This is a genomic window from Microbacterium sp. 05N427, assembly GCF_056397105.1.
On the sequence record NZ_JBFTMT010000022.1, the window covers coordinates 1 to 46,321 of the forward strand.

General features: G+C 67.6%; 36 protein-coding genes and 2 tRNA genes. 8 read left to right on the forward strand and 30 right to left on the reverse strand.

The window, feature by feature from the left end; all coding sequences use genetic code 11:
* Positions 1-2,126 (reverse strand): ROK family protein (locus AC1DG4_RS17245; RefSeq protein WP_477381838.1); only part of this gene is annotated, 2,126 nt, incomplete at its 3' end.
* 123 nt (positions 2,127-2,249) lie between these two features.
* Here AC1DG4_RS17245 and AC1DG4_RS17250 point away from each other — a divergent pair.
* Both AC1DG4_RS17250 and AC1DG4_RS17255 read left to right on the forward strand, forming a co-directional pair.
* Positions 2,250-4,301: a M3 family metallopeptidase gene (locus tag AC1DG4_RS17250; protein ID WP_477421372.1), complete on the forward strand. Its 2,052-nt coding sequence runs from the start codon at positions 2,250-2,252 to the stop codon at positions 4,299-4,301.
* A 102-nt stretch (positions 4,302-4,403) separates the two neighbouring features.
* Entirely contained in the window at positions 4,404-4,904 is a 501-nt protein-coding gene (locus tag AC1DG4_RS17255; RefSeq protein WP_477381840.1) for a GyrI-like domain-containing protein, read from the forward strand.
* 13 nt (positions 4,905-4,917) lie between these two features.
* Here AC1DG4_RS17255 and clpX read toward each other — a convergent pair whose 3' ends face one another.
* Positions 4,918-6,186, reverse strand: a complete 1,269-nt coding sequence (gene clpX, locus AC1DG4_RS17260; RefSeq protein ID WP_477381841.1) for an ATP-dependent Clp protease ATP-binding subunit ClpX — start codon at positions 6,184-6,186, stop codon at positions 4,918-4,920.
* A gap of 193 nt (positions 6,187-6,379) precedes the next feature.
* The gene (locus AC1DG4_RS17265; protein ID WP_477420488.1) at positions 6,380-7,126 is read right to left on the reverse strand and encodes a helix-turn-helix transcriptional regulator; all 747 of its coding nucleotides are present in this window, start codon (positions 7,124-7,126) and stop codon (positions 6,380-6,382) included.
* Positions 7,127-7,284: 158 nt separating this feature from the next.
* Between AC1DG4_RS17265 and AC1DG4_RS17270 the strand changes: the two genes are divergently transcribed.
* From AC1DG4_RS17270 to AC1DG4_RS17285, 4 genes are all read left to right on the forward strand, one after another.
* The gene (locus AC1DG4_RS17270; protein WP_477381843.1) at positions 7,285-10,038 is read left to right on the forward strand and encodes a LamG-like jellyroll fold domain-containing protein; all 2,754 of its coding nucleotides are present in this window, start codon (positions 7,285-7,287) and stop codon (positions 10,036-10,038) included.
* 1,101 nt (positions 10,039-11,139) lie between these two features.
* The gene (locus AC1DG4_RS17275) at positions 11,140-16,641 is read left to right on the forward strand and encodes an RHS repeat-associated core domain-containing protein (RefSeq protein WP_477421373.1); all 5,502 of its coding nucleotides are present in this window, start codon (positions 11,140-11,142) and stop codon (positions 16,639-16,641) included.
* A 167-nt stretch (positions 16,642-16,808) separates the two neighbouring features.
* Complete coding sequence (locus AC1DG4_RS17280; protein ID WP_477381845.1) at positions 16,809-17,021, forward strand: hypothetical protein; 213 nt, start codon at positions 16,809-16,811, stop codon at positions 17,019-17,021.
* Positions 17,022-17,789: 768 nt separating this feature from the next.
* Positions 17,790-18,242 carry a hypothetical protein gene (locus tag AC1DG4_RS17285; protein WP_477381846.1) on the forward strand — a complete coding sequence of 151 codons (453 nt, stop codon included), beginning with the start codon at positions 17,790-17,792 and terminating at the stop codon, positions 18,240-18,242.
* Positions 18,243-18,513: 271 nt separating this feature from the next.
* On the opposite strand, the gene AC1DG4_RS17290 is transcribed toward AC1DG4_RS17285, so the two are convergent.
* The 9 genes from AC1DG4_RS17290 to AC1DG4_RS17330 all read right to left on the reverse strand — a co-directional run bounded on the left by AC1DG4_RS17290 (position 18,514) and on the right by AC1DG4_RS17330 (position 26,708).
* On the reverse strand, positions 18,514-19,365 hold the full coding sequence (locus tag AC1DG4_RS17290; protein WP_477381847.1) for an aldehyde dehydrogenase family protein: 852 nt from the start codon (positions 19,363-19,365) through the stop codon (positions 18,514-18,516).
* Positions 19,362-20,876, reverse strand: a complete 1,515-nt coding sequence (locus AC1DG4_RS17295; protein WP_477421374.1) for an aldehyde dehydrogenase family protein — start codon at positions 20,874-20,876, stop codon at positions 19,362-19,364. The genes AC1DG4_RS17290 and AC1DG4_RS17295 overlap by 4 nt, the downstream gene beginning before the upstream one ends.
* A 52-nt stretch (positions 20,877-20,928) precedes the next feature.
* On the reverse strand, positions 20,929-21,897 hold the full coding sequence (gene deoC, locus AC1DG4_RS17300) for a deoxyribose-phosphate aldolase (protein ID WP_477382012.1): 969 nt from the start codon (positions 21,895-21,897) through the stop codon (positions 20,929-20,931).
* Between the two features lie 29 nt (positions 21,898-21,926).
* Entirely contained in the window at positions 21,927-22,880 is a 954-nt protein-coding gene (locus tag AC1DG4_RS17305; protein WP_235281765.1) for a sugar-binding transcriptional regulator, read from the reverse strand.
* 145 nt (positions 22,881-23,025) lie between these two features.
* Positions 23,026-23,676, reverse strand: a complete 651-nt coding sequence (locus tag AC1DG4_RS17310; protein ID WP_477381849.1) for an ATP-dependent Clp protease proteolytic subunit — start codon at positions 23,674-23,676, stop codon at positions 23,026-23,028.
* Between the two features lie 17 nt (positions 23,677-23,693).
* Entirely contained in the window at positions 23,694-24,284 is a 591-nt protein-coding gene (locus AC1DG4_RS17315; protein ID WP_477381850.1) for an ATP-dependent Clp protease proteolytic subunit, read from the reverse strand.
* A gap of 80 nt (positions 24,285-24,364) precedes the next feature.
* Entirely contained in the window at positions 24,365-24,859 is a 495-nt protein-coding gene (locus AC1DG4_RS17320) for a tetratricopeptide repeat protein (protein ID WP_477381851.1), read from the reverse strand.
* Between the two features lie 85 nt (positions 24,860-24,944).
* On the reverse strand, positions 24,945-26,447 hold the full coding sequence (gene tig / locus AC1DG4_RS17325; RefSeq protein ID WP_477381852.1) for a trigger factor: 1,503 nt from the start codon (positions 26,445-26,447) through the stop codon (positions 24,945-24,947).
* A gap of 187 nt (positions 26,448-26,634) precedes the next feature.
* Positions 26,635-26,708 (reverse strand) — tRNA-Pro (locus tag AC1DG4_RS17330).
* A gap of 131 nt (positions 26,709-26,839) precedes the next feature.
* On the opposite strand from AC1DG4_RS17330, the gene AC1DG4_RS17335 reads away from it, so the two are divergent.
* A tRNA-Gly gene (locus AC1DG4_RS17335) sits at positions 26,840-26,913 on the forward strand.
* Between the two features lie 288 nt (positions 26,914-27,201).
* Here the strand turns inward: AC1DG4_RS17335 and AC1DG4_RS17340 are convergent.
* The 16 genes from AC1DG4_RS17340 to AC1DG4_RS17415 all read right to left on the reverse strand — a co-directional run bounded on the left by AC1DG4_RS17340 (position 27,202) and on the right by AC1DG4_RS17415 (position 43,364).
* Positions 27,202-27,558: an RNA polymerase-binding protein RbpA gene (locus AC1DG4_RS17340; protein ID WP_477381853.1), complete on the reverse strand. Its 357-nt coding sequence runs from the start codon at positions 27,556-27,558 to the stop codon at positions 27,202-27,204.
* Complete coding sequence (gene secG / locus AC1DG4_RS17345; RefSeq protein WP_251441808.1) at positions 27,558-27,806, reverse strand: preprotein translocase subunit SecG; 249 nt, start codon at positions 27,804-27,806, stop codon at positions 27,558-27,560. Before secG ends, AC1DG4_RS17340 begins: the two co-directional genes overlap by 1 nt.
* A gap of 98 nt (positions 27,807-27,904) precedes the next feature.
* Positions 27,905-28,696, reverse strand: coding sequence for a triose-phosphate isomerase (tpiA, locus tag AC1DG4_RS17350; protein ID WP_477381854.1), 792 nt, complete (start codon positions 28,694-28,696; stop codon positions 27,905-27,907).
* On the reverse strand, positions 28,687-29,913 hold the full coding sequence (locus AC1DG4_RS17355) for a phosphoglycerate kinase (RefSeq protein ID WP_477381855.1): 1,227 nt from the start codon (positions 29,911-29,913) through the stop codon (positions 28,687-28,689). The genes tpiA and AC1DG4_RS17355 overlap by 10 nt, the downstream gene beginning before the upstream one ends.
* Before the next feature lie 10 nt (positions 29,914-29,923).
* Positions 29,924-30,934, reverse strand: a complete 1,011-nt coding sequence (gap, locus tag AC1DG4_RS17360) for a type I glyceraldehyde-3-phosphate dehydrogenase (protein WP_477421375.1) — start codon at positions 30,932-30,934, stop codon at positions 29,924-29,926.
* Positions 30,935-31,034: 100 nt separating this feature from the next.
* Positions 31,035-31,661, reverse strand: a complete 627-nt coding sequence (locus tag AC1DG4_RS17365) for a superoxide dismutase (RefSeq protein WP_477381857.1) — start codon at positions 31,659-31,661, stop codon at positions 31,035-31,037.
* A gap of 198 nt (positions 31,662-31,859) precedes the next feature.
* Positions 31,860-32,837: a DNA-binding protein WhiA gene (whiA, locus tag AC1DG4_RS17370; protein ID WP_477381858.1), complete on the reverse strand. Its 978-nt coding sequence runs from the start codon at positions 32,835-32,837 to the stop codon at positions 31,860-31,862.
* An 86-nt stretch (positions 32,838-32,923) separates the two neighbouring features.
* Positions 32,924-33,793 carry an RNase adapter RapZ gene (gene rapZ, locus AC1DG4_RS17375; protein WP_477381859.1) on the reverse strand — a complete coding sequence of 290 codons (870 nt, stop codon included), beginning with the start codon at positions 33,791-33,793 and terminating at the stop codon, positions 32,924-32,926.
* Positions 33,794-33,820: 27 nt separating this feature from the next.
* Positions 33,821-35,830 carry an excinuclease ABC subunit UvrC gene (gene uvrC, locus AC1DG4_RS17380; protein ID WP_477381860.1) on the reverse strand — a complete coding sequence of 670 codons (2,010 nt, stop codon included), beginning with the start codon at positions 35,828-35,830 and terminating at the stop codon, positions 33,821-33,823.
* Positions 35,830-38,748 (reverse strand): excinuclease ABC subunit UvrA, encoded by a 2,919-nt coding sequence (gene uvrA, locus AC1DG4_RS17385; RefSeq protein WP_477381861.1) that lies wholly within the window; start codon positions 38,746-38,748, stop codon positions 35,830-35,832. Before uvrA ends, uvrC begins: the two co-directional genes overlap by 1 nt.
* Before the next feature lie 9 nt (positions 38,749-38,757).
* Positions 38,758-39,360 carry a hypothetical protein gene (locus AC1DG4_RS17390; protein ID WP_477381862.1) on the reverse strand — a complete coding sequence of 201 codons (603 nt, stop codon included), beginning with the start codon at positions 39,358-39,360 and terminating at the stop codon, positions 38,758-38,760.
* Positions 39,357-40,664, reverse strand: a complete 1,308-nt coding sequence (locus tag AC1DG4_RS17395) for a DUF58 domain-containing protein (RefSeq protein ID WP_477381863.1) — start codon at positions 40,662-40,664, stop codon at positions 39,357-39,359. The genes AC1DG4_RS17390 and AC1DG4_RS17395 overlap by 4 nt, the downstream gene beginning before the upstream one ends.
* Positions 40,661-41,659, reverse strand: coding sequence for an AAA family ATPase (locus AC1DG4_RS17400; protein ID WP_477381864.1), 999 nt, complete (start codon positions 41,657-41,659; stop codon positions 40,661-40,663). Before AC1DG4_RS17400 ends, AC1DG4_RS17395 begins: the two co-directional genes overlap by 4 nt.
* The gene (locus AC1DG4_RS17405; RefSeq protein WP_477381865.1) at positions 41,656-42,129 is read right to left on the reverse strand and encodes a hypothetical protein; all 474 of its coding nucleotides are present in this window, start codon (positions 42,127-42,129) and stop codon (positions 41,656-41,658) included. Before AC1DG4_RS17405 ends, AC1DG4_RS17400 begins: the two co-directional genes overlap by 4 nt.
* Positions 42,126-42,836, reverse strand: a complete 711-nt coding sequence (locus tag AC1DG4_RS17410; protein ID WP_477381866.1) for a DUF4129 domain-containing protein — start codon at positions 42,834-42,836, stop codon at positions 42,126-42,128. Before AC1DG4_RS17410 ends, AC1DG4_RS17405 begins: the two co-directional genes overlap by 4 nt.
* Positions 42,837-42,920: 84 nt before the next feature.
* On the reverse strand, positions 42,921-43,364 hold the full coding sequence (locus AC1DG4_RS17415) for a MarR family winged helix-turn-helix transcriptional regulator (protein WP_477381867.1): 444 nt from the start codon (positions 43,362-43,364) through the stop codon (positions 42,921-42,923).
* A gap of 45 nt (positions 43,365-43,409) precedes the next feature.
* On the opposite strand from AC1DG4_RS17415, the gene AC1DG4_RS17420 reads away from it, so the two are divergent.
* Positions 43,410-43,655 carry a hypothetical protein gene (locus AC1DG4_RS17420; RefSeq protein ID WP_477381868.1) on the forward strand — a complete coding sequence of 82 codons (246 nt, stop codon included), beginning with the start codon at positions 43,410-43,412 and terminating at the stop codon, positions 43,653-43,655.
* Positions 43,656-43,718: 63 nt separating this feature from the next.
* On the opposite strand, the gene AC1DG4_RS17425 is transcribed toward AC1DG4_RS17420, so the two are convergent.
* Both AC1DG4_RS17425 and uvrB read right to left on the reverse strand, forming a co-directional pair.
* Positions 43,719-44,051 carry a TfoX/Sxy family protein gene (locus AC1DG4_RS17425; protein WP_477381869.1) on the reverse strand — a complete coding sequence of 111 codons (333 nt, stop codon included), beginning with the start codon at positions 44,049-44,051 and terminating at the stop codon, positions 43,719-43,721.
* A 36-nt stretch (positions 44,052-44,087) separates the two neighbouring features.
* Positions 44,088-46,157, reverse strand: a complete 2,070-nt coding sequence (gene uvrB, locus AC1DG4_RS17430) for an excinuclease ABC subunit UvrB (RefSeq protein ID WP_477381870.1) — start codon at positions 46,155-46,157, stop codon at positions 44,088-44,090.
* Positions 46,158-46,321 lie beyond the last annotated feature (164 nt).

A 46,321-nucleotide genomic window follows, 5' to 3' on the forward strand; every position in this document is an offset into this window, starting at 1 on the left:
CCATCACCGCCATCCTCGATCGGATAACGGACATGCCCGCCCTCGAGATAATCGCTGCGCGCATTCCAAAGACGGATCTCACCACCCGTACCGTCATCGAAGTTCTCGATCCGCCCCTCCGTGCCGATCACCGTGTAGTTACGCCAATAGTCCGGCGTGAAATGACACTGCTGATAACTCATCAACACCCCCGAATCGGTGCGCATCATGATCATCGAGATGTCCTCGACATCGATCACCGGATTCAGATCCCGCTGCTCCGCCGGCGGCCAGTTGCCCAGCGAGAACCAGTCACCCATGCGCCGGTCCGAGTTATCACGCCGGGACTCCACCCGCCCATACACGGCAAGGTCACCGACACCGACCACGGTCCGCGAGGAGGTGCCAGCGAGCCAATGCATCACGTCGATGTCGTGCGCGCCCTTCTGCAGCAGCAGGCTCATCGACTTGTCCCGCTCGGCATGCCAGTCCTTGAAGTAGTAGTCACCGCCGTGGCCGACGAAGTGGCGGCACCAGATCGCCTTGACCTCGCCGATCTCCCCACGATCGATAACGTCCTTCATCATCCGCACCACCCGCATATGCCGCATATTGTGCCCGACATAAAGCTTCGACCCCGTGCGATACGCGGTCTCCAAGATCCGATCCGCGTCCTCGATCGAGATCGCGAGCGGCTTCTCCAGATAAACCGGAACCCCGCCCTCGAGGAGCTCGACCGCGATATCGGCATGAGTGAAATCCGGCGTCGTGACGAACGCCCCATCGAGCACGACATCCGAAGCGAGCAGTTCGGAGACCGAAGCGAACACCGGGATATCCCCGAACAGACGCGCAGCCCGCTCATGCGTCTGCCGCGCAGGATCCACCGCCGCGACCACCCTGCCCCCAGCCCCCGTGACATGCAACGCCACCCCCGCACGCGCACCCACACCGATCACCGCCGCACGAAACTCCTCAGTCGGTTCCGTCGCGTCCTTCTGCGTCATGTCGCCCCTCTCAGTGCTAGTGGTGATGGCGGGGACCGGCACGTCGTCGAAGCCGTAGATGCGTGCGGCGTGTCGCTGGAACGCCAGCCCAAGAGCGCCGATCGCGGCGGCATCGGCGCCCAGCTCACCACCCCGGATGAGGCGCGTACCCGTGTCAATGCCGGTCACGGCGCTGCGCACGTTCTCCTCAAGCGGTGCCGCGATGAGGTCCGCGAATTCAGCGAGTTCCCCGCCGAGCACGATCACTTCGGGATCGACGGTCAGGATCAGAGCCGCCATGGCCGGCGACATCGCCACGCTCAGGCTGTGCAGCGCCTCGAGACCGCGAGTGTCGGCAGGGTCGTCGCGGAGGCGGCGCAGTTCGGCACCCACGACCGGGACCGCCTCGAGGAGCGTTCCTGTCGGGATCTCCACGTCACTGAACGCGCGCAGCATGCCGACTTCCCCCGCGCGCCCACGGCGTCCCCGAACCACGTGCCCGGCCGCAGTCACTCGTGCCGAGACATGATGCCAGGTGAGTGCGTAGACACCCGTGTCTGCGTCGCGAAGCGCCCCCGAACGGGATTCGGCCTCGGCAGCGAGGGCGAGATCGTTGTCGACCACGACGGGCACCCCGAACGCCTCTGTGAACAGAGTCCCGAGATGGGCACCGTGCCACGAGGTGACCTGAGGAGAGGAGATCACGACGCCCTCTTCGTCCAGGAGTCCGGCAGCGGCAACGCCGATCGCCGCGACGTCCGAAAGGCGACGGCCAGCGCGTTCCAGGGTCTGGCCAAGAAGGGTTCTCAATGGGCCAAGACCCGGTTGCGCGGTCGTGGGCGGGGCGACTTTCGAACTTTGAACGCCGAGGATCCGGCCGGTGCGGTCGGAGATGAGCATGCGCACGCCGCTGCGGGTCAGATCAACGCCTACGACCACCTGGTTTCCGACGATCAGCGAATATGACCGGGCGGGACGCCCCGCGGACGAGCGAGCTTCGTGCTCGACCACGACCCCCGATTCTTTGAGATCTACGAGTGCGGCAGTGACCGTCGGACGCGACAAGCCCGTTGCCTCCGCGAGGTCCGAGATAGTTGCGCCCTCCTGCTCGCGCAGAGCGGTCAGGCATTGCGCAACGAGACGCGGATCGATCGTGGACATCATCGGCCTTTCAAAACTCACTTTGTAACTATTACGAAAGTGCTTTCGTCATTGATACCCGACCGGCTCGCGCTGTGTCAAGGAATCCGCGCGGAACCCGCGTAGGCCTTCTAGGCTCGGAGGATGACGGTCGAGACCAACCCGCTGCTCACGCCCTCCGCTCTCCCCTACGCGCTGCCCGACTACGGCCGCATCCGCGCGGTCCACTACCTCCCCGCGTTCCGGCTGGGGTTCGAGGAGCAGCTCGCGGAAATCCGCCGGATCACGATGGTGCGCTCGATGCCGACCTTCGAGAACACGATGGTCCCCCTGGAACGCAGCGGGGAGCTGCTGGACAGGGCATCGCACGCGTTCTACACCGTGGCGTCTGCGGATGCCACGGCCGAGATCCAGGCGATCGATGAGGAGCTGGCCCCACTGATGGCGGCGCACCAGGATGCGATCCTGCTCGACTCGGCTCTCTACTGGCGAATCTCGCAGCTCCGCGATCAGATCGACGCTCTGCGGCTGGAGCCGGAGCAGCGACGTCTCGTCGAACGCTGGCATCGCGAGATGACTCTCGCCGGCGCGGCGCTCGACGAGTCGGCCAAGGCGCGGCTCACCGAGCTGAACCAGCGGATCTCCTCGCTCAGCATCACGTTCGAGAAGAACCTGCTCGCCGACACGAACGAGCTGGCCGTCGTGTTCGACGACGCGGCCGAACTCGACGGCCTGAGCGCCGGGGAGCTGTCGTCCGCCGCGCGCGCCGCCTCCGAGCGCGGGCTCGAGGGCAAGCATCTGCTCGCGCTCCCCCTGTTCACCGGCCACCCGGCGCTCGCGGCCCTCACGAGCCGGGAGAGCCGTCGCCGGGTCATGGAGGCGTCGCGCTCGCGCGGCACACGGGGCGGCGCGCACGACAATCGCGACGTCCTCGCCGAGATCGCAAGCCTCCGCGCCGAACGTGCGGCGCTGCTCGGCTACACATCCCACGCGGCTGCGGTGACGGCCGATGAGACCGCCGGCACACCCGAAGCCGTGGAGCACATGCTGCGCGACCTCGCTGCGCCGGCTGCCCGCAATGCGGCCGCCGAGCGCGCCGCCCTGCAGCGGCTGATCGACGACACCGAGCCGGTGCCGTTCCCCCTGGAAGCGCACGACTGGGCGTTCTACACGGAGAAGCTGCGCACCGYGCGGTACGACATCGACACCGCGGCGCTGCGCCCCTGGTTCGAAGCCGAGCGCGTGCTGCGCGACGGCGTGTTCGCGGCGGCCGGCCTGCTGTACGGACTCTCCTTCACGGAGCGGCCCGACCTGCCGGTCTACCACCCGGGTGCGCGGACCTTCGAGGCGTTCCAGGAGGACGGATCCGCGCTCGGCCTGTACGTGCTGGATCTGTACACGCGCGACAGTAAGCGGGGCGGGGCGTGGATGAACCCGATCGTGAGCCAGTCCGCGCTGCGCGGCACGCTCCCGGTCGTCGCCAACAATCTGAACGTGTCGAAGCCTGCGGAAGGGCAGCCGACGCTGCTCACGCTCGACGAGGTGAACACGCTCTTCCACGAGTTCGGGCACGCGCTGCACGGGCTGTTCTCCGACGTGACGTATCCCCATTTCTCCGGCACCAACGTGTTCCGCGACTTCGTCGAGTTCCCGAGCCAGGTCAACGAGATGTGGATGCTCTGGCCCGAGATCGTCGATGATTACGCGCGTCATCATGAGACCGGCGAACCGCTTCCGGAGGGACTCGTCGATCGTCTGCGGGCGACGGAGACCTTCAACCAGGGCTTCGAGACCAGCGAGTACCTCGCGGCGGCGTGGCTCGATCAGGCCCTGCACGCGCTGTCTGAGGGCGACACGATCGACGATGTCGCGGCGTTCGAGGCCGCGGCCCTCACCGACATCGGTCTGAACGATCCTGCGGTGCCGACCCGATACTCCTCGGCATACTTCGCGCACGTGTTCTCGGGCGGTTATAGCGCGGGCTACTACTCCTACATCTGGAGCGAGGTCCTCGACGCCGACACCGTGGAGTGGTTCCGCGAGAACGGCGGCGCCCAGCGGTCCACCGGCGAGCGGTTCCGCCGACGTCTGCTGGGTGTCGGCGGATCCAAGGATCCGCTCGAGGCCTACCGCGACTTCCGCGGACGCGACGCAGAGATCGCCCCTCTGCTCCAGCGACGAGGCCTCGATCGCTGACCGCATGCAGGAGTTCGGGTGAGCCCCTGTCGGGGACCCCTCGCCCGACCTAGGCTGGTGGCGGACGCGGCGGCGGACGCCGTCGGTCGCAAGGAGGAACCGATGTCCTTGTTCTCGGAAGAGCCCTACGACACCACGACCCCGCTCGATCTGCCGCCGGCCCCGCTCGCTGCGGTCCACCGGACCGGCTTGCGCGTGGACGCCCTCGGATCCACGTTCGATCTCGTCTTCGGCGCGCTCGGAAAGGCGATCGCCGCGGGGTCCCTCACGACCTCCGGTCCCGCCGTCGCGATCTATCGGGGCGACCCCATGGAGGTCTTCGATCTCGACGCCGGATACCCCGTCGAAGCGGCGCTGTCCGCACCGCTCACGGTCGACGGCGTCGAGATCGTTGCCGCGGAGCTGCCGAGCGGGCCTGCTCTGGCGACGACCGTGATCGGGCCCTACGGCGGCTTGGGCGAGGCCTGGGGCCGGCTCGCCGGCGAGAGCACCGCGCTCGGGCACAGCCCTGCCGGCGTTTGGATCGAGGTCTACGTATCGGATCCGAGCGTCACGGCCGCTGCGGAACTGCGCACCGACCTCATCCTCCCGGTTCAGCGCTGAGCGCGGGCGCCGCTCAGGCGCTCTTGCGCTTACGCGCCAGCACCAACGTGGGCGGAGCACCCTCATCGACCGCGGCGCGGGTCACGACGACCTTCTGCACGTCCTCGGTCGAGGGGATCTCGAACATGATCGGTCCGAGCACGTCCTCGAGGATCGCGCGGAGTCCGCGTGCACCGGTCTTGCGCTCGACCGCCAGGTCGGCGATCGACTGCAGCGCGTCCTCCTCGAACTCGAGTTCCACGCCGTCGAGCTGGAACATGCGCTGGTACTGCTTGACCAGCGCGTTGCGCGGACCCGTGAGGATGTCGATGAGCGCGGCCTGATCGAGCGGCGTGACCGAGGCCACGACGGGGAGGCGTCCGATGAACTCGGGGATGAGGCCGAACTTGTGCAGGTCTTCGGGAAGCACCTCGCTGAACAGGTCCAGGTCCTTGCCCTTGTCGTGCAGCGGGGCGCCGAAGCCGACACCGTGCTTGCCGACCCGGGACGAGATGATGTCCTCGAGGCCCGAGAAGGCGCCGGCCACGATGAACAGCACGTTCGTCGTGTCGACCTGCAGGAACTCCTGGTGGGGGTGCTTGCGCCCGCCCTGCGGCGGCACCGAGGCGACCGTTCCCTCGAGGATCTTCAGGAGCGCCTGCTGCACGCCCTCCCCCGAGACGTCACGGGTGATCGACGGATTCTCGGCCTTACGCGCGATCTTGTCGATCTCGTCGATGTAGATGATCCCGGTCTCGGCGCGCTTGACGTCGTAGTCCGCGGCCTGGATGAGCTTGAGGAGGATGTTCTCCACGTCTTCGCCGACGTAGCCGGCCTCGGTCAGCGCGGTGGCGTCGGCCACGGCGAAGGGCACGTTCAGGCGCTTCGCCAGCGTCTGCGCAAGGTAGGTCTTGCCGCAGCCCGTGGGACCGATCATCAGGATGTTGCTCTTGGCGATCTCGATCTCGTCGGCCTTCTGCTCGGCCGGCTGCAGCGTTCCACGAGCGCGCACGCGCTTGTAGTGGTTGTAGACCGCGACCGAGAGGGCGCGCTTGGCCTGGTCCTGCCCGACGACGTACTCCTCGAGGAACGAGAAGATCTCACGGGGCTTGGGTAGATCGAACTCGGCGACCTCGCCGTTGGCGGACTCCGCCATGCGCTCTTCGATGATCTCGTTGCAGAGCTCGACGCACTCGTCGCAGATGTAGACGCCGGGCCCGGCGATGAGTTGCTGGACCTGCTTCTGGCTCTTGCCGCAGAAMGAGCACTTGAACAGGTCGGCGCTCTCACCGATGCGTGCCATGTGCGTCCTCCTTCGAGACGTGTCCGCGGTCACCTCCGTGTTGTCACGACGGGCGATCACGGCGTAGGAACACCGTGCGGCGTTGCCGCTGTTCGAGCCTAACCGCTGCATCCGACATCCGGCCGCATCGCCACGGATCCCCCGCGCCGCGCCGCTCCGCGCACGGCGAACACGCCTGCCGGATCCTTTATCTTCAGCTCAATGTGGTGGCTGCGGCGATCACGTCGTTGAGTGTGCTCGTAGCGGCGAGGACGGGGATCGCGACCAGGATCTGCAGCTCTCTCGCTCGTTCCCGCAGCGCGGTGCGGCCCCGACCGCCGAGCTTTTTGCCTATGCCGGTCACGTGGTTCTTGACTGTGCGCGGCGACAGATGAAGCTCATCGGCGATGTGCTGTCGGGATGCGCCGTCCATGAGCAGCTGGAAGACTGCTGCTTCGCGCGATGTCATGTGTTCGCGCATCGCTGCAGGGTCCAGTTGCTCGCGGTGCTCGCACAGACGCTCTGCGGCCGAGCGCATCGCGTCGAAGGCTTCGGAAACGAGTGTCAGGATTCGTGCCATCACCACCGCGCCGACCTCGATCGGATCTGCTCCTAGGGCACGAGAGATCTCCGTGACCAGTGCACGGTGCAGATGCATCCCGACTTGCACGGAGTCGTGCGAGTCGAGCCTGGCGGTCAGCACGGTCCGATACAGAGGTTCGGGCAGCATCGGCGGAACGGACGGGAGTTCTCGAAAACAGCCGACTACATCGGCGACGAGGAGCCCGATGCGGAGATCCCTACCGGCGACTAGCAGGTCGTCCGTCGCAGCACGGTTCCCGGATGCGTGCAACTCCGCGCTGTAAGCACGGCAGACACGCTCGGTCAGTGTGTCGAGCTCCAGTGCGGAGACCTGCTCCGCGCTGCCGATTGCCCCTTCGCTCACGGCCGCACCGATCATTCGCGTTCCCTTTCCCAGCACCGCCGAGACCATTCGCCAGCGTAGGGACTTTTCAGCCGCGATCCAACCCTTCAATGAAAGTCGGGACCCCAGGTCCTATATGCGCGACTGCGACTTCTCCCTAGTGTCTGGCCATGGCTCACGTACCACGCGCCCCAATGACACTCGCCGTCATCGCGACTTGTGTCGCCGTGTCGTTGATCCCGATCGCCCCCTCCCCTGCTATCGCCACAACCACGGTCAGCGCCTCCTCGAGCGCTGATTCGCAGTCCGCCCCCGACGAGGCGACCGCGCTCTCGCTGGCCGGTGCCACGGGGCATCCCGTTCGAGTCGACGGCGAGACCACCACGACCTCCTCGGTATCGGCGCAGCCGAACGGCGGGTTCCAAATGCGCATCGACACCGTTCCGGTACGAGCAAAAAAAGACGGAGTCTGGTCAGATCTGGACGAGTCGCTGCGAGCGAACGACGATGGCATGTTCGAGCCCGTCAACGCCGCACTCCCAGTGCATTTCGGCCCCGGCGGATCGGATCTGCTCGACGAGGTGCAGGCTCCTGGCGGCGATTGGGTGCGCGAAACCTGGCCTTTCGGGGCACTACCTGTACCTCAGGTCTCCGGGGACACCGCCACCTACGCTGGCGCGCTTCCCGGCGTGGATATTCGGCTCAAGGCGACCGCAACCGGAATGTCGACTGTCCTCGTCGTGAAGAACGCGAGTGCGGCAACCGATCCCCGTCTCCGCGCGTTCCGGCTCGACGCGAGCGGCGCGAACCTTGCCCCCACAACCACGGACCAGATGCTCGCCACCGCGCCGGACGGGTCGACGGTCACCGCCGGATCCCCGTTGTGGTGGGACTCCACGCAGGGCGGAAGCGCGGACGGCCCTGGGGGTGACGAGCCTGACCGTCCTGTCAAGCACGTCACCGACTCGACCGGCCTGAGCCTCGATGTGGCACAGACCGTGGCGAGTACGCCGGTGAAGTATCCGATCTACATCGACCCTGATTGGTCGTCCGGGGTCTCGACCTCCTGGTACACCGACGCGGCGTACCCCGATCAGTCGTATCTGGACCCCGCGAGTTCGGATGTGCTCAGAGTCGGCAGCTACGCGCAGTGGAACTCGTACATGTACTTTGAGTACCCGATCGGTGCGCTCTCCGGAAAGACGGTTCTCGCGGCATCGCTTGCAACGACGCAGTTGTCCATTGATGCGTGCCCGACGAACGCGATCTCGATCGAGGTCTACGGACCGCAATGGGCGGGTTTCACATGGAATCAGCAGGCGGGACCGTGGCGTCCTGCGTTCGCGTCCCAGACCCCCGGCAGTTGCAGCAACCCGTCCGCGACGGTCCCGGTCGGCTGGGACGTGACGTCGGCGCTTCAGTCGCAGATCGGACAGACGTGGATCCAGTTCTGCGTGTTCGGGGCGACCGACTATACCCGTCGTCACTTCTCGCGAGCGGCGACGATGTACGTGAGCTATGACACTCCGCCGAACACGCCGACTGCGCTCAGCATGTCCTCTCCCAACCGTGCATGCGGGACTGCGTCCGCTCCGGCGATCGTCAACAGCACCGTCCCTTGGACCTTCACTGCGACCGTGACCGACCCGGATCCCGGTGCATCCGTGAATGCCAATTTCTATGTCATGGCCGCGAGCCAGGTGGGTTCGAGTTCCCCCACCGCCATCGCGATGAGAAATCCAGGAAACTATCCACCTGGCGTGTTGTCGGTCACGTTCCCCGCGAACACCGTGACGAGCCCGGGGCTCTATGCGTGGAGAGTTCTCGCCGGCGACGGCGTTCTCCTGTCGCCGTATTCCGGCTACTGCTACATCCAAGTCGTGAACACGCCGCCCCCGGCACCCACAGTGACGACATCCGCTACGACCATGACGGTTGGGGTCGGTGTTCCCGTCACGCTCGGAACCGGCAGCGGAAGCGGAGTCGTGGGCTACGAATATTGGCTCTCACGCTTCCCTTCGACAACCCCCGCGGCCCCAGCCCCGATCCCGAACTTCTGGAGCAGCACGACACCGGCCTGCGGCAGTCAGAGCGCCGGCACCACCATCGCCTGTCCCAACGCGACCATCACAGTAGCCCCCATTGATGACAACTCGGTCCTATGGGCGGCGGCCTACGACGCCGCGGGCAACGTCTCTAAAGCCACTCCTCTGCCGTTGCAAAGCAACGGTGGAACGGCGGCAACACTGGCCGGTACCGCGAGCTTCCACAGCTGGCCGATGAACGGCTTGTCTACGCCGTACCCGGCGGTTGTGCCGGACAGCAACACCGGCACGGCGACCGACACCACCGGATCTAAGCCCCTGACTAAGGGAACGACGTCGACGTGGGTGTCCGACTCGATCGGAACGACCACTGGTGTTCCCACACTGGCGTTCGCAGGAGCGACGTCGAACACGGCCACCACTTCAGGCGGCCCCTCCATCGATACGACGAAGAGCTTCACCGTGTCCGCATGGGTGAAGCCGACCTCCGTCACTGGAACCCATACGATCATCGCGCAATCCGGAGCCTCCAGATCCGGCTTCATCCTCGAGCAGGTCTCGGGAGTCATGACGATGTGCGTTCAGCCACAGGTCGGGGTGTCGAGCCCTGATTGCGCGGCCGCACCCTCAGCGTCGCCGGCAGGTAGCTGGATCATGGTCACCGGGATCTGGGACGCAGTGAATCACCAGGTGCGCATCATTCTCGGTGATGTCGGGAGCGAGGCCGTCGCCCCGCACGTGCCACCATCGGGCGATGTCACCGCAGGAGGAACAGTGACGGTCGGCGCGGCACAGGCCGGAGGCGCGCTCGCAAACCCCTGGACCGGCGACATCGAGAACCCCGTACTCGTGCAGGAGGTCCTCGACACTCAGACGCTCAACGCCCTCTACGGCACCTTCTAGGCGAACGGATCACCCATGTCCATCGGTTCCCTCCTCCTCGCTCGTGCGTCACGACTCGCCTTCGGCGGAACCGCGGTGCTGGCATTGGTCCTCGGCGCGAGTGTCCCGGCATCCGCGCTACCCATCCCGGGGGCAGCAGGAGACCCGCCCACGCCTTCGTTCGGCGCGCCGGTCAAAGGGCATTCATTGGCCGATCTCCCGGACCGATCGCCCGCAGATTCGTCCAAGAGCCAGATCACCGCGCCGCAACTGCTCACCGCAAGCACCGAAACCACCGTCGACACCCCATCGAGCACGAAAGCACGCCACGTGTCGACCACGGGAAAGACGGCCGCCGAGGTTTCGGGTCAGTGGGTAGACATTGGCGCCGCCGGCATCGCGGTCGCCGCAGCGACCGACGGCAAACTCTCCGCAATCCCCCGGGTCTCGATAAACGTGCTGAGCACCAAGGAGACCGCCGCCCGGGGCCTGAACGGGATCGTGATCTCACTCACCAGGGCCGATGGGAGAAGCACGACAGGACCAGTCGCCGTCTCCATTCCCGTCTCGATTCTCCAAGGACTTTATGGCGGGGACCTCGCGTCACGGCTGCAATGGACCCAAACACCCGACGATTCCGGACCTGCCCCACAACCGACTCCTGCACCGAGCCCTTCGAGCACTCCGGCACCCACCACAACTCCGCCCCCCACACCGGCTCCGTCTCCAAACTCCTCGCCAAACTCATCCACCGCGCCCACGCCGATTCCGTCGCCGTCCCCAACTCCGAGCAGCACACCGACTGGGCCGGCGCAACCATCCCCGACGCCGACGCCGACATCCGAACCCGACGTAGCACCGGCAGCGCTTATCACTCGGACCTCCCCCGCGACCACGACCGATGCAGGCAATGGAGTCGCGACGCCCGTCGCCTCAACACTTGACAGCAAGACGAGTTCGATCGTCCTCACGCCGAACGTCTCGGGGCAGAGCACGCTGATGACCGCCGCGGCCGGTCCTGTCTCTTCTGCCGGCACCGGGACATTCGCGGCGGCTCCCCTCAACATGGCATCGTCCTGGGCGGTGTCTCCTCAGACGGGGGATTTCTCCTGGAAGTACGCGATGCGAACACCGCCTGCCGCTGCAGGGCCGTCACCGGCACTGGCTCTGACGTACGACTCGCAGTCGGTCGACGGGGAATCCGCGTCGACGAACAATCAACCGTCGGCGATCGGCGAGGGCTGGTCTCTCTCCGGCGGCGGCTTCATCCAGCGCACATACGTGTCGTGCTCGGTCGATAACGGCTCCTCCGGCCCCGTAACGACCTCCGGAGATCTGTGCTGGAAGACCGACAACGCGATGATCTCGGTCGCAGGACACTCCGGCCTGCTCGTCAAGGACACCAGCGGCGTCTGGAAGCTGCAGTCCGACGACGGGAGCCGGTTCGAGCATCTTTCCGGAGCAGCCGCGGGATGTGGGAACGCCACGTACGACGACGACTGCTGGCGTATGACGACCCGCGATGGCACGCAGTACTTCTTCGGCCGCAACCAGCTTCCCGGGTGGAGCGCCGGCGCACATGCGACGAACTCCACCTGGACGGTCCCGGTCTTCGGCAACGATCCGGGCGAGCCGTGCCATGGTGCTACGTTCACTGCTTCGGCGTGCAACCAGGCGTGGCGGTGGAATCTCGACTATGCCGTCGATGTGCACGGCAATGCCGAGGCGCTCTACTACGACGCTGAGACCAACAAGTACGCGCAGAACGGCGGTGCGGCCGTGAGCTACACGCGCGGCGGCCAGCTGGACCACATCGACTACGGGCTCAGCGCATCGAACATCTACGGCGCGAACGCCGCCGGCGACCGCGTGTTCTTCGGCTACGACGCTTATGGGCGCTGCAGCGACTCGGCGCACACGACCTGCTCGAGTGAGGCGATCACTGCCGCAGCCACGACTCCGACGACGCCGGCGTCGTATCCGGACGTCCCGTTCGATCAGCTCTGCACCGCCGCGACCTGCTCGCAGCTTTCGCCGACGTTCTTCACGGATGGCATGCTCGACACCGTCACCACGAGCGCGCTGATCGCTGGCGCATATCAGACCGTCGACGCCTGGGCATTCGGCCACTCGTTCCCCGCTCCGGGCGACAGCACGAACGCGGCTCTCTGGCTCACACAGGCGACACACACCGGGTCGGCTGCCGGTCAGACCTCGATTTCCGAACCGCCCACGGCCTTCTCCGGCACCACGAAGCAGAACCGTGTCTGGGCCGCTGACGGGCTAGCCCCTCTGGACAAGTGGCGTCTCGCGTCGATCCAGACCTCACTCGGCGCCGTCATCGGCGTGAACTACTCGACCGCGCAGTGCAACTCGACGAACGGGCCAGGAATCGAGGCATCGCCGTGGTCGAACACGAACTGGTGCTTCCCCGAGTGGTGGACGCCCGGGGTGCTCGGTGCACAGACGCCACGGGAAGACCTGTTCAACAAGTACGCGGTGACGTCACTCTCCACCTCCCCGACGACCGGAGGCGGACTCGACCAGGCCCAGCAGACGTCTTACGTATACGGCACTCCCCGATGGAGATACGACACCTCACCGCTCACGCCCGACGCCTACCGCACCTGGAACCAGTTCGCGGGCGTCGACACCCTCGAGATCCGTTCCGGCGATCCCAACAGCCCCACGCTGGAGAAGGTCACCGACGACACGTTCTACCAGGGCATGGACGGAGATCGCGCCGGCGCCTCAGGCGGCACGAAGAGCGTCACTGTGAAGGGCACGTCTGTCGCGGACGCACGATGGTTCGCCGGTCAGGTCTACGAGGAGAAGAGCCTGCTCGGCGTCGGCGGATCCGTCCTGTCCGACGCGGTGCAAACGCCGTGGGCATCAGCCGTCACCGCGAACGACGGCACCAGCACCGCGCGGATGACCGCGGTCCAGGACACGGTCGTGACGCAACCGCTCTCCACCGGCGGCAACCGCTCGTCCGACACCAAGACGACGTTCGACGCAACCTACGGCTACCCGACATCGGTGTCGACCATCCCGACGGACAACGCGCCGCGCACCTGCACAACCAGCACCTACACCGCTGCGAACGCGGCGGCATGGATCGTCGGGCTCCCTTCCGAGGTGAAGAAGGTCGGAGTCGATTGCGCCAGTCTCGGGACGGCCGTGTACCCGCGCGACCTGATCGGCGATGTCCGCAACTATTACGACAGCGGTGCGCTGGGCACGGTCGGCAACCTCGGCGGCTTGACCAGCACGAGCCAGGTCGACTCCTATTCAGGGACCACCGCCCACTGGACGACGGCATCGACCACGACCTACGACGCGTTGGGACGCGTCGCCACCTCGAAGGATGTGCTGGGGCACACCACAAGCACGACCTACGTTCCCTCCGGGTCCGCACCGCTCACCAGCAAGACGGTGACCAACACCCTGGGGTGGACCAGTACGACCGCCTACAACCCTGAATGGGGCGCAGCGCTGTCGACGACCGACCAGAACGGCCACGTCACGACAGCGACGTACGACGCTCTCGGTCGCCGATCCCAGGTGTGGCTGCCGCAGAACACGCAAGCGGCCAACCCCGCGTCACCTTCTGTGGCGTACACCTATACGCTGTCGCAGTCCGCCCCGAATGTCGTCCAGACGACGACACTCCTGGCCTCGGGCAACAACACTCAGTTCGTGCTGTACGACGGCCTCGGACGCAAGGTGCAGACCCAGGCTCCCGCGGACGGCAGCAGTGGCGGAACGGCCGTCTCTACGACCGGATACGGCCCGTCCGGGCAGGCGAATTGGCAGGACAACGCATACTGGACGACGTCGGTGACGCCCTCCGGAACCCTCTTCGTGCCAACGACCGAAGCATCGATCCCGTCGCAGATCCGCACCACGTTCGACGCCGCGGGACGGGCTACCGCGACGTCGACCTGGGAGAGCGGAACCAAACGCTTCGAGACGGATCAGGCTTTCTCCGGTGCCGATCGYGTCGACACGACTCCGCCTTCGGGAGGAACGTCAACCAGCGTCTTCACCAACTCCGGAGGCCAGAAGACGAAGCTCACCCAGAAGGTGTCAAGCTCCGTCAGCCAGTCGACCGTCTACAACTACGACGCCGCGGGTCACATGACAGCGATGACCGATCCCGCCGGCAACGCGTGGTCGTGGTCCTACGACGTGCTCGGACATCAGGTGCTCGCGACCGATCCAGACGCAGGTGCCACGAGCTCGACGTACGACGATGCGGGAAACCTGCTGTCGACGACCGACGCGCGCGCACAGACGCTCAGCTACACGTATGACGCTCTCAATCGCAAGACCGCGGAGTATGCCGGAACCACCGGTGGCGCGCTGCTGACGAGCTGGGTCTACGACACGGTGGCCAAGGGTGATCTGACCTCGTCGACGAGCTACACGGGTTCTGTGCCCGGCACGCCCGGTCTGGCGTACTCGACGACGATCGGCGGATACGACGCCGCGGACAAGCCGACCTCGCAGACGGTGACCATCCCGGCTGGCGCCCCCGCCTTCGCGGGCACCAGCTACACGGTGTCTCTCACCTACGGCGCGGATGAATCCCTCATCGCGAGCGCCGAGCCGTCGGCCGGTGGGCTGCCTGCGGAGACGGTCAAGACCAGTTACACCGGTGACGGCCAGGTCAACGGCGTCAGCGCAACGGGCGTCTCGACGGTCGTCCAGTACACGCCGATCGGTCAGCCCGGATCGGTCAACCGCTTCATTCCCCCGCCGCTGTTCCAGTCAACGAAGTACTCGGCATACTCGGCATACGGGTACGACGCCGCTACCGGTGCTCTGGCGAACATCACGGACAATGCCATGTTCGCAGCGGCCGGACATCCGATCGCAAACCGTACGTACACGCGGGACGACGCCGGTGACGTGACGTCGGTGACGAACACGGCCACCTACCCGTCATCGACCACGCAGGTGGATTGCTACAACTACGACGGACTCGGCGAGCTCACCCAGGCGTTCACGCCCGGTGGCAGTTCGACCTGCGCGACAACTCCCTCGCAATCGATCCTGGGCGGCCCGGCCCCACTATGGGACACCTACACCTACGACACCGTGACGGGTAACCGCACCGGCGAGACCGTACACGCGACAGCCACGTCTGGCACGACCGTCACCGGTACGTACGGCTACCCCGCCGCGCACGCCTCACGCCCGCACACCGTCAGCACCATCACCGGCACCAGCGCCCCCGGCGTCGGCTCCTACACCTACGACGCCGCCGGACACACCCTCACCCTGCCCGACCACACCCTCACCTACGACGCACACGGCAAACCCGCCACCATCACCACCCATACCGGCACCCAACAGAACATCTACGACGCCAGCGGCGGCCTGCTCCTGCAGCTCGACCCGGGCCAAGGCGCCGCCCTGTTCCTCGGCGACACCGTGCTGCACCAAACCGGCACCAGCCCCATCACCGGCGTACGCACCTACAGCGGACCCACCGGCCCCCTCGTCGAACGCACCGCCACGGCCGGAGTCACCGGATCCACCCTGACCTGGCTGTTCACCGACATCGACGGCACCGTCGACATCCACACTGACGCCCTCACCGGCACCACCACCAACACCTACCGCGACCCCTTCGGCAACCCGATCACCGGAACCGGAATCTGGTCCGACGGCAACGCCTACCTCAACCACCCCACCACCGCCGACACCAGCCTCACCACCCTCGGCGCCCGCCAATACAACCCCACCACCGGCCGCTTCCTCACCCCCGACCCCATCCTCGCCACCGGCGACCCCCAACAAACCAACGGCTACGCCTACGCCAACAACAACCCCATCACCCTCACCGACCCCACCGGCCTCGACCCGATCTACGACTCGTGCCGAGGGTCGAACATGGGCAAGTCCTGCTGGGACTACATGTACGGCGGAAGCACCACACCCGCCTCAACGATCAGCAACAGCCCCGACCCCATCGGCGCCTACATCAAGAGCGAAGGACTCCCACCAGACTTCAACCCCGTCGCAGCCGCCGCATGCGGCTGGATGCAAGAGTGCGTGAACTCGCAACCCAACCGATGGGCCGCAGGCCCCGGGTACAACCCCGCACCCGGCTCCCTCGCCAAATGCGAGGAAGCATGCCAAGCCATCGCCACCTTCACCACACTCACCCTCCTCACCATCGCCCTCCCCGAGTTGGGTATCCCCGCCGATATCGCCGAAGCCAGCAGCGCCGCAGGCGAGAGTGCCGTGCTGGGCGGCGAAGAGGGTGCCACGCTTGCCGCCAACGAGCTCGCGGGGAACACGGAGGTGGAAGCAAGCCTCTACCGCGGCGTGGCACACACGCACCCTGGGTACGAGAACGCATTGCGTGGAGCCGCGCATCCGCGCGGCGGGGCGGCCACGGCGGCGGAACACAACGCTGGTAATACCCTTAGCGAGTACACATCGTGGACGACGGACCCTTCGGTTGCCTCCGACATGAGCTATCCCGGTGGCGTAATGCTGAGGATCCCGAGGTCCGCAGTTGAGGATCGTATTGTAGTTTCACCTGATGTCTACGATGAGGCCGAAGTATTGATCAGAGGACCTGTAACCGGTGCGGAAGTGCTTCCATGAAACAACCCTTGACGCGACTACATCTTATGGACTTGCTCGACGCTCGGATCCCTCCACCCCCAGGCCGTTTGCTCAAGATTCTACGGTCGTCTCAGTCGGAGAAGATCGATGCTACTCTCGTCGCCACACAGGAGATCCGAGATATCTATCAGAGCCGTCTTCGACGCATGAACACCGAAAGTGTGCTCCGGGAGGACACCCGTCGCCTCGTCAGCGCGCTGAACAAGTACAACGAGCAGAGCGTTCTGCTCGTCGTGATAGAGCAGGGCGACTTCAATGCTGCAATCTGGCTCCCCACTGATGCCGCATACATCTTCGCGATCATCATTAAAGAGTCGAACGGTGAGTACAACAGAGCGGCCCCCGGACCCGTAGGGTAATGAACGGAAGAGTCGTACGACAAACCAGGCGGATTCAATCAAGCAAATTCCGACTTCGATGCTTCGACACGTGGAGTAAAGGTCACCCCCGCGATAAAGGCTTGCGAACAGCTATCCTCAGTAATGGCACGAAGGTGAACGTCCGCCCTTTCAGTTCCGGAGACCAACCCACCCTTGAGGTCGACACTCCGGGTAACCCCGTTATCAATGTCAGGTACCCCGATGATGCGACGCCTACTCGAAACTAGCGAAATTGTGGCCGCTCAGGGAATGCGTCACAAGATTGCCGAAAACGAAGCACAGTTTTCAAATCAATGGCTGGCCACATCGAACGCGTTCGTCGTCGCGCAGGAGAGCGGCAGCCACATAGAGCCCGAGCGGGCAAGTCATGGCGTCAGCGATGGATCGAGCGCGGTATGTTGTGGACTGCCGCGGGAATCGAAGATCCCACCCAATGGATGGGATCCGATCACGCAGTTGAGAACCTATTTATCAACACGTGCCTGATCACCGTGAGGTTAGTTCATCTTTCCGACAAGAGATGCCACTCCGAGGACGATCTGGACTTGATGTATCAGATCTGAGCGGTTGGTGGAAAGCCTCAGGTGGGCGCTGGCGGTGAAGCCTTCCGTTATGTTCCGGGATCGTCTCCAAACTCGAAGGCTGAACGCACGCGATCGCGGCGAAGAAGACGGTCCGCCGGTGACGCTGTCAGCATGCGCCACAAAGGCTCAACTCCACGATTCTTATCGACGCTCTGGAGAGTAAATGGTGAATCAGAACCTCTCGTCACTCTTCGCACAAGCACGCTCCAACAGAATTGATTTGGACGGCCCCCTTTTCGCTCTTTTGGAACTACCTCACACCCTCAAAGGCCTTACTATTGAGTTCGTCTCTACCGAATCAGCCTTTCGCCAGGGGCTCAGCATCAAAGTGCGGGGCGGAATTGCGCAGATCAATCAGGTCTCTGCCGGCACCTTCGCGCTTTGGACAGATACCGCACCGAAGGTCGTTGATGTTGATCTCAGGTGGACCAAGAAGGCACGTAGGGCGTTGCAACTGTGGAACATTTGGGAGATAAACGGAATCACCCATGCATGGCTGGGTAATGCCGCGATGAGAATCGATAAGCAAGACGAAAAGTCCTGGCTCTTGCACTGCAGCAATGGTCTCGGGGAACCCAATTTCGATGATCTTGTTGCGAGGATCTATCAACGATAGTCGCGTGCGACACGGTCCACGGCGTCGCGCTGAGTTTTCCTAACGAGCTGGAGAGTGGGGAGATCCTTCGAGCCGGGAGCCCTAGCTCACGAACCCTTCGGCGCTTCGTTGTTCACGAGCGCCGCGAACTTCCGGGCATTCCCGCCCTGCTTCGCGTTGAGCTCGACCATGACCTGGTCGTTCTGCGAAAGCGGCCATTCGGTCCTATCGGGGCCCGCCTCGCGCTGCGCGGGGCGGACCGTTCAGTCCTTCGACAGGCTGAGAGTCCGGCTCAGACCATGCTCTTCGGGTGCCACACGGTCTTCACCTCGGTGAAGGCGGCGATCCGCTGCGGCGAGGCCACGACCTCGCCCGGGGCGAGCACGCGCTTGAGCGTGTCGGCGGCCGCGATCTGCAGGTCGACCCAGTCGATCCCGCCCGCTCCTGCGAGGTCCAGGGCATTGACGTCGGCGTGCGCGGCGAGCCAGGGCGCGAGCTCGGCCGGCGAACCGGTCAGCACGTTCACCACGCCGCCGGGCACGTCGCTCGTGGCGAGCACCTCGGCGAGGCTGATCGCCGAGAGCGGGTACTGCTCGCTCGCCACGACGACCACCGCGTTGCCGGCGACGAGCGCCGGAGCGACGACCGAGGCGATGCCGAGCAGTGCGGAGTCCTGCGGTGCGATGATCGCGACGACGCCGGTCGGCTCGGGGGCGGAGATGTTGAAGTAGGCGCCGGCGACCGGGTTCAGGTTGCCCGCGATCTGGGCGTACTTGTCGCACCAGCCCGCGTACCAGACCCACAGATCGATGGCCTCGTCGACCTGCGTGCCCGCGACGGTCGCCGACACGCCCTGCTGCGCCACGATCTCGTCGACGAACTGGGCACGGCGCCCCTCGAGCACCTCGGCCACGCGGTACAGCACCTGGCCGCGGTTGTAGGCCGTCGCCTTGGCCCACCCGGCCTGCGCGGTGCGCGCCGCCTTCACCGCATCGCGGGCATCCTTGCGCGACGCCTGCGCGGCGTTCGCGAGGAAGTCGCCCTTCGGGGTGGTGACCTCGTAGACGCGTCCTGATTCGCTGCGCGGGAACGCGCCGCCGATCGCGAGCTTGTAGGTCTTGGGAACGGTCAGTCGCGCACTCATGCCGCGGATCCCTTCTTCGACGCCTTGCCTTCGCTCTTCGTCTCGCTCCGCGGGCTCAGGGCCCGAGGTGCGACGGCAGCCGGACGCAGATAGGCGGCCAGCCCCTGCTTTCCGCCTTCGCGGCCGTAGCCGGACTCCTTGTAGCCCCCGAACGGGCTGGACGGGTCGAACCGGTTGAACGTGTTGGCCCAGACGACGCCCGCGCGCAGGCGGTCTGCGACGGCGAGGATCCGGGATCCCTTGTCGCTCCACACTCCTGCGGAGAGGCCGTAGGGCGTGTTGTTGGCCTTCGCGATCGCTTCGGCCGGGGTGCGGAAGGTCAGCACCGACAGCACGGGACCGAACACCTCCTCGCGGGCGATGCGGTGCGACGCCTCGACGCCGGTGAAGATCGTCGGGGCGAACCAGAACCCCTTCTCCGGGATCACGCAGTCGGCGGTCCAGCGCTGTGCGCCCTCGTCCTCGCCGACCTGGCTGAGTTCGCGGATCCGCGCCAGCTGCTCGGCCGAGTTGATCGCGCCGATGTCGGTGTTCTTGTCGAGCGGGTCGCCGAGGCGCAGCGTCGACAGCCGGGACTTCAGCCGGTCGATGACCTCGTCGTGGATCGATTCCTGCACGAGCAGGCGGCTGCCGGCGCAGCAGACGTGGCCCTGGTTGAAGAAGATCCCGTTGACGATGCCCTCGACGGCCTGGTCGATCGGAGCATCGTCGAACACGATGTTCGCGGCCTTGCCACCGAGCTCCAGAGTGAGAGCCTTGCCGGTGCCGGCCACGGTGCGGGCGATCTCGCGGCCCACCGCGGTGGACCCTGTGAAGGCGACCTTGTCGACGTCGGGGTGGCGCACCAGCGCGGCGCCGGTCGCCCCGGCGCCCGTGATGATGTTCACCACGCCGGCCGGAAGGTCGGCCTGCTGCAGGATCTCGGCGAAGATCAGCGCCGTGAGCGAGGTGGTCTCGGCGGGCTTCAGCACGACCGTGTTGCCGGCGGCGAGGGCCGGCGCGACCTTCCACGCGAGCATGAGCAGCGGGAAGTTCCACGGGATGACCTGCCCCGCCACGCCATGCGCCGACGGGTTCGGTCCGGCACCGGCGTAGTCGAGCTTGTCCGCCCAGCCGGCGTAGTAGAAGAACCACGAGGCGACGAGCGGCACGTCCACATCGCGGGACTCCTTGATCGGCTTTCCGTTGTCGAGGCTCTCCGCCACGGCGAGCTCGCGGGCGCRCTCCTGCACGAGGCGCGCGATCCGGAACAGGTACTTGCCGCGGTCGCGGCCGCTCATCTTGGACCACACGGTGGTGTAGGCGCGGCGCGCGGCGGCGACGGCGAGATCGACGTCTTCATCCGAGGCGTGCGCGATCGTGGCGATGCGCGATTCGTCCGCGGGCGAGATCGTGGCGAACGACGCGCCGCGGCCCTCGACGAACTCGCCGTCGATGAACAGGCCGTACTCGTTCTTCAGGTGGAGGATGCTCCGCGACTCGGGCGCGGGTGCGTAGTCCAGGAATCCCATATTCAACTCTTTTCCGGTTGCTGAGCGAGCAGCGAAGCAGCGAGACGAAGCATCAGTCGATCGTGACGTAGTCGGGGCCGGAGTAGTAGCCGGTGGTCAGCTTCTGCCGCTGCAGCAGCACGTCGTTGAGCAGGCTGGAGGCGCCGAAGCGGAACAGGTGCGGCTGCAGCCACTCCTCCCCGACCGTCTCCGCGACGTGCACCAGGTACTTGATCGCGTCCTTCGAGGAGCGGATCCCGCCGGCCGGCTTCACGCCGATCTTCTCGCCGGTGAGGCGGTGCCAGTCGCGCACGGCCTCGAGCATGAGCAGCGTGACCGGCAGCGTGGCGGCCGGCGCGACCTTGCCGGTGGACGTCTTGATGAAGTCGCCCCCGGCCAGCATGCCCAGCCAGGATGCGCGCTTGATGTTGTCGTAGGTGTTCAGCTCGCCGGTCTCGAGGATGATCTTGAGCGAGGCGGACGTGCCGTCCCCCCGACGGCAGGCGTCCTTGACCGCGACGATCTGCTCGAACACCTGTCCATAGCGCCCGGAGAGGAACGCGCCGCGGTCGATGACCATGTCGATCTCATCGGCGCCGGCCTCCACCGCGTCGCGGGTGTCGGCGAGCTTCACGGCCAGCGACGCACGCCCGCTCGGGAACGCGGTCGCGACCGCGGCGACGGAGATGCCGCCGTCATCGGGATCTCCGTGCCGGGCGCCGAGGGCCTCGACGGCGTACGGCACCATATCGCCGTACACGCACACCGCGGCGACCGAGGGGCAGGACGCATCAGCGGCGTCGGGCAGCTTGGCCTTCGAGACCAGCGAGCGCACCTTGCCCGGGGTGTCGGCGCCTTCAAGCGTCGTGAGGTCGATGAGGCGCACGATCGTGTCGAGCGCCCAGGCCTTCGACGTCGTCTTGATCGAGCGCGTTCCGAGTGCCGCGGAGCGTTGCTCCAGGCCCACAGCGTCCACGCCGGGAAGGCCGTGCAGGAATCGACGCAGGGTGAGGTCGTCGGGTTCGCCGCCGAGCACCTCCAGCGCGGTGCGCCGTGCGAGTTCGGTCGTCGTCACTGGTCCTCCAAGAGGGTCCGGGCGGTCGCCTCGTCGGTGACCACCATCGTGCACAGGTTCGCGGTCACGACCGTGCGGGCGATGTCGTGCTTCGCCTCTCCGGCCGTGACGAAGACGGCGGTGCGCGCCTCGCGCAGCCGCTCGAGGCTGAGCCCGACCGTGCGGGCATCGAGCTCGGGATCCACGACATTGCCGTCCGCGTCGATGTAGCGGCCCAGCACATCGCCGACCGCGCCGCGGCGGGCCAGCTCGTCGATGTCCCGGACGCTCAGATAGCCGTTCTCGACGTGCGCGGATCCGGCATCGCAGACCCCCGCCGTGAAGAGGTAGGCGTCGGCCTGCGCGGCCTGATCGAGCACTCCCGCGACGGTGCGGTCGCGCTCGATCGCCTGCTTGGTCTCGAGCCGCTCCAGGATCGCGGGGCTGGGCAGAAGCGCGACGTGCCCCGCTGCGCGCTGCGCGATCGTGGCGGCCAGCGAGGCGGCGCCTCCGGGACGGCGGTTCACGCTCACGCCGCCGTTCATCTGCACCACCGTGACGCCGCGCGCCCACCCCTCGGCCATGCGGTCGGCGATCGCAGTGAGCGTGCGCCCCCAGCTCACCGCAAGGGTCTTCGGCACAGGGCGTAGTGCCGCGAGGTGATCCGCGGCGCCCTGCGCGACCCTCCCGAGGGTCTCGGTGTCGCTCGGGCCGTTCGGCACCACGACCGCGTCGGCGAGCCCGAAGCGCTCGCGCAGCTCCCGCTCGATGCCGAGCTTGCGGGCACGCGGGTGCACGATCTCGATCCGCACGATCCCGTCGATGCGGGCCTGCTGCAGAAGCCGCCCGACCTTCCAGCGCGAGATGCCCAGCAGGCCGCCGATCTCGTCCTGCGTCTTGTCTTCGTCGTAGTACAGCTCCGCCACACGGACGGCGAGCAGCTCGTCATCGTCGATGGCGGATCGGGGCATGCTCCGAGAGTACCCTTCGCCACACGCACGCGCACGGATCTGCTCATATGAGCAAACGCTCTCGCTCAGCCGCGCAACCCGAGCGGGGACGCGAGAGGGCGGCCCGGAATCGGATCCGGACCGCCCTCTCGCGTGTGTCAGCAGGTCAGCTCAGCGACTGACGCTTCCGGCTCGTCAGCACCTGGTCGACGATGCCGTAATCCTTGGCCTGCGCCGCGGAGAGGATGTTGTCGCGATCGATGTCGCGGTTGACCTTCGCCACCGGCTGCCCGGTGTGGTGCGCCATGGTCTCCTCGAGCCACGTGCGCATGCGCAGGATCTCCGCCGCCTGGATCTCGATGTCGGACGCCTGCCCCTGACCGGCCTCGCCCATCGCGGGCTGGTGCATCAGGACGCGCGCGTTCGGCAGGGCGAGACGCTTGCCGGGCGCACCCGCGGCGAGCAGGACCGAGGCGGCAGAGGCCGCCTGGCCGAGCACGACCGTCTGGATCTGCGGCGCGACGTACTGCATCGTGTCGTAGATCGCGGTCATCGCCGTGAAGGATCCGCCGGGCGAGTTGATGTACATCGTGATGTCGCGCTCGGAGTCCTGGCTCTCCAGGACCAGAAGCTGCGCCATCACATCGTCGGCGGACGCGTCATCGACCTGTACGCCGAGGAAGATCACGCGGTCTTCGAACAGCTTGTTGTACGGGTCCTGGCGCTTGAAGCCGTAGGCGGTGCGCTCCTCGAACTGAGGAAGGACGTAGCGGCTCGAGGGCAGGTCGCCGGCGGACCGGAACGTGGGTGTGTACATGGGTGTCCTCTCCAGCCTTACTTGTCCGCGCCCGTGCCGCCGCCGCCGTGCACGTCACTGGCGTGCTCGCGCATGTGGTCGACGAAGCCGTAGTCGAGAGCCTCGGAGGCGGTGAACCAGCGGTCCCGGTCGCCGTCCTCGTTGATCTGCTCCACCGTCTTGTTGGTCTGCGCAGCGGTGATCTCGGCGAGGCGCTGCTTCATCGACAGGATGAGCTGCGCCTGCGTCTGGATGTCGCTGGACGTGCCGCCGAAGCCGCCGTGCGGCTGGTGCAGCAGCACGCGCGCGTTCGGCGTGATGTAGCGCTTGCCCTTGGTGCCGCTGGTCAGCAGCAGCTGTCCCATCGAGGCGGCCATGCCGATGCCGACCGTGACGATGTCGTTCGGCACGAACTGCATCGTGTCGTAGATCGCCATGCCCGCGGTGATGGACCCGCCGGGTGAGTTGATGTAGAGGTAGATGTCCTTCTCGGGGTCCTCTGCGGCGAGAAGGAGGATCTTGGCGCAGATCTCGTTGGCGTTCTCGTCCCGCACCTCGGATCCAAGCCAGATGATGCGGTCCTTGAGCAGTCTGTCGAAGACGCTCGTCGCGACCAGGGGTTCAGCCATTTCCGCTCCTGTTTCCATGTTCGGTGTTTCGAATCTACCGGCGATAACGCACGCGCCCGGCCGTGTTCGCCGTCGGCATATCAGGCGTCGTCGCCCGCGATCTCGTGGGCGTACGCGGTCATGGACCGGTGATAGCGGGGCATGTGCGGCACGAGGGCCAGGATCGCGACGCCGAGCCCGCGCTCTGGGTGACCCGCGCTCGCCAGAGCGAGCGCATGCATGGCCGCGATCGCATCACGGTAGGCGGAGTCGGGGTGCGCAGCGTGCTCGGCCTCGATGAGCTCGAGCGCGCCCTGCACGTCGCCGAGGTTGCGCAGCGAGCTGGCGAGCTGGATCGTCGCCTGAGCACGACGGTGGTCGTCGAGCCCGAGTCCGAGCGCACACCGGTAGAGCGGCACCGCCTCGTCGGGTCGTCCCGCGGAGTCACGGGCTCCGGCGCGTTCGAACGCGGCCTCGGCGTCCTCCGGACCGCGCTCCGCCGCGATCGCATCGATCCGCGCGATCACCTCATCGTCGACGAGACCGCCCGCGGCGGCCTCCCAGACGGCGTCGATCCGCTCCTGCCAGTCGTTCATGTCTGTCCTCCGTCTCGTGCTCGATGGATGCGAAGAGGGCGGGTGCATGGTGCACCCGCCCTCTTCTGGATCGTGGATCCGATGATTACTCGGCGTCAGCGGCCTTGTCGGCGGCCTTCTTGGCCGGAGCCTTGCGCGCGGCCGGCTTCTTGGCGGCGGGCTTGTCCTCGGCCGGCTTCTCCTCGGCGGGAGCCTCGTCGGCCTCCGCGGGCGCCGCAGCCTTCTTGGCCGGAGCCTTCTTCGCGGGAGCCTTCTTGGCCGGAGCCTTCTTGGCGGCGGGCTTCTCCTCGGCCGGAGCCTCGGCCTCGTCATCGGTGGCGACGAAACCGGTGAGATCCACGGCCTTGCCGTTGGAGTCGACCACGGTCACCTTACCCAGCGCGACGGCGAGCGCCTTGTTGCGGGCGACCTCGCCGACCAGGACGGGCAGCTGGTTCGAGGACTGCAGTGCCTCGACGAACTCCTGCGGAGCCATGCCGTACTGCGCAGCGGACTGGATCAGGTACTGGCTGAGCTCGTCCTGCGAGACCTGGACGTTCGCGTCCTCGGCGATCGAGTCGAGCAGCACCTGGGTGCGGAACTGCTTGGTGCTCGCCTCGGTGACCTCTGCGCGGTGCTCGTCATCCTCCAGGCGGCCTTCGCCCTCGAGGTGGCTGTGCACCTCGTCCTCGATGAGCTGCGGCGGAACCGGGATCTCGATCTTCTCGAGCAGCGTCTCGATGAGCTTGTCGCGCGCCGAGGAGGCCTGCGCGAACACGCCCTGCTGGTCGACCGACTCGCGCAGGCTGTCGCGCAGCTCGGCGATCGTGTCGAACTCGCTCGCGATCTGCGCGAAGTCGTCGTCCGCCTCGGGCAGCTCGCGCTCCTTGACGGCCTTGACCGTCACGGAGACCTCGGCGTCCTCGCCCGCGTGGTCGCCACCGACCAGCTTCGAGCGGAAGGTGGTGTCCTCGCCGGCGGTGAGCGAGTCGATCGCGTCATCGATGCCCTCGAGCAGTTCGCCGGAGCCGACCTCGTAGGAGACGCCCTCCGCGCGGTCGATCTCGGCGCCGTCGATCGCGGCGACGAGGTCGAGCTCGACGAAGTCGCCGGCCTTCGCGGGGCGGTCGACGGGGACCAGGGTGCCGAAGCGGGCGCGCAGGCGGTCGAGCTCTGCGTCCAGGGCGGCGTCATCGGACTCGATGGCGTCGACGGTCACGGTGATGCCGTCGAGCGACGGGACCTCGATCTCGGGACGGACGTCGACCTCGACCTCGACCTTGAGGTCGCCGGAGAAGTCCTTCTCGTTCGGCCACTCGATGACCTCGGCCGAGGGACGGCCGACGATGCGGAGGTTGTGCTCGAGCGATGCCTCGCGGAAGAAGGTGTCCAGGCCCTCGTTGACCGCGTGCTCGATGACGGCGCCGCGGCCGACGCGCTGGTCGATGATCGGCGCGGGCACCTTGCCCTTGCGGAAGCCGGGGATCTGCACGTCCTGCGCGATGTGCTCGTACGCGTGCGCGATGCTGGGCTTGAGGTCCTCGGGGGTGACCGTGATGTGCAGCTTGACCCGGGTCGGGGCAAGCTTCTCGACGGTGCTGTTCGCCATGCTGGTGTGCTCTCCTTGTGAATGTCCCGCGTGTATCGCGACGCGGTTGTGAGGTCTGGGGCTCGTCCGACCCTGCGGGTCGACCTTCGCACTGGGGCGCATCTCCGGACGCTTCTCCGCCGGAGCCTCGCCTGCCGGCCACGAGCAGTGACGCGAGCGATCCTTCGGATCACTCTCGTCACTGCTGTCGGGGCGACAGGATTTGAACCTGCGACCTCCCGCTCCCAAAGCGGGCGCTCTACCAAGCTGAGCTACGCCCCGGGTAGGAACCCGCGCGCGCGGGAACGGCCTTCACGAGTCTAACGGAACAGAGCACCCTCGCCAGTCAGGTATGCTCGTGGAAGTCCGCGGCGTTCATTCGCGGGCCGGTCCCTTCGCTCGCCGGAGGGTCCGGGGCTGTAGCTTAGTGGTAAAGCCTCTGTCTTCCAAACAGATGATGCGAGTTCGATTCTCGTCAGCCCCTCCACATTTCCCCCGCTCCCCTGCGTCATCGCAGGCGCTCCGGTCCGCGGCGTACGGCGGCGGCGCCGCGCTCATCGCGCACGCACCGGCGCAGGTCACGCCGCTCTTCGCCGGACTCCCCGCCAACGTGACCCGACCCGCGGCCTTCGTCCCCTACCTCTGAGGCCGACGCACGCATCACACGGGTCTCTCCCCCGGCCGGATCCGCGTGAGAGCATGTCCGACACCACCCCGGATACGACGAGAGCCCCCGCCGAAGTGGGGGCTCTCGTGTGCGGGCGTGCGGAAGGCGTCAGGCCTGGCCGCGACGCTCGCGCAGCTGTGCGAGGGCGTCGCCGAGCAGCTGCTCAGCCTCCTCGTCGGTGCGGCGCTCCTTCACGTACGCGAGGTGCGTCTTGTAGGGCTCGGCCTTGGAGATCTCCGGCGGGTTCTCCTTGTCGCGCCCGGCCGGCAGGCCGGAGTGCGGGTGGTCGATGATGTCCGGGATCTCTTCCTCGGGCAGGCCCGCTGCGAAGTACCGCACGGTCTCGTTGCCGAGTCCATCCCAGTACGAGATCGCGATGCGGTCGGCGTGGTAGCCGTGGTCCTGCTCGCCCATCGGGCCGGATCCGACCCTCGTCCCTCGGATCGCGTTGCCGCCGGTCGCCATCAGATCGCCTCGAATTTCGTGATCAGGCCGAGTCCCACGACCGCGACGAACCAGACCAGCGCGAGCACGACGGTGAACCGGTTGAGGTTCCGCTCGGCGAGACCGCTGGACCCGACGGCGGAGGACATGCCGCCGCCGAACATGTCGGAGAGGCCTCCGCCGCGCCCCTTGTGGAGCAGGATCAGAAGGGTCAGCAGGACGCTGGTGATGCCCAGCAGCACCTGCAGGATGAACTGGAGAATATCCACGGATCGGCCTTTCGCTCGGGCCCGCACGGGCGTGCGGATCCCGGGTAACGGTCAATTATACGTCGAGACGTCCCCGCCCCTTCGGGCGGGGACGCGTGTCACACTCCGACGTGCTTCTGATAGCGCACGATCGCGGCGAACTCGTCGACGACCAGGCTCGCCCCGCCGACCAGCGCACCGTCCACGTCGGGCTCGCGCATGAACCCGGCGATGTTCGCCGACTTCACCGATCCGCCGTAGAGGATCCGGGTGCGCGCGGCCGCCTCGTCGCCGAGGACCTTCGCGATCACGCCGCGCAGGACCGCGCAGACGTCCTGCGCCTGCTGAGGGGTCGCGGCCTGACCCGAGCCGATGGCCCAGACCGGCTCGTACGCGACGACGATGTCCGCCTTCGCGTCAAGACCCTGCAGCGCCGCCTCGAGCTGACCGGCGGGAACGGCGCTCGCGCCGAACTCCTCCAAGTCCGCTGCCGTCTCGCCGACGCAGATCACGGGCACGAGGCCGTGCTTGATCGCGGCCTTGGTCTTGGCCGCCACGACCTCGTCGCTCTCGGCGTGGTACTCGCGCCGCTCGGAGTGGCCGATGATGACGTAGCTCGCGTCGAGCTTGGCCAGGAAGGCACCGGAGATCTCACCGGTGTATGCGCCCGAGTCGTGCTCCGACAGGTCCTGTGCGCCGAAGGCGAACGGGATCTTGTCCGCGTCGATCAGTGTCTGCACGCTGCGCAGATCAGTGAACGGCGGGAACACCGCCACCTCGACCGTTCCGTCTTCGTGCTTCGCATCCTTGAGCGTCCAGTGCAGCTTCTGCACGAACGCGACCGCCTGCAGGTGGTCGAGGTTCATCTTCCAGTTACCCGCGATCAGCGGGGTTCTGTTGTTCACGCCCATCCGAGGACCTCCAGTCCGGGAAGCTTCTTGCCCTCGAGGAACTCGAGGCTCGCGCCCCCGCCCGTCGAGATGTGACCGAACTGGTCATCCGCGAAACCGAGCTGACGCACGGCCGCGGCGGAGTCGCCGCCACCGACGACGCTCAGTCCGTCGGTCTCCGTCAGCGCCTGCGCGACGGCCTTGGTGCCGGCGGCGAACGCGGGGAACTCGAACACGCCCATGGGCCCGTTCCAGAACACGGTCTTGGATCCGCGGATCGCATCCGCGAAGCGCGCGGCACTGTCGGGCCCGATGTCGAGCCCGATGCCCGAGGCGCCGAAAGACGTCGCCTCGATCGCGTCGGCAGCGGCGACCTCGTGAGCCGCATCCGCGGAGAACGATGCCGCCACGACCACGTCGGTGGGGAGCACGAGCTCCACGCCGCGCTCGGCCGCATCCGCGATGTAACCGCGCACGGTGTCGAGCTGGTCCTTCTCCAGCAGGCTGGCGGCGACCGCGTGTCCCTGCGCCGCGAGGAACGTGAACAGCATGCCGCCACCGACGAGCAGACGATCGACCCGCGGCAGCAGGTGCGAGATCACGCCGAGCTTGTCGGAGACCTTCGATCCGCCGAGCACCACCGTGTAGGGGCGCTCGGGGTTCTCGGTCAGGCGGTCGAGCACGATCAGCTCGGCCTCGATGAGCAGACCGGCCGCGGACGGCAGAATCTGCGCGAGGTCGTAGACGCTGGCCTGCTTGCGGTGCACGACGCCGAAGCCGTCCGAGACGAGCGCGTCGCCGAGGGCGGCGAGCTGCTCCGCGAAGGCGCGGCGCTCTGCGTCGTCCTTCGAGGTCTCTCCCGGGTTGAAGCGGAGGTTCTCCAGCACGACGACGCCACCGGGTTGCAGAGCCGCGACGGCGTCCTGCGCCGAGGCGCCGACCGTGTCGGCGGCGAATGCGACCGGCTGTCCGAGCAGCTCACCCAGGCGAGCCGCGACCGGCGCCAGGCTGTACTGCGGGTCGGGGGCGCCCTCGGGACGACCGAGGTGGGAGCACACGATCACGCGGGCCCCCTGGTCGATGAGGGCTTTGAGGGTCGGCACCGACGCTCGAACACGGCCATCGTCCGTGATGACCCCGTCCCGCAAGGGGACGTTGAGATCACAACGGACGATGACCCGTGTTCCGTCGAGCGAACCGACCGATTCCTTCAGGGATTCGAGGGTGCGCAGAGTCATGGATATGAGCTTAGAGGCGCTCGGCCACGTACTCGGTGAGGTCGACGAGACGGTTCGAGTATCCCCACTCGTTGTCGTACCAGCTGGAAACCTTGACCAGGTTGCCGGAGACGTTGGTGAGGGTCGAGTCGAAGATCGACGAGAAGGGGTTGCCCTGAATGTCGCTCGAGACGATCTGGTCCTCGTTGTACTGCAGGTAGCCGTTGAGGCGTCCCTCGGCGGCGGCCTTCGCGTATGCGGCGTTGACCTCGTCGACCGTCAGGTCCTCGCGCTCGGTGATGAKCGTCAGGTCGACGATCGAGCCGGTGGGCACGGGCACCCGGTAGGAGGATCCGCTGAGCTTGCCGTTGATCTCCGGCAGCACGAGGCCGATGGCCTTGGCTGCACCGGTCGAGGCCGGGACGATGTTGATCGCGGCGGCGCGGGCGCGGCGCAGGTCGCCGTGCGGGCCGTCCTGCAGGTTCTGGTCGGCGGTGTACGCGTGCGCGGTCATCATGAAGCCGCGGACGATGCCGAACTCGTCGTTGAACACCTTGGCCAGCGGCGCGAGGCAGTTGGTCGTGCAGGAGGCGTTGGAGATGATGTGATCGGTCTCCGGGTTGTAGGTCTCCTCGTTGACGCCCATGACGATGGTCGCGTCGTCGCCGGTCGCGGGAGCGGAGATCAGCACCTTCTTGGCACCGGCCTCGATGTGCTTCTTCGCGAGCTCGGCCTTGGTGAAGAACCCGGTCGACTCGATGACGATGTCCACGCCCAGCTCGCCCCACGGCAGGTTCGCGGGGTCGCGCTCGGCGAACGCCTTGATGTGGTGGCCGTCGACGGTGATGCTCTCGTCGTCGTAGCTCACGTCCGCCTTGAGCACGCCGCCGACGGAGTCGTACTTCAGCAGGTGCGCGAGGGTCTTGTTGTCGGTGAGGTCGTTGACCGCGACGATCTCGAGGTCGGCGCCCTGCTCGAGGGCTGCGCGGAAGTAGTTGCGTCCGATTCGGCCGAAGCCGTTGATACCGATCTTGACAGACACGAAAGTCTCCTGGTTCTTACTCAAGGAAGGGCGTGATTCTTGCGGATTGCACGGACAACGGCGTCCTGATGGGATTTTCGCCCATCAGGACGCCCATCTTTTACGACAGTACCAGCAGTCCCTTGGTCTTCTCGCGCGCGGCAGCGAAGCGCTGGGCGACGTTCTCCCAGTTGGCGATGTTCCACGCGGCCTTGACGTAATCAGCCTTGACGTTCAGGTAATCCAGGTAGAAGGCGTGCTCCCACATGTCCAGCTGGAACAGCGGCACCGTGCCCTGCGCGGTGTTGCCCTGCTGGTCGAACAGCTGCTGGATGATCAGGCGAGCGCCGATCGGGTCCCAGCTCAGCACTGCCCAGCCGGATCCCTGGATGCCCATGGCCGCGGCGGTGAAGTGAGCCTGGAACTTCTCGAACGAGCCGAAGAACTCGTCGATGGCCGCCTTCAGCTCGCCCTCGGGCTGACCGCCGCCGTTCGGCGACAGGTTGGTCCAGAAGATCGAGTGGTTGACGTGGCCGCCGAGGTGGAACGCGAGGTCCTTCTCGAGCCGGTTCACATTGGCGAAGCTTCCGCTCTCGCGGGCCTCCGCCAGCTGCTCGAGCGCCGCGTTCGCTCCGGCGACGTAGGCGGCGTGGTGCTTGTCATGGTGCAGCTCCATGATCTTGCCGCTGATGTGCGGCTCGAGGGCCGCGAAATCGTACGGAAGGTCGGGCAGCGTGTAGATCGCCATGTCGATTTCATCCAATCCGCGCCGCGCTCGCGGCGCTTGCCGGTCCCCCGAAGCGCGGTGGTGCGCACGGGGCGGACGTCTTTCATCCTAATGACGGCAACGCGCGGATTGTCCGGAACCTTCCGGATGTGACGCCATCGAGGGCCTGCGTCCGGGCGTGTTTCCACAGACCGGAACGCAGACCCTCGATACGGCGTCTCAGACGTCGAGACCGGCGGGCACCGCGGCTTCGGTGCCGGGGATCCCCTCGGTCTGTGCGCGCTTGTCGGCCATCGCGAGAAGGCGGCGGATGCGGCCCGCGACGGCGTCCTTCGTGAGGGGCGGGTCGGCGTGGTGGCCGAGTTCGTCGAGGCTGGCGTCACGGTGCCCGAGACGCAGAGCGCCCGCCGTGCGCAGGTGCTCCGGCACGTCCTCGCCGAGGATCTCCAGTGCGCGCTCGACGCGGGCGCAGGCGGCGACCGCGGCCTGCGCGGAGCGACGCAGGTTGGCGTCGTCGAAGTTCACGAGACGGTTGACACCCGCACGAACCTCGCGGCGCTGGCGCATCTCCTCCCACGCGGCGGCGGTCTTGGAGGCGCCCATCAGGGCGAGCACGGCGCGGATGCCCTCGGGCTCGCGGATCACGACGCGCGGCATACCGCGGACCTCGCGCGCCTTCGCGGCGACGCCGATCCGGTGCGCGGCGCCGACCAGGGCCATGGCCGCCTCGGACGACGGGCAGGCCACCTCGAGCACGGCGGAGCGGCCGGGCTCGCTGAGGGAGCCGGTGGCGAGGAAGGCGCCGCGCCACAGGCCGGCGAGCTCTTCCCTGGATCCGGTGGTGAGACGGTTCGGCAGGCCGCGTACGGGGCGGCGGCGCTGGTCGAGCAGACCGGTCTGGCGGGCGAGGGTCTCGCCGGCTGCGATCACGCGCACGGCGAACTTGGCACCGTCGTGGCTGGACGCGCCCTGGATCGGGGCGATCTCGGGACGGACCCCGAACAGCTCGGCGAGGTCGCGCGCGACGCGCCGCGCGAGCAGCTCCGCGTCCACCTCGGCCTCGACCGCGATGCGGTTGGCGATCTGGTGCAGCCCCCCGGCGAACCTCAGCACCGCCGTCACCTCCGCGACGCGCACCGAGGGGGGTGCGTTCCGGATGCTGACGAGCTCGGCCTTGACGTCGGTGGTGAGTGCCACGGGTCTCCTTCTCACGGGCGGCGCCGGATCTCGGCACAAGGGATCAGCTTACCCGGCCGCGGCGCTCACCACCGGCCGGGCCCGCCTCACTCTCGACCGAGATCGCGGTGACGGACGGTGACCGCGATGCCCGGGATCTGCCCCAGACGCGCGGCAAGCTCTTCGACCATCGCGACGGAGCGGTGTTTGCCGCCCGTGCAGCCGATGGCGACCATCGAGTGGCTCTTGTTCTCGCGCTGGTAGCCCTCCAGCACCGGACGAAGTGCGGCCGTGTACGCGTCGAGGAACTCCTGGGCGCCGTCGCGGGTGAGGACGTAGTCGCGGACGTCGGAATCGAGACCTGTCGAACCGCGCAGCTCGTCGATCCAGAACGGGTTGGGCAGGAAGCGCATGTCGGCCACGAGGTCCGCATCCGAGGGCAGGCCGTACTTGAAGCCGAAGCTCATGACCGTGAGCTTGTGACGCGCGGCGCCCTCCTCCGCGAACACCTCGTTGACCTTCGTGGCCAGCTGGTGCACGTTCAAGCTCGACGTGTCGATGATGATGTCGGCGGCTTCGCGCAGCGGGGCAACCCTGGTTCGCTCGGTGCGGATGCCGTCGAGCAGGGTGCCGTCGCCCTGCAGCGGGTGCGGTCGACGGACCGACTCGAAGCGTCGTACCAGCACGTCATCGACCGCGTCGAGGAAGACCACCTGCACGGATCCGTGCTCGCGCAGCGCACGCGCCACGCCCGGGAAGCCGTCGAAGAGATCACGCCCGCGCACGTCCACGACGGCGGCGACCTTGGGCAGCGCCGCACCGCCGAGATTGGCGAGATCGAGCAGCGGGCGGAGCATCTGCGGTGGCAGATTGTCGACCACGTACCAGCCCAGGTCCTCGAGAGCGTTCGCGACGGTCGAGCGCCCGGCGCCCGACATTCCGGTGACGATCAGGAACTCACCCTGGTCGGCGCTCATCTGCTCTCCTTCTCGCTCGCGTCCAGCCTAGCCAGTAGGCGGGGTCTCGGAGGCATCGGAATCGGTTCCGGCGCCGACGAGCACGGATTCGAGCCCCTCCGCGGTACCGGGTGCGCCGGCCGAGGATCCTGCAAGGTGGACGCGGATCGCCTCTGCGAGGGCAGGTCCGATCCCCTGCACCTCCTGGATCTCCGCGGAATCTGCTCGCCGCAGTGCCGCGACGGATCCGAAATGCCGCAGCAGCGTCTTGATCCGTGCCGCGCCGAGGCCTGGCACCTCGCCGAGGATCGAGGAGATGTCGCGCCGGCGGCGCTTGCGCTGATGAGTGATCGCGAACCGGTGCGCCTCATCGCGCAATCGCTGGACGAGATAGAGGGACTCGCTCGTCCGGGGCAGGATGACGGGGTACTCCTCCCCCGGCAGCCACAGCTCTTCCAGCCGCTTGGCGATGCCGCACAGGCCGATGTCGCTGCGCCCGGCGTCGCGGAGTGCGCGCGCCGCTGCCTCGACCTGGGGCTTGCCGCCGTCGACGATGAGCAGCTGGGGCGGGTACGCGAAGCGCGGCTTGCGGCGCTCCGTGACGACCGGCTCCTCCGGCTCTCCGAGGGCGTCGCCCTCGTCGGGCCTCGCCGGCTCGTCCGCCGCCTCCGGGGCGTCGATGTGGGCGAGACGCCGACGCAGCACCTGGTACATCGAGTCGGTGTCGTCGGTGGTCTCGGCGATGTTGAACGAGCGGTACTGATCCTTGCGCGGCAGACCGTCCTCGAACACGACCATCGAGGCCACCACGTTGGTGCCGCCCAGATGCGAAATGTCGAAGCACTCGATCCGCAGCGGCGCCTCGTCGAGGCCGAGCGCTTCCTGAAGATCGGTGAGCGCCTGCGTGCGCGTCGTGTAGTCGCTGGAGCGGCGCGTCTTATGGCGGATCAGCGCCTGCTGCGCGTTCAGCGTGGCGTTGCGCATGAGCTCCGCGCGCTGACCGCGCTGTGCGACCGTGATCTCGACCTTCTTGCCTCGTCGCGCGCGCAGCCACTCCTCGAGCTCCGCGGCGTCGTCCGGCAGCGTCGGCACGAGCACGCGCCGAGGCACCTGCTCGCCGCTCGCCTCGCCGTACGTGCGCTGCAGGATCTGGTCCACGAGCTCGGCGCCCGAGATGTCGATCTCCTTGTCGAGCGTCGACGCGCGCACACCGCGCACCCGGCCGCCGCGGATCACGAAGTGCTGGATCGCGGCGGACAGCTCGTCCTCCGCGATGCCGAACAGGTCCGCGTCCTCGTCCTGAGGGAGCACCAGGGCGCTTCGGCCCAGCACCGCGTCGATCGACGCGAGCTGGTCGCGGTACTTCGCCGCGCTCTCGTAGTCCATCGCCGCAGACGCCTCGTGCATGCGCCGGGTCAGGTCGCGGGTGAACCGCTCGTCCCCGCCCTCCATGAACGCGATGAAGTCATCGACCATGGCGCGATGCTCGGCGATCGACACCTTCATGGAACAAGGTCCACCGCATTTCCCGATCTGACCGGGGAAGCACGGACGCCCGGTCTGCATCGCCTTGCGATAGCTGGCGTCGCTGCAGGTGCGGATAGGGAACACCTTGATCATCAGGTCGATGGTGTCGTGCACCGCCCACACCTTGGGATAGGGCCCGAAGTACTTGGCCCCGGGAATCCTCCGGTTGCGGGTGACGATCACCCTCGGCGCCTCGTCGGCGAGCGTGATCGCCATGAACGGGTAGGACTTGTCGTCCTTGTAGCGCACGTTGAACGGCGGATCGAACTCCTTGATCCACATGTACTCGAGCTGCAGCGAATCGACGTCCGTGGGCACCACGGTCCACTCCACGGACGCGGCCGTGGTGACCATCCGCCGGGTGCGCTCGTGCAGGGTGTGCAGCGGCGCGAAGTAGTTCGACAGCCGCTGACGGAGGTTCTTCGCCTTGCCGACGTAGAGCACCCGACCCTGCGCGTCGCGGAAGCGGTACACGCCGGGATCGGTCGGGATCTCCCCCGGTCGCGGCTTGTACGGGAGTTGTTCTGCCATCAACCCGCCTTGCGCTCGAGCACCCGCCGCGCTCCGGGGCGTCCTGCGGCGATGGCACCGTCCAGGACCTCCGCGAGGAAGGCGCCCGTGTGGCTGTCGGCATTGCGCGCGACCTGTTCCGGCGTGCCGGTCGCGATGATCTGCCCGCCGCCGGATCCGCCCTCGGGGCCGAGGTCGATGACCCAGTCCGCGGACTTGATCACGTCGAGGTTGTGCTCGATCACGATGACCGTGTTGCCCTTGTCCACGAGTCCGTTCAGCACCTCGAGGAGCTTGCGCACGTCCTCGAAGTGCAGACCGGTCGTGGGTTCGTCGAGCACATAGATCGAGCGCCCGTTGCTGCGACGCTGGAGCTCGGTGGCGAGCTTGACGCGCTGCGCCTCACCCCCGGAGAGCGTCGTCGCCGACTGGCCCAGCCGCACGTACCCGAGGCCCACGTCGACGAGCGTCTTCATGTAGCGGTGGATCGCCTGGATCGGCTCGAAGAACTCTGCGGCCTCCTCGATGGGCATCTCGAGCACCTCGGCGATGTTCTTGCCCTTGTAGTGCACGGCCAGGGTGTCGCGGTTGTACCTCTTGCCGTGGCAGACCTCGCAGTCGACGTAGACGTCGGGCAGGAAGTTCATCTCGATCTTGATCGTGCCGTCACCGGAGCACGCCTCGCAGCGCCCACCCTTGACGTTGAAGCTGAACCGGCCGGGCTGGTAGCCACGCACCTTCGCCTCTGGCGTCTCGCTGAACAGTGTGCGGATCCGGTCGAACACGCCCGTGTACGTGGCAGGGTTCGACCGCGGGGTGCGACCGATCGGTGCCTGGTCGACATGCACGACCTTGTCGAGGTTGTCGAGTCCGGTGACCCTGACGTGCTTGCCGGGCACCGTGCGCGCTCCGTTCAGCCGCGAAGCGAGCACCCGGTAGAGGATGTCGTTCACGAGGGAAGACTTCCCCGATCCGCTGACTCCGGTGACCGCCGTCAGCACCCCGAGCGGGAAGTCCGCCGTGACGTTGCGGAGGTTGTTCTCCTTCGCCCCGACGACGCTGAGCATGCGCTTGCGGTCGATCCGGCGGCGCTTCTTCGGCGTGGCGATCTCACGGCGGCCCGCGAGATAGTCGCTGGTCATCGAGGCCTTCTCGCGGAGCAGCGATTCGTACGGACCGGAGTGCACGACCAGACCGCCGTTCACGCCGGCACCGGGGCCGATGTCGACCACCCAGTCCGCCGCCTCGATCGTCTCCTCGTCGTGCTCGACCACGATGAGCGTGTTGCCCAGGTCGCGCAGCGTGAGCAGCGTCTCGATGAGTCGCCGGTTGTCGCGCTGGTGCAGGCCGATGGACGGCTCATCGAGCACGTAGAGCACGCCGGTGAGCCCGGATCCGATCTGCGTCGCGAGACGGATGCGCTGCGCCTCCCCGCCGGAGAGGGAGCCCGCCGAGCGGCTCAGGTTCAGGTAGGACAGGCCCACCTGCAGCAGGAAGTCGAGCCTGAGGCGGATCTCGCGCAGCACCTGCGCGGCGATCTTCGCCTCGCGCGGGGTCAGCTCGAGCAGCTGCATGAACTCCTGCGCCTCGGCCAGGCTCTTGTGCGAGACCTCGGCGATCGAGTGGCCGTGTACCTTCACGGCGAGCACCTCGGGCTTGAGCCGGTCGCCGTCGCACACCGGGCACGGCACCTCTCGCAGGTACTCGCCCCAGCGGCTGCGCTGGGTGTCGCTCTCCGCCTGCTGGTACTGGCGCTCGATGTACGGCACCACGCCCTCGAAGCCGGACGAGTACCGCATCTCGCGCCCGTACCGGTTCTTCCACTTCACGGTGACCTTGTAGTTCTCGCCGTGCAGCACCGCCTCCTTCACGTCCGAGTGCAGATCCTGCCAGGGCGTGTCGAGCGAGAAGTCGAGATCCGCGGCGAGCCCCTCCAGCAGACGCTCGTAGTACTGGAACAGGCCCTTGCCCTGGGTCGTCCAGGGGATGATCGCGCCTTCGCGGATCGACTGCGATTCGTCGCCGAGCATGAGATCGGAGTCGACCGACATCCGGGTGCCGAGACCGGAGCAGGCGGGGCATGCGCCGAACGGCGCGTTGAAGGAGAACGTGCGCGGCTCGATCTCGGTGAGCGTGATCGCGTGCCCGTTGGGACAGGCGAGCTTCTCGGAGAACGACTGCCAGGCGTCGTCTCCCTCCCCGTCCACGAAGTTCACCTGGATGACGCCGCCGGCAAGTCCCAGCGCTGTCTCCACCGAGTCGGTGACCCGGCCCAGGATGTCCGGGGCGGCGACGAGGCGGTCCACGACCACGCCGATGTCGTGCTTGTAGCTCTTCTTCAGCACGGGAGGCTCGGCGAGCTGCACGAGCTCGCCGTCGACGATCGCGCGCGCGTAGCCCTTGGCGCCGAGCTCGCGGAACAGGTCGACGAACTCGCCCTTCTTCTGGCTCACGACGGGCGCGACGATCTGGTACCGGGTGCGCTCGGGCAGGTCCATGAGCTGATCGGCGATCTGCTGCACGGTCTGGCGCTGGATCCGCTCACCGCACTGCGGGCAGTGCGGCACGCCGATGCGCGCCCAGAGCAGACGCATGTAGTCGTAGATCTCGGTGATCGTGCCGACCGTCGAACGCGGGTTGCGGTTGGTCGATTTCTGATCGATCGACACCGCGGGGCTCAGCCCCTCGATGAAGTCGACGTCGGGCCGGTCGACCTGACCGAGGAACTGACGGGCGTAGGCGCTGAGGGACTCGACGTAGCGGCGCTGCCCCTCGGCGAAGATCGTGTCGAAGGCGAGGCTCGACTTCCCGGACCCGGAGAGGCCGGTGAAGACCACAAGGGAGTCGCGCGGGATCTCGAGGTCGACGTTACGGAGATTGTGGACACGAGCGCCTCGGACGCTGAGTCTTCCGGGACTGGTTACGGGTACGATCGGCACCCGTCAAGTCTAGGAGCGGCCACCGACATTGGCTCCGGGAGCGCCCGCAGGGGGCCTCGCATCGGACTCGACAGGGGTGCTCGAAGCAGTCCGATACCCCGGATCCGGCCCCAGCGAGACGCGCAGCGCGAACGCGCTGGCACCCGTCAGCACCGCGGCTCCGAGCGGCGCCAGCCAGGCGAAACCCGGTCCGTGAAGGGGCGGGACGGCGAGCGTCATGAGCGCCGCGACCGTCTGCGCGATCGCCTGGATCACCAGCAACCGACGGACGCCCGGCAGCAGCACCGACGGCCGGATCCACGAGCGCCATGGCACCGCCCAGGCCCAGGAGGCGAGCGTGTGGGCGGCATGGATGAGCAGCACGGCCAGCGCGGTGCGCCCTGCGGACTGCTCGGTCAGGACCACTCCCAGGGCCATGCATGCGATGCCGAGCCACGCGGCCATCGACCGGGGGACGATGAGGGAGAGCAGCGACGCGGCCCCGGCGACCCACCACCACAGCGGATACGGGTTCAGCAGCAGCACACCGCCCATGATGACGACGGCCGCACCGACGCGCAGCACGGGCGCCGGCACCGCCCCTGGCGCCGTCAGCTCGTGCGGACCTCTCATCTGCGCCCCCCGCGTCCTCGATCGCGCCGCGCGGTGCGGGCCGCGACCCGGAGGGCGGCCATCGGATCGGCCTCATCCCAGGAGACCACCTCGACCCCCGCGCCCCGCAGATCGTCGAGCACACCCGCGCGCTCGAGCAGGAGTGTGCGCATCGCGAGGTTCTGCGCGGCGCTGAGCCGCTGCGTGCGCGGCGCCGGAAGCACATCGATCGCGACGACGGCCTGCCCGCCGGCGCTCCACCGCAGGGCCAGATCGGCCGCCGCCCCGTCGAAGAACGTCGAGAGCACGAAGACGATCGACCCCGGAGGCACGGGCGGCGTGCGCCGGTAGCGCGTGCCGTCGCCGTCCGCGCCGGTGCCGGCGACCACCCCGCGCAGCCGCTCGAGATGCCGTGCGCCGGATCCGCTGCGCAGCGTGCGGCCGCCGGGCGAGAGCGCGTGGAACGCGACGCGGTCGCCGGACCCGATCGCCGAGGTCGCCACCGAAAGCGCCGCCTCCCGTCCGAGATCCATCGACGTGGGTCCGCTGTGCGCGGTCGCGCCGCTCCCCCACGTCGCGACGACCGCGCCCAGGTCGTCCGCGGTGTCGAGTGCGATCACCACCGCGCTGTCGCTCAACGCGTTGGTCCGGCGCACCAGCAGATCGCCGGGCCGCCGCGCCATCCGCGCCGTCGCCCGCCAGTCCACCCGTCGCAGTTCATCGCCCTGCACGAACGGATGGATGTCGCGGAAGTCGCCTCCGCTGCCGCCGCGCTGCCCGTCGTGGCCGCCGTGCAGACCGATCAGCCGCCGCGAGAGCGGAAGCTCGGCGATCCGGCGAGCACGGGGAGACGCTGCCCACACCGCGGACGCGCGCGGCGTCGGCGCACTCGCCCAGGCGCCGTCGTGGTGCAGCGCGCGGGCTGTGACGGCGAGCGCCTCGGACGGACCCGAGTGCAGGATGCGGGTGCGGGTGCGCGCCGCCTCTCCAGGGCCCGTCTCCACCTCGCCCGTGCGCTCGCCGCCCTGGTCGACCGTGAGCTGCGTCCACTCCGCGTCCGTGCCGACATCGACCGCGCCCGCGACGGAGTCCGCATCCGCCGCGGCGTCCAGGCTCAGCGCGATCTCGACGGACGATGCGCGCGGCGGTCGGAGCAGCGCCCACACGCCGGCGAGCGCGAGCGGGAGCCCTGCCACGATCACGTCGGGGCGCCCGAGCACGAGGCCGAGGCCGGCCAGGAGCACGGCTCCGCAGAACGCCGCGGCGAGAACCGGTGTGCGCTGCCATGACAGCGGTGCGTTCAGCGTGGAGCGGGTCTCGGTCATGGGCGGATCGCGCCTGCTTCGGCGACCGTCGGCGGCACCGGCGTCGCGTTCACGACGGCGCTGACGACGCCCGCCGGGTCGACGCCCTGCGCCCATGCCTGAGGCGTCAGGGTCAGCCGGTGCGCGAGCACGGGGATCGCGATGCGCTTGACGTCGTCCGGACGCACGTAGCCGCGCCCCTCGATGGCCGCCACGGCCCGTGCCAGCAGGATCAGCGCCTGGGATCCGCGCGGCGAGGCGCCGACCGCCACGTTCGTCGCGGTGCGGGTGCCTCGGACGAGCTGCACCGCATAGCGGATCAGATCGTCCTCGACGTGGATCCGCTCGACCGCGGCCTGCAGAGCGATCAGTTCCGTCGTGTCGATGACGGCGGCCACGTCGGTGTGCTCGCGCTGGCGGCGGAGGCGCTGTTCGACGATCCCCGCCTCGTTCTCGGGTTCGGGGTATCCCACGGCAAGGCGCACCATGAAGCGGTCCAGCTGGGCTTCGGGCAGCGCGTACGTGCCCTCGTACTCGATGGGGTTCGACGTCGCGATCACGTGGAAGGGCTCCGGCAGCGGATATCGACGCCCCTCGACGGTCACCTGCCGCTCCGCCATCGCCTCCAGCATCGCGGACTGGGTCTTCGGCGTGGTGCGGTTGATCTCGTCCGCGAGCAGCAGGCCGGTGAAGATCGGTCCGGGGCGGAATCGGAATTCCCCTGAATCGGGTGCGTACACGAAGGACCCGGTGACATCGCCCGGGAGCATGTCCGGCGTGCACTGCAGCCGGCGGAACTCCAGCCCGAGCGCCGCGGCGAGGCTGCGCGCCGCGAGCGTCTTGCCCAGACCGGGGACGTCCTCGAAGAGCACGTGGCCCCCGGCGAGGATCGTGGCCAGGGCGAGCGTCAGCGGTTCGTCCATGCCGACTACTGCGGTGCGCACGCCGTCGAGCACCCGGGATGCGGTGCGGGTGATGGCGGCGATGTCGCCGTCGCTGGTCTGATCGATGTTCATGCTCTCTCCGGGGTCGACGGGACGGACGGGGATTCCAGGGCGTGCAGCAGCCGTTCGAGGTCGGGGATGCGCATCTCGGCGACGACGAGGGCCGCGTGCACTCCTGGACCGAGGATCGCGTCGACCGCTGCGGCGTCGGCGTCTTCGAGGGACAGGCCGTGCTCACGCAGACGTCGATCGGCGAGCGCGGAGACCCGGCGGCGGAGCGGCATCCCCACGACCCCCGTGCGCGCGTCGACGGCCCAGGCGAGCCGGGACACGTCGGAGCCGCGCGGGAACTGCTCTGGGGGCGGAGGCGGCCACGGTCCGGACTCGTCGATGAAACTCTGCTGCGCGATGAGGAGCGCGGCCGCGAAGACGAGGATCCAGGCGATGCCGAAAGGGAGCGGCACGCCGAGGAAGTCGAGCAGCAGCGCGACCGGAACGCCGAGGACGATCCAGAGGACGATCAGCACGATCCAGCGCCTCATCGCCACGCCTCCTCGACGATCTCGAGGCACCGGCGTGCGGTCGCACGCCCGTTCTCATCGGCCTGCTCGCCACCGAATCGCACGGATTCGTACAGTCTCAGCAGTGTCTCCAGCTCGACGTCCACGCCCGGCCGCCGACGCAGGATCCGCAGGGCGAACTCGGCCGGCGTCTCGGACGGGTGACGGGACCGGCCTGCGCGGGCGGCCGCCCCCTCCAGATGCACCCACGCGGCGACGATCGCGTCGCCCGGGTCGCGGTGGGCGTCGATCGTCTGCTGCGCGTCCGCCGCCGCGCTGCGGATCGCGCCCGCGTCCACGGATTCGTCTCCGGCGACGGCACCCGTGCCGGCATCGCCGGCGCCGCCCGCCTCGCGGCTCAGCGGGCGAGCGGCCCACAGCGCGCGGACCAGGCGCCAGAACAGCCATGCGAGCAGGGCCAGGAAGGCCACCGAGAGGACGAGTTCGATGATGGCGACGATGACGCCGATGATCGGGCTGTCGGGAAGCTGTCCCCCGGGTACGCCGCCGGGTGACTGCGTCCCGCTCGTGGGGGTCGGCTGCGGACCCCGGTGCTCGAGCGCGATGTCACCGAACTGGGGCACGCCCTGCAGGGCGGCGATCGCCATCAGCAGCACGGCCAGAAGCACCACGCCCGCGAATGCTCCCGCAAGCGGAGACGTGCGAATTCGCGGGTCGTCGCGGACCATGCCCTCACCCTACGTGGTGGCACTCGTCCCCGCGATCACGCCCCCCGGCCGGTCGCGCATCACCCTCGGGGCCCGCCAGAGCCGTCAGAGCTCGACGGCTCCGGCGAAGCGGATCAGCCCGTCGCGCACCGACTCGACCTCTGGCACGGTCATGCCGAGCCTCGCCATCACCTGCCGGGGCACGTCCAGCGCCTGCGCACGCAGCGCCGCGCCCTTCGAGGTGAGGGCGATGTCGAGCCGGCGTTCATCGGCCGCGCTGCGGCGCCGCTCGATCAGCCCGTCGGATTCGAGTCGCTTGACGAGCGGCGACGCCGTCGCCGGATCCATCGCCAGGGCCGCCGCAAGGTCACCCAACGACCGCGGGGACTGCTCCCAGAGCGCCAGCATCGCCAGGTACTGGGGATGCGTGAGACCGAGCGGTTCCAGGATCGGGCGGTAGACGCCGACCACGTTGCGCGCAGCCGTCACGAGCGCGAAGCACAGCTGGTTCTCCAGGCGGAGCAGGTCGTCGGATGTGGGATCGGTCACCTCACGATGTTACCAACCGCCCTAATCATTAGTACACTAAGCATCATGACGAACTCTCCTGCGGAGCACCCGCCGCTCCGGCAACGCATCCGTGAGGCGGGCGGACTCTACGCCTGGTTCAACACGAACCTGATCCGCTTCGCCGGTCCGGCCTCGGTCGGCCCCTATGAGGCGACGCCTCCGCCGTCAGCAGCGGAGCGAGCGCAGCGCGCGTGCCCACTGTGCGGCGAGCCGATGACAGCCCACGAGATCGACCGCAGCGGCCCGAAGCCGCTCATGCACTGCCCCTGACCCCCGCCCGGTCCCGGTCGAGGGCGCGCCTCAGGGCCGCCTTCGATCGGCACCCTGTGCGCGTCATGCCGCGCCGGCGTCCTCCCGGGCGAGATCGATCCACTGCATGAGCGCGGCATCATCGGCGATCACTTCGGGAGACACGTCGAGCCAGTTCTCGCTCATCGTGCGCGCGCCCATGACGGCACGCGAAACGCCGCGCTCCGTCTGCAGCACGGCGGCGCGTTCCGCGTCGAGGCGCACCAGCAGCACGCCGCCCTTGCGCGCCCCGACCAGGATCCGACCGTCGCTGAGGAAGGCGCGACTGCCGAACATCGCACGCTCCTCGATCTCGTCCGTGCCACCCAGCAGGGCGCGGATCCGGTCCGCCAGCTCGGCAACCATCGCATCCACCATGACTTCCCCTTCACCCAAGGCCTCCGCTGACGCAGGTCAGGCGTGACCGGCCCGCTCCATCGCGCGCAGTTCCTTCTTCAGGTCCTGGACCTCGTCGCGCAGGCGTGCGGCGAGCTCGAACTTGAGCTCGCCGGCCGCCGCGAGCATCTGCGCGGACAGATCGGCGATCGTGTCCTCGAGCTGCATGGCGCCTTCGGCCGCGATGCCCTCACGGCGCAGGTTCGGGGTCGGCGACTTGCCTCGCCCTGACCGACTCCGCTTCGCGAGCATCTCCGCCGTGTCCGCACCCTCCCGGGCGAGCACGTCCGTGATGTCGGCGATCCGCTTGCGCAGAGGTTGCGGGTCGATGCCGTTCGCGGTGTTGTACGCGATCTGCTTCTCGCGCCGACGCTCAGTCTCCTCGATCGCTTTGCTCATCGAGTCCGTCATGTTGTCGGCGTACATGTGCACCTCGCCGGACACGTTGCGCGCCGCGCGACCGATGGTCTGGATGAGCGATGTGCCGCTGCGGAGGAACCCCTCCTTGTCCGCATCGAGGATCGCGACCAGCGAGACCTCGGGCAGGTCGAGGCCCTCCCGGAGCAGGTTGATGCCGACGAGCACGTCATAGACGCCCGCGCGCAGCTCGGTGAGGAGTTCGACGCGGCGCAGCGTGTCCACGTCCGAGTGCAGATAGCGCACCCTGACCCCGTGCTCGCCGAGGAAGTCCGTCAACTCCTCCGCCATCTTCTTCGTGAGGGTGGTGACGAGCACGCGCTCATCGCGCCCGGCCCGGAGGCGGATCTCCTCGAGCAGGTCGTCGATCTGGCCCTTCGACGGCTTCACGACGATCTGCGGATCCAGAAGGCCGGTGGGACGGATGATCTGCTCGACGACGCCGTCCGCGATGCCCATCTCGTACTTGCCCGGAGTCGCCGAGAGGTAGACCGTCTGACCGATCCTGTTCTTGAACTCGTCCCACCTCAGCGGGCGGTTGTCGAGAGCGCTCGGCAGCCGGAACCCGTGATCGACCAGCGTGCGCTTGCGCGACGCGTCGCCTTCGTACATCGCGCCGATCTGCGGCACCGTGGCGTGCGACTCGTCGATCACGAGCAGGAAGTCGTCGGGGAAGAAGTCCAGCAGCGTGTGCGGCGGCTCCCCCGCTTCGCGACCGTCCATGTGCCGCGAGTAGTTCTCGATCCCGGAGCAGAAGCCGAGCTGCTGCAGCATCTCCAGGTCGAAGCTCGTGCGCATGCGCAGCCGCTGCGCCTCGAGCAGCTTGCCCTGGCGCTCGAGTTCGGTGAGGCGCTCGGTGAGCTCCTCCTCGATCTGACCGATCGCCCTCTGCACGACGTCGGTGCCGGCCACATAGTGCGAGGCCGGGAAGATCGGCACGGAATCGAGTTTGGCCATCACCTCGCCGGTGAGCGGATGCAGCGAATACAGCGCCTCGATCTCATCCCCGAACAGCTCGATGCGGATCGCGTGCTCCTCGTAGACCGGGATGATCTCGATCGTGTCGCCGCGCACGCGGAAGTTGCCGCGGGAGAAGTCGACGTCGTTGCGGTTGTACTGCATGGCGATGAACTGCCGGATCAGCGCGTCGCGGTCGTATCGCTCCCCCACCTGCAGCGCCACCATGGCACGCAGATACTCCTCGGGAGCGCCGAGGCCGTAGATGCAGGAGACCGTGGAGACGACCACCACGTCGCGGCGGCTCAGCAGTGAGTTCGTCGTGGAGTGACGCAGTCGCTCGACCTCGGCGTTGACCGAGGAGTCCTTCTCGATGAAGGTATCCGTCTGCGGGACGTAGGCCTCAGGCTGGTAGTAGTCGTAGTAGGACACGAAGTACTCGACCGCGTTGTTCGGCATGAGGTCGCGGAACTCGTTCGCGAGCTGCGCCGCGAGCGTCTTGTTGTGCGCGAGCACGAGCGTGGGCCGCTGCACCTGCTCGATGAGCCAGGCCGTCGTCGCGGACTTGCCGGTGCCGGTCGCGCCCAGCAGTACCACGTCGGTCTCACCCGCGTTGATGCGCGCCGCGAGCTCAGCGATCGCCTGCGGCTGATCGCCGGCGGGCACGTACTCCGAGATGACTTCGAACGGCCGGACCGAACGTGTGGGTTGCATCCCTTAACACTACGAGGGGCCTGCGACATTGGCGTCGGCGGCCCCTCGGATGCGTCGGCGCGGATCAGGCGTCGTGAACCTTCGGTCCGACGACCGGGCCGCTGTCGAGGGCCGAGATGAGGCCGTCGATCTTGCGGGTCCCGTCCGTGCTCACTCCCGAGATG

Bases quoted from the DNA above. Each gene is read 5' to 3' on its own strand.
- AC1DG4_RS17340 (WP_477381853.1), bottom strand. From the start codon at position 27,558: ATGGCGACCGGCGGCAACGCGATCCGAGGGACGAGGGTCGGATCCGGC.
- AC1DG4_RS17420 (WP_477381868.1), top strand. From the start codon at position 43,410: ATGACGAACTCTCCTGCGGAGCACCCGCCGCTCCGGCAACGCATCCGT.
- AC1DG4_RS17400 (WP_477381864.1), bottom strand. From the start codon at position 41,659: ATGAACATCGATCAGACCAGCGACGGCGACATCGCCGCCATCACCCGC.
- AC1DG4_RS17270 (WP_477381843.1), top strand. From the start codon at position 7,285: ATGACACTCGCCGTCATCGCGACTTGTGTCGCCGTGTCGTTGATCCCG.
- AC1DG4_RS17390 (WP_477381862.1), bottom strand. From the start codon at position 39,360: ATGAGAGGTCCGCACGAGCTGACGGCGCCAGGGGCGGTGCCGGCGCCC.
- AC1DG4_RS17405 (WP_477381865.1), bottom strand. From the start codon at position 42,129: ATGAGGCGCTGGATCGTGCTGATCGTCCTCTGGATCGTCCTCGGCGTT.
- tpiA (WP_477381854.1), bottom strand. From the start codon at position 28,696: ATGGGCGTGAACAACAGAACCCCGCTGATCGCGGGTAACTGGAAGATG.
- AC1DG4_RS17355 (WP_477381855.1), bottom strand. From the start codon at position 29,913: ATGACTCTGCGCACCCTCGAATCCCTGAAGGAATCGGTCGGTTCGCTC.
- AC1DG4_RS17280 (WP_477381845.1), top strand. From the start codon at position 16,809: ATGAACACCGAAAGTGTGCTCCGGGAGGACACCCGTCGCCTCGTCAGC.
- AC1DG4_RS17255 (WP_477381840.1), top strand. From the start codon at position 4,404: ATGTCCTTGTTCTCGGAAGAGCCCTACGACACCACGACCCCGCTCGAT.
- AC1DG4_RS17310 (WP_477381849.1), bottom strand. From the start codon at position 23,676: ATGTACACACCCACGTTCCGGTCCGCCGGCGACCTGCCCTCGAGCCGC.
- tig (WP_477381852.1), bottom strand. From the start codon at position 26,447: ATGGCGAACAGCACCGTCGAGAAGCTTGCCCCGACCCGGGTCAAGCTG.
- AC1DG4_RS17315 (WP_477381850.1), bottom strand. From the start codon at position 24,284: ATGGCTGAACCCCTGGTCGCGACGAGCGTCTTCGACAGACTGCTCAAG.
- rapZ (WP_477381859.1), bottom strand. From the start codon at position 33,793: ATGAGCGCCGACCAGGGTGAGTTCCTGATCGTCACCGGAATGTCGGGC.
- AC1DG4_RS17365 (WP_477381857.1), bottom strand. From the start codon at position 31,661: ATGGCGATCTACACGCTGCCCGACCTTCCGTACGATTTCGCGGCCCTC.
- AC1DG4_RS17395 (WP_477381863.1), bottom strand. From the start codon at position 40,664: ATGACCGAGACCCGCTCCACGCTGAACGCACCGCTGTCATGGCAGCGC.
- uvrC (WP_477381860.1), bottom strand. From the start codon at position 35,830: ATGGCAGAACAACTCCCGTACAAGCCGCGACCGGGGGAGATCCCGACC.
- AC1DG4_RS17410 (WP_477381866.1), bottom strand. From the start codon at position 42,836: ATGGTCCGCGACGACCCGCGAATTCGCACGTCTCCGCTTGCGGGAGCA.
- AC1DG4_RS17290 (WP_477381847.1), bottom strand. From the start codon at position 19,365: ATGAGTGCGCGACTGACCGTTCCCAAGACCTACAAGCTCGCGATCGGC.
- AC1DG4_RS17265 (WP_477420488.1), bottom strand. From the start codon at position 7,126: ATGATCGGTGCGGCCGTGAGCGAAGGGGCAATCGGCAGCGCGGAGCAG.
- AC1DG4_RS17285 (WP_477381846.1), top strand. From the start codon at position 17,790: ATGGTGAATCAGAACCTCTCGTCACTCTTCGCACAAGCACGCTCCAAC.
- AC1DG4_RS17305 (WP_235281765.1), bottom strand. From the start codon at position 22,880: ATGCCCCGATCCGCCATCGACGATGACGAGCTGCTCGCCGTCCGTGTG.
- AC1DG4_RS17320 (WP_477381851.1), bottom strand. From the start codon at position 24,859: ATGAACGACTGGCAGGAGCGGATCGACGCCGTCTGGGAGGCCGCCGCG.
- uvrB (WP_477381870.1), bottom strand. From the start codon at position 46,157: ATGCAACCCACACGTTCGGTCCGGCCGTTCGAAGTCATCTCGGAGTAC.
- AC1DG4_RS17425 (WP_477381869.1), bottom strand. From the start codon at position 44,051: ATGGTGGATGCGATGGTTGCCGAGCTGGCGGACCGGATCCGCGCCCTG.